This window comes from Streptomyces sp. NPDC058955, from assembly GCF_042741435.1.
GTDB lineage: Bacteria > Actinomycetota > Actinomycetes > Streptomycetales > Streptomycetaceae > Streptomyces.
Window position 1 is genome coordinate 1 of the sequence record NZ_JBHYKM010000032.1, and the last position, 51,188, is coordinate 51,188.

The 51,188-nt window shown below is 72.9% G+C and carries 40 protein-coding genes and 2 pseudogenes; 12 read left to right on the forward strand and 30 right to left on the reverse strand.

Annotated features, from left to right (window positions below; genetic code table 11):
• Positions 1-8 precede the first annotated feature (8 nt).
• Genes ACFW1I_RS15175 through ACFW1I_RS15190 form a run of 4 tightly spaced genes read right to left on the reverse strand, consistent with a single transcriptional unit; the run spans position 9 to position 3,838 of the window.
• Positions 9-1,184 carry an LLM class flavin-dependent oxidoreductase gene (locus ACFW1I_RS15175; RefSeq protein ID WP_384669917.1) on the reverse strand — a complete coding sequence of 392 codons (1,176 nt, stop codon included), beginning with the start codon at positions 1,182-1,184 and terminating at the stop codon, positions 9-11.
• Positions 1,185-1,187: 3 nt separating this feature from the next.
• Positions 1,188-2,225, reverse strand: coding sequence for an ABC transporter substrate-binding protein (locus tag ACFW1I_RS15180; RefSeq protein ID WP_384669918.1), 1,038 nt, complete (start codon positions 2,223-2,225; stop codon positions 1,188-1,190).
• A gap of 9 nt (positions 2,226-2,234) precedes the next feature.
• A complete protein-coding gene (locus ACFW1I_RS15185) occupies positions 2,235-2,999 on the reverse strand; it encodes an ABC transporter ATP-binding protein (protein ID WP_384669919.1) in 765 nt (254 codons plus the stop codon).
• Positions 2,972-3,838 (reverse strand): ABC transporter permease, encoded by an 867-nt coding sequence (locus ACFW1I_RS15190; protein WP_384669920.1) that lies wholly within the window; start codon positions 3,836-3,838, stop codon positions 2,972-2,974. The genes ACFW1I_RS15185 and ACFW1I_RS15190 overlap by 28 nt, the downstream gene beginning before the upstream one ends.
• A gap of 334 nt (positions 3,839-4,172) precedes the next feature.
• Between ACFW1I_RS15190 and ACFW1I_RS15195 the strand changes: the two genes are divergently transcribed.
• Together ACFW1I_RS15195 and ACFW1I_RS15200 are read left to right on the forward strand one after the other, a co-directional pair.
• Positions 4,173-4,595 carry a YjbQ family protein gene (locus tag ACFW1I_RS15195; RefSeq protein WP_384669922.1) on the forward strand — a complete coding sequence of 141 codons (423 nt, stop codon included), beginning with the start codon at positions 4,173-4,175 and terminating at the stop codon, positions 4,593-4,595.
• 69 nt (positions 4,596-4,664) lie between these two features.
• Positions 4,665-4,874 (forward strand): integrase, encoded by a 210-nt coding sequence (locus ACFW1I_RS15200; RefSeq protein WP_384669923.1) that lies wholly within the window; start codon positions 4,665-4,667, stop codon positions 4,872-4,874.
• Between the two features lie 80 nt (positions 4,875-4,954).
• Here ACFW1I_RS15200 and ACFW1I_RS15205 read toward each other — a convergent pair.
• Positions 4,955-5,577, reverse strand: a pseudogene (locus tag ACFW1I_RS15205) (nucleotidyltransferase domain-containing protein).
• 1,105 nt (positions 5,578-6,682) lie between these two features.
• Between ACFW1I_RS15205 and ACFW1I_RS15210 the strand changes: the two are divergent.
• Positions 6,683-10,384, forward strand: coding sequence for a DNRLRE domain-containing protein (locus tag ACFW1I_RS15210; protein ID WP_384669924.1), 3,702 nt, complete (start codon positions 6,683-6,685; stop codon positions 10,382-10,384).
• Positions 10,385-10,462: 78 nt separating this feature from the next.
• Here ACFW1I_RS15210 and ACFW1I_RS15215 read toward each other — a convergent pair whose 3' ends face one another.
• Positions 10,463-11,119, reverse strand: a complete 657-nt coding sequence (locus tag ACFW1I_RS15215) for an SMI1/KNR4 family protein (RefSeq protein ID WP_384669926.1) — start codon at positions 11,117-11,119, stop codon at positions 10,463-10,465.
• A complete protein-coding gene (locus tag ACFW1I_RS15220) occupies positions 11,112-11,486 on the reverse strand; it encodes a hypothetical protein (RefSeq protein WP_384669927.1) in 375 nt (124 codons plus the stop codon). Before ACFW1I_RS15220 ends, ACFW1I_RS15215 begins: the two co-directional genes overlap by 8 nt.
• A gap of 244 nt (positions 11,487-11,730) precedes the next feature.
• On the opposite strand from ACFW1I_RS15220, the gene ACFW1I_RS15225 reads away from it, so the two are divergent.
• Positions 11,731-12,141, forward strand: a complete 411-nt coding sequence (locus tag ACFW1I_RS15225; protein ID WP_384669928.1) for a hypothetical protein — start codon at positions 11,731-11,733, stop codon at positions 12,139-12,141.
• 323 nt (positions 12,142-12,464) lie between these two features.
• Here ACFW1I_RS15225 and ACFW1I_RS15230 read toward each other — a convergent pair whose 3' ends face one another.
• From ACFW1I_RS15230 to ACFW1I_RS15340, 23 genes are all read right to left on the reverse strand, one after another.
• Positions 12,465-15,656, reverse strand: coding sequence for a DUF4157 domain-containing protein (locus tag ACFW1I_RS15230; protein ID WP_384669929.1), 3,192 nt, complete (start codon positions 15,654-15,656; stop codon positions 12,465-12,467).
• Positions 15,653-17,635, reverse strand: a complete 1,983-nt coding sequence (locus ACFW1I_RS15235) for an ATP-binding protein (protein WP_384669930.1) — start codon at positions 17,633-17,635, stop codon at positions 15,653-15,655. The genes ACFW1I_RS15230 and ACFW1I_RS15235 overlap by 4 nt, the downstream gene beginning before the upstream one ends.
• Positions 17,632-18,879 (reverse strand): Pvc16 family protein, encoded by a 1,248-nt coding sequence (locus tag ACFW1I_RS15240; protein ID WP_384669931.1) that lies wholly within the window; start codon positions 18,877-18,879, stop codon positions 17,632-17,634. The genes ACFW1I_RS15235 and ACFW1I_RS15240 overlap by 4 nt, the downstream gene beginning before the upstream one ends.
• A 7-nt stretch (positions 18,880-18,886) precedes the next feature.
• Entirely contained in the window at positions 18,887-19,390 is a 504-nt protein-coding gene (locus ACFW1I_RS15245; protein WP_384669932.1) for a hypothetical protein, read from the reverse strand.
• Between the two features lie 89 nt (positions 19,391-19,479).
• On the reverse strand, positions 19,480-22,713 hold the full coding sequence (locus tag ACFW1I_RS15250; RefSeq protein ID WP_384669933.1) for a DUF6519 domain-containing protein: 3,234 nt from the start codon (positions 22,711-22,713) through the stop codon (positions 19,480-19,482).
• A gap of 16 nt (positions 22,714-22,729) precedes the next feature.
• The gene (locus ACFW1I_RS15255; RefSeq protein WP_384669934.1) at positions 22,730-24,907 is read right to left on the reverse strand and encodes a hypothetical protein; all 2,178 of its coding nucleotides are present in this window, start codon (positions 24,905-24,907) and stop codon (positions 22,730-22,732) included.
• Positions 24,904-27,504: a baseplate J/gp47 family protein gene (locus tag ACFW1I_RS15260; RefSeq protein WP_384669936.1), complete on the reverse strand. Its 2,601-nt coding sequence runs from the start codon at positions 27,502-27,504 to the stop codon at positions 24,904-24,906. Before ACFW1I_RS15260 ends, ACFW1I_RS15255 begins: the two co-directional genes overlap by 4 nt.
• Positions 27,501-30,242, reverse strand: coding sequence for a putative baseplate assembly protein (locus tag ACFW1I_RS15265; RefSeq protein ID WP_384669937.1), 2,742 nt, complete (start codon positions 30,240-30,242; stop codon positions 27,501-27,503). Before ACFW1I_RS15265 ends, ACFW1I_RS15260 begins: the two co-directional genes overlap by 4 nt.
• The gene (locus ACFW1I_RS15270; RefSeq protein ID WP_384669939.1) at positions 30,239-30,604 is read right to left on the reverse strand and encodes a GPW/gp25 family protein; all 366 of its coding nucleotides are present in this window, start codon (positions 30,602-30,604) and stop codon (positions 30,239-30,241) included. Before ACFW1I_RS15270 ends, ACFW1I_RS15265 begins: the two co-directional genes overlap by 4 nt.
• Before the next feature lie 10 nt (positions 30,605-30,614).
• Positions 30,615-30,932 carry a hypothetical protein gene (locus ACFW1I_RS15275; protein WP_384669940.1) on the reverse strand — a complete coding sequence of 106 codons (318 nt, stop codon included), beginning with the start codon at positions 30,930-30,932 and terminating at the stop codon, positions 30,615-30,617.
• A 3-nt stretch (positions 30,933-30,935) separates the two neighbouring features.
• Positions 30,936-31,463, reverse strand: a complete 528-nt coding sequence (locus tag ACFW1I_RS15280; protein ID WP_384669941.1) for a phage baseplate assembly protein V — start codon at positions 31,461-31,463, stop codon at positions 30,936-30,938.
• The gene (locus tag ACFW1I_RS15285) at positions 31,460-32,587 is read right to left on the reverse strand and encodes a hypothetical protein (protein WP_384669942.1); all 1,128 of its coding nucleotides are present in this window, start codon (positions 32,585-32,587) and stop codon (positions 31,460-31,462) included. Before ACFW1I_RS15285 ends, ACFW1I_RS15280 begins: the two co-directional genes overlap by 4 nt.
• Entirely contained in the window at positions 32,580-32,960 is a 381-nt protein-coding gene (locus tag ACFW1I_RS15290) for a LysM domain-containing protein (protein ID WP_384669943.1), read from the reverse strand. Before ACFW1I_RS15290 ends, ACFW1I_RS15285 begins: the two co-directional genes overlap by 8 nt.
• Positions 32,961-33,596 carry a hypothetical protein gene (locus ACFW1I_RS15295; RefSeq protein ID WP_384669944.1) on the reverse strand — a complete coding sequence of 212 codons (636 nt, stop codon included), beginning with the start codon at positions 33,594-33,596 and terminating at the stop codon, positions 32,961-32,963.
• On the reverse strand, positions 33,593-33,856 hold the full coding sequence (locus ACFW1I_RS15300) for a hypothetical protein (RefSeq protein ID WP_384669946.1): 264 nt from the start codon (positions 33,854-33,856) through the stop codon (positions 33,593-33,595). Before ACFW1I_RS15300 ends, ACFW1I_RS15295 begins: the two co-directional genes overlap by 4 nt.
• Positions 33,853-34,725 carry a hypothetical protein gene (locus ACFW1I_RS15305; RefSeq protein ID WP_384669948.1) on the reverse strand — a complete coding sequence of 291 codons (873 nt, stop codon included), beginning with the start codon at positions 34,723-34,725 and terminating at the stop codon, positions 33,853-33,855. Before ACFW1I_RS15305 ends, ACFW1I_RS15300 begins: the two co-directional genes overlap by 4 nt.
• Positions 34,722-35,486, reverse strand: coding sequence for a hypothetical protein (locus ACFW1I_RS15310; protein WP_384669949.1), 765 nt, complete (start codon positions 35,484-35,486; stop codon positions 34,722-34,724). Before ACFW1I_RS15310 ends, ACFW1I_RS15305 begins: the two co-directional genes overlap by 4 nt.
• Before the next feature lie 2 nt (positions 35,487-35,488).
• Positions 35,489-36,010: a phage tail protein gene (locus tag ACFW1I_RS15315; RefSeq protein WP_384669951.1), complete on the reverse strand. Its 522-nt coding sequence runs from the start codon at positions 36,008-36,010 to the stop codon at positions 35,489-35,491.
• Positions 36,011-36,020: 10 nt separating this feature from the next.
• The gene (locus tag ACFW1I_RS15320; RefSeq protein ID WP_384669953.1) at positions 36,021-37,568 is read right to left on the reverse strand and encodes a phage tail sheath family protein; all 1,548 of its coding nucleotides are present in this window, start codon (positions 37,566-37,568) and stop codon (positions 36,021-36,023) included.
• 73 nt (positions 37,569-37,641) lie between these two features.
• On the reverse strand, positions 37,642-38,394 hold the full coding sequence (locus ACFW1I_RS15325; RefSeq protein ID WP_384669955.1) for a BTAD domain-containing putative transcriptional regulator: 753 nt from the start codon (positions 38,392-38,394) through the stop codon (positions 37,642-37,644).
• A gap of 232 nt (positions 38,395-38,626) precedes the next feature.
• Complete coding sequence (locus ACFW1I_RS15330) at positions 38,627-39,496, reverse strand: DUF4436 family protein (protein ID WP_384669957.1); 870 nt, start codon at positions 39,494-39,496, stop codon at positions 38,627-38,629.
• Positions 39,497-39,540: 44 nt separating this feature from the next.
• Positions 39,541-40,698, reverse strand: a complete 1,158-nt coding sequence (locus ACFW1I_RS15335) for an agmatine/peptidylarginine deiminase (protein ID WP_384669958.1) — start codon at positions 40,696-40,698, stop codon at positions 39,541-39,543.
• A 177-nt stretch (positions 40,699-40,875) separates the two neighbouring features.
• Entirely contained in the window at positions 40,876-41,535 is a 660-nt protein-coding gene (locus ACFW1I_RS15340) for a TetR/AcrR family transcriptional regulator (RefSeq protein WP_384669959.1), read from the reverse strand.
• Positions 41,536-41,622: 87 nt separating this feature from the next.
• On the opposite strand from ACFW1I_RS15340, the gene ACFW1I_RS15345 reads away from it, so the two are divergent.
• The 8 genes and pseudogenes from ACFW1I_RS15345 to ACFW1I_RS15380 form a co-directional block, all read left to right on the forward strand.
• Complete coding sequence (locus tag ACFW1I_RS15345; RefSeq protein WP_384669961.1) at positions 41,623-43,251, forward strand: protein kinase; 1,629 nt, start codon at positions 41,623-41,625, stop codon at positions 43,249-43,251.
• 107 nt (positions 43,252-43,358) lie between these two features.
• Positions 43,359-44,522: an agmatine deiminase family protein gene (locus ACFW1I_RS15350; RefSeq protein ID WP_384669962.1), complete on the forward strand. Its 1,164-nt coding sequence runs from the start codon at positions 43,359-43,361 to the stop codon at positions 44,520-44,522.
• 57 nt (positions 44,523-44,579) lie between these two features.
• Positions 44,580-45,161, forward strand: a complete 582-nt coding sequence (locus ACFW1I_RS15355; RefSeq protein ID WP_384669964.1) for a TetR/AcrR family transcriptional regulator — start codon at positions 44,580-44,582, stop codon at positions 45,159-45,161.
• A 300-nt stretch (positions 45,162-45,461) separates the two neighbouring features.
• Entirely contained in the window at positions 45,462-46,157 is a 696-nt protein-coding gene (gene ureA / locus ACFW1I_RS15360; protein ID WP_384669965.1) for an urease subunit gamma, read from the forward strand.
• Positions 46,154-47,914 (forward strand): urease subunit alpha, encoded by a 1,761-nt coding sequence (locus ACFW1I_RS15365; RefSeq protein WP_384669967.1) that lies wholly within the window; start codon positions 46,154-46,156, stop codon positions 47,912-47,914. The genes ureA and ACFW1I_RS15365 overlap by 4 nt, the downstream gene beginning before the upstream one ends.
• A gap of 197 nt (positions 47,915-48,111) precedes the next feature.
• Positions 48,112-49,125 carry an agmatine/peptidylarginine deiminase gene (locus ACFW1I_RS15370; protein WP_384669968.1) on the forward strand — a complete coding sequence of 338 codons (1,014 nt, stop codon included), beginning with the start codon at positions 48,112-48,114 and terminating at the stop codon, positions 49,123-49,125.
• 174 nt (positions 49,126-49,299) lie between these two features.
• On the forward strand, positions 49,300-50,958 hold the full coding sequence (locus ACFW1I_RS15375) for an ABC transporter substrate-binding protein (RefSeq protein ID WP_384669970.1): 1,659 nt from the start codon (positions 49,300-49,302) through the stop codon (positions 50,956-50,958).
• Positions 50,955-51,188 (forward strand): annotated as a pseudogene (locus ACFW1I_RS15380) (hypothetical protein); the annotation flags it as partial. The gene ACFW1I_RS15375 and the pseudogene ACFW1I_RS15380, both read left to right, overlap by 4 nt.

Consider the following 51,188-nt stretch of genomic DNA (forward strand, 5'->3'; position numbering starts at 1 on the left):
TCCACCGGCTAGCGCCCGCCCCCGAACCCCGCCGCGCCCGCGAGCAGCGGCGACGCGGGCAGCGTGCTCAGCAGACCGCGCGCGGCGAGCAGCGGCGTGACGCCCTCGCCGAACCAGTACGCCTCCTCCAGATGCGGGTAGCCGGAGAGCACGAAGTGCTCCACGCCCAGGTCGTGGTACTCCTCGATGCGGTCGGCGACGTCCGCGTGGCTGCCGACGAGCGCCGTGCCGGCCCCGCCCCGTACCAGCCCCACGCCCGCCCACAGGTTGGGCGCGATCTCCAGCCGGTCCCGGTCCAGCGACCCGCCCCCGTGCAGGGCCAGCATCCGCTGCTGGCCCACCGACTCGCTGCGGCCGAGCAGCGCCTGCGCCGCCGCGACCGTCTCGGCGTCCAGGTCGGCGAGCAGCCGCTCGGCCGTCGCCCACGCCTCGCGGGAGGTGTCGCGGGAGATCGTGTGCAGCCGGATGCCGAAGCGCACGGTCCGGCCCCGCTCCTCGGCGAGCCCGCGGATCCAGTCGATCTTCTCCTTCACCTGCCACGGCGGCTCGCCCCAGGTCAGATAGACGTCCGCGTGCTCGGCGGCGACCGGTCCGGCCGCCGCGGACGAGCCGCCGAAGAAGACTTCCGGCAGCGGGTCCGGCGGCAGCGCGGTGAGCCCGCCCTCCACCTGGTAGTGCTCGCCCTGGAAGTCGTACGGCCGACCGCTCCACACGCCCCGCACGACCGACAGGAACTCGGCGGTGCGCGCGTACCGCTGGTCGTGGTCCAGGTGGTCGCCGAACCGCCGCTGCTCGACGGAGTCGCCGCCGGTCACCACGTTGAGCAGCAGCCGCCCGCGGGTGATCCGCTGGTAGGTCGCGGCCATCTGGGCGGCGAGCACCGGGGAGAGCACGCCCGGCCGGAACGCCACCAGGAACTTCAGCCGCTCGGTGTGCTGCGCGAGCGCGACCGTCGTCAGCCAGGCGTCCTCGCACCAGGTGCCGGTCGGCGTCAGCACGGCCTCGAAGCCGAGCCGCTCGGCCGCCTTGGCGATCTGCGCCAGGTACTCGATGTCGGGCGCGCGGACCCCGGCGACCGCGCCCGCGCGGTTCCGGGTGATCCCGCCGTCGGTGTAGGCGTGCTGGTCGACGAGGGTGCGCCCGTCGCCGCCGGTGGGCAGGAACCAGTGCAGGTGGACAGTCATCGGTCAGTCGTCCTTTCCGTAGGAGCGCGCCGGGGTGGTCGACGGCGGCAGGTCCTTGTCGAAGCGGTCGTCCACGAAGTCGGCGAAGCGGAACCGGTTCGGGACGAGGCCGAGCCCGGCGAAGGTGTCGGCGATCTTCTGCTCGGAGGCGATCGCCGCCGCGTCGAGGGCGACGGGGATGCGGGTGCCGTTGCTGCGCTTCACGGCGGCGAGCGCCACCTCGTACGGCAGGCCCGTCTCCTTCGCCCAGACCTTCGCCCACTCCTCCGGGTGGCCGAACACCCAGTCCTGGGCGCGCCGCAGCCGCTCGACGAAGTCGCCGACGGCCTTCGCCTTCTCCGGGTCCGCGAGCGCGGCGGGCGCGGCGACCTGGAAGCCGAGGCCGTTGACGACCCCGCGCCCGTCGGTGAGGACCCGCCCGGTGCCGCTCTGCAGCACCTGGGAGGTGTACGGGTCCCAGACCGCCCAGGCGTCGACCTTCCCGCTGGTGAAGGCGGCGAGCGCGTCGGCCGGCTGCAGCAGTGTGACCTGGACGTCCTTCAGCGTCAGTCCGGCCTTCTCCAGCGAGGCGATCAGCTGGAAGTGCGCCGAACTGCCCTGCGCCACCGCGACCTTCCGCCCCTTGAGGTCGCGGGCGGAGCGGAGCGGCGAGTCCTTCGGGACGAGGATCGCCTCGCCCGCCGAGTCGCCGTGGGTCGCGGCGATCACGGTGATCTTCGAGCCGGCCCCGGCGGCGAAGACCGGCGGGGTGTTGCCGACGCCGCCGACGTCGACGGCGCCCGCGTTGATGGCTTCGAGGAGTGGTGGACCGGAGGTGAAGGTGGACCACTTGACCCGGTAGGGCAGGTCGTCGAGCTCCCCGGCGGCGCGCAGGACGGCCTCGGAGCCGCCCTTCTGGTCGCCGACGTTCAGGACGAGATCGCCCTTGCCGTCGGTGTTCCCGCCGGCGTCGGCGCCCGAGGCGGGGGTGCAGGCGGTCGCGGCGAGCAGCGCGAGCGGCAGCAGCAGCGCGGCGGCGAGGGTGTGGCGGAGGGACTTCACGGATGGCTCCTAAGGGTGGGTGGCGGGTACGCGGACGGTGTGCGGGTCCGACTTGCCGACGGACTCGATCTCCTCGACGCCGAGTTCGGCGAGGAGACGGCCGCGGAGGGCGGCGAAGGCGGGGTCGCCGGGGGAGCGGGGGCGGTCGAGGCCGACCGGGGTGTCGTACGCGATGACGCCGTCGCGCATCACCAGCGCCCGGTCCGCGAGGAGCAGCGCCTCGTCCACGTCGTGGGTGACCAGGAGGACGGTGCAGCCGCGCCGCCGCCACAGCTCGGCGACGAGCCGCTGGGCCTTGATCCGGGTCAGCGCGTCGAGCGCGCCGAACGGCTCGTCGAGCAGCAGCAGGTCCGGATCCCGTACCAACGCCCTGGCCAGGGAGGCCCGTTGGGCCTCGCCGCCGGAGAGGGTCTTGGGCCACACATCGGCCCGGTGGGCGAGCCCGACCTCCTCCAGGGCCCGGTCGGCGACGGCCCGGTCCGGACGGCCCGGCAGCCCGAGGAGCACATTGCGCCACACCCGCTTCCACGGCATCAGCCGGGGAGCCTGGAAGGCGACCGCCCGGCGGCGCGGCACGAGCACGGTGCCGGAGATCTCCCGGTCCAGCCCGGCGAGCACCCGCAGCAGGGTGGACTTCCCGCAGCCGCTGTGTCCGAGCAGCGCGGTGAACTGCCCCGGTTCCAGGGTGAGATCGAGCCCGTCGACGACCGCCCGGCCGTCGAAGGAACGGGTCAGACCCCGGACGGTCACTGTCCGGTGAAGGTCGGTCGCCATTGCAGCAGCAGCCTTTCGAGAGTGCGGACGACGGCGTCGGCGAGCAGGCCGAGGAAGGCGTAGACGACGAGGCAGACGACGATCACGTCGGTGCGGAAGAACTCGCGCGCCTGGTTCATCAGGAAGCCGATCCCGGCATCGGCGTTGATGGACTCCCCGAAGACGAGCGCCAGCCAGGCGGTGGCGAGCGCGTACCGCAGCCCGGTCATCGCCCCCGGCAGCGCGCCGGGCAGCACGACGTGCCGCACGAGCCCCCATCGCCCGAGCCCCAACGACTGCCCGGCCTCCACGAGTTGGGCGTCGACGCCGCGGATGCCGGCGTACACGTTGAGATACAGATGGAAGGCGGTGCCCAGCGCGATCAGGGCGACCTTCGGCGCCTCGCCGATGCCCAGCCAGATGATCAGCAGCGGAATCAGTCCGACCCAGGGCACGGTCCGCAGCATCTGCACGGTGGCGTCGACGAGGTCCTCGCCGAGCCGGGACAGCCCGGACACCAGGGCGAGCGTGACCCCGACGGCCCCGCCGATCACCAGCCCGGCCGCCACCCGCCGCAGCGACACGCCCATCGCGGTCGGCAGGGTCCCGTCCGCGACGAGCCCGGCGGCGGACCGCGCGATGGTCCCGGGCGAGGCGAGGACGTCGGGCGCGAGCACCCCGGTGGCGCTGGACACCTGCCAGACCAACAGGAGCAGCAAGGGCCCGACGGCCCGCCGCAGCCAGCGCGGCACGACCGGCCGACGACCCGACTGGGCGGAGGGGGTGAGGGACTCGACATCCGGAATGGCGGATATGTCCGGCAGGAGGGGCGAAGGAGGGGGCGCGTGACCGACAGCCATGAAGACTCCGGAAGGGGGGAAGAGAGGAAAGGGGGGTACGCCTCACCGCAGCCCCCACCACCGCACGCGGAATACACACGCGCGCACGGCGGCAGGGATCAAGGCGTGAACGTCAGAGACGAACCGGCCGGGCGGAAGGAGGCCGGCGGGAAGAAGGCGTCAGCAGCCGCTGGGACAGGCGGCGGAGGCCACCCGCAGCAGGTCGATGTGACCGCGCGTGGTGAGCAGGGCTGTACGCGACATGGCGCGAACGTAGCGACCCGCCCCCGACACGGTCAACGGTGTCTCGGAGCGTGGACGGGCGATCCTGCACCGCGGACGGCAGGATGACCCCATGTCACACTCCTTCACCACCCGCGTCCTCAGCCTCACCACCGGCTCCCGCGAGACGGTCACCGACCTCACCCGCGCCTGCGAGGACTTCCTGACGGAGACGGCCGCGGGCCGCGACGGCCTGCTCAACCTCTTCGTCCCCCACGCCACCGCCGGCCTCGCGGTCCTGGAGACCGGCGCCGGCAGCGACAGCGACCTCCTCGCCACCCTCCACCACCTGCTCCCGGCCGACGACCGCTGGCAGCACCGCCACGGCACCCCCGGCCACGGCCGCGACCACGTCCTCCCCGCCTTCCTCCCACCCCACGCCACCCTCCCCGTCCTCGCCGGCCGCCTCTCCCTGGGCACCTGGCAGTCGGTCTGCCTGGTCGACACCAACAAGGACAATCCGGAACGCCAGGTGCGGCTGAGCTTCCTGGGCTGATCGAGCCGATCGAGATCGTCCTGGCTGCGGCCGCCCGTTCTCCTCACGCTCCGGCGATAGGGGAGCAAGGTGCGCGGTACCACCATGGACGCGATCGAGCAGCCGTACGACGGCTGCGGAAAGTGCCTGATCGGAGTACGCCGGCTGTCGCGGGTCAAGGCCGCCACGACCTCACCCGAGCGGCAGCGGGAAGACGTGCTGACGACTGCCGCCCCCATCGGCGGGCACATCATCGACTGCGCGGACCACTGGGAGGTGTCCGGTGCCACCGACCGATGACCCGTCCGAAGCTCGGTTGGAGGTCACGTCGCCCACGATGACCCGGCCCCGGAACCCCGACCTCTACGACGTTCCGCTGCTCACGTTCGACTGACCCGCAGGAGCCGGCGGAGCCAGTGGTGGCCAGGCGCGATCACCCTGATCGTGTCCGCCAGCCAGGCGCGTGCCGGAGCGTCGAGCAGAGGCAGCACCGCTTCGAAGTCGCTCTCGTCCTTGTCCCGGGTCGCCTTCGCCTTGTAGAAGAGCTGGACCTCGGGCGCGAGATACGGGATGCCCGCCTCGGTCGTGCGTCCGAACTGGTCGATCGGGAGGCGGATCGCCGGGTCACGCCGCGAGACCCACTGGGTGCCCTCGGCCTCGTCCAGCATGAGCTGCACAGACCAGGGCGCCCTGGGCGTGCGGCGGCACCAGATGTCGTGGAGCGGCGGCCGAAGGACCTCCCCAGGACGCCACGGTCGAAGCTCCCCCTGGCCGGGTGGGTCCGCCAGTACAGGTCCCAGTCGGCCAGGAGGTCCCGTACGCGGGCCTGGTCGCGCCGGAGGACGAGGACGTCGAGATCGCCGTGTGCGCGCAGCTCGCGGCCGACCGCGAGTTCGATCGCGTAGCCACCGGCGATCCACCATGGGAAGTCCGCCTTGGCGAACAGCGTGGCCACATCCTCGGGACGATCCGGCACCCAGCGTCCCCACACGTCATCACTCACCCGTCCGCGATCCCAGTGATCAGAGGGGCGGAGGCGAAGTCCGTCGGCGGGTCGACGGTCTCGCTGCCGGGCCCTGTCACCCCCCGCTTGCACCCCCCCTGCGCTCATGAACGCCCACGAGCATCAGGGACACCGGCATCCATCGTTGAGCGCGTGACTCGCGACCGGCCGCGTGGCCGGTGCTTGTGCCAACGGTCTTGCCGACGTAGCTGACGACCAGGCCCGGGGCGATCGCGACCCGGTACCCCACCTCGGTCAGGTGGCTCATGAATCCGGTCGGCCGGGGGAGGGTCGGTACCGTCATCGGCCCGGACCAGGCCGTCGGCCGATGCGAAGAACTTGGCATTGGTGCCGTAAGTGCCGGAGAGGTTGGCCATGCGGGTCCTTCCGGAGAGCTGGGGCGAGGTTCGAAGTTGCAGAGAGAGGATCTGCAGAACCCTCGGTTTGGCCGGGCCGGAGATCGCTGGCAGCGATTGCTGGTCGCCTGTGGTTCGGATGCGCGTGTGTCCTCCTGGCACAGGTGAGGGCGATGCGCGTCGTTCAGACCAGCAGGATCGACCGGTGACGTGGGGGCGGACCTGCAAATGCTCCGAGACGGACGGCGAGACCAGGGAAGGGACGCCGTCAACCGTCGTCTTCGGTATGGAGGTCGTGGCTGATGGTTCCAGCCAAAGAGCGTTGCTTTGAGCGGCAATTTGAGTGCCCCTGACGGTCTGATGCCCATCCTCCAGACATGGATGATTCGCCTGCACAAGTGTCGTGAATCTATGGCTGGGGGCCGGTGGCGCGCGCTCTTCGTCCTGCATCGAGGTGTGATCAACTCGATGTTTAAGGCGCCGGGCCCTTGCGGGATCGACGTTGGCTTCGCCGCTACTGCCGAGTTCCGCCCGGCGGCTGAAAGTGCACTTCTGCCTTCCGTTTGACGCGCATAGCGTCCTTCGACTGTGTGCCCTGCGCACGCATGTCCGAATTCCCTTGAGGAAGGCTTCACTTCGTGTCTCCTGACACACAGTTCCCCAGGTCCTTACGGCGCAGACGGATATCTCGTACGGCTGCTGCGGCGGCTCTGCTGCTGATCGTCGAGACCGCGTTCGCCGCTGGCAGCGTGGCCGTTGCGGCGCCGGCCGGGCCGGAGACGGCGGCGCCCCAGCCCCGTCAGCCGTCCGAAGAGGAGGTCCTCGCCTCCGACATGGCCTGGGCGGCCCAGCACGCCAAGGGGTCCAAGGCATGGGCGGTCCTGGAAGCGAAGAAGACCGGTAAGAAAGTCGTCGTCTCCGACGAGACGACCCCCACCACCTACACGGTTGCGAACCCCGACGGGACGCTGACCACCGAGCTGACCACTGGCCCCGAGCGCATATGGCATGACGGAAAGTGGCAGAAGGTCGATGCCGCCCTCGCTCCCACCGCCGACGGGCGTGTCATGGCCAAGAGCCACCCGAAGGGACTGCTCCTGGCCGGCCGGGGCGGAACGAAGGCGTCATCCTTGGCCGCGGCCAGGAACGCGGCCGCACGGGACCTGGTCACGCTGGGGGGTGGCGATGAGGCGGTCACCCTGCAGTGGAAGGGGGGTCTGCCCGCTCCCGTCCTGAACGGCACCACGGCCCGGTACGCGGGCGCGGTTCCCGGGGCGGACGTGATCGTCGAGGCGACCCGTACCGGGTTCGAGCAGTTCGTCGAGATCGCCGAACGGCCGAGGGGCAGCGATTACTCCTACACGCTGCCGGTCAGGGCCAAGGGTCTGACCGCGAAGGCGAACAAGGACGGATCGGTCTCCTTCGCCGATGCCGAGACCGGCGAGGTGCGGGCGACCATGCCGGCCCCCGTGATGTGGGACGCCTCCGTGGACGAGCGGTCCGGCAAGCACGAGAACCGGGCCCGGGTGGCGATGAAGGTCGTCGATAAGGGACACGGCGTCGTGGATCTGGTCGTCACTCCCGACGCGGAGTTCCTCGCGGATCCGGGGACGGCGTACCCGGTGACGGTCGACCCGTCGACCTCGGCCCTCGGGAACCTGTTCGACACCTACGTGCAGCAGGGCGAGACCGTCGACTGGTCGGCCGACACCGAGCTGGACCTCGGTAACCCGGGCACGAAGAACCCGGACGGCACCTACCGCACCGCCCGGTCCTTCATCACGTGGAACACGGCCCCCATCGCGGACGCCCTCGTGTCCTCGGCGACCCTGTCGCTGTGGAACTTCCACTCCGGCAACACTGACTGCACCGCCCAGCCCTGGGAGGTGTGGACGGCCAACAACGCCAGCACCTCCAGCCGCTGGACCAATCAGCCCGCCATGGCCGCGAAGTACGCCACCTCCACCGCGACCCGCGGCAATCCCGGCTGCAACGCCGCCGATGGGTGGATCACCGCGGACGTCACCACCCTCGCCCAGTACTGGGCCGGCCAGCAGTGGAACGTCTCCGGCATGGGGCTGCGCGCCTCCAGCGAAAGCGACCCCCTGGAGTGGAAGCGGGTCAACTCCGCGAACAACACGGCCAACCAGCCGAAGCTGACGGTCACCTACAACTACCGGCCCTCGGACGGCACGAACCGCCAGGCCGGAGCCCCGTTCAAGTCGTACGCCGGTGTGTGGGCGGTCAACACGAACACCCCGGTCCTGCGGGACACCTTCACCGACCAGAACGGCGACCAGGTCAACGGCACCTTCCAGGTCTACGACGCCGCCACCAACACTCCCATCACCACGCCGCTGGGTGAAGGACTGCTCCTGTCCCCCTACGGGGAACAGGGGAAGCCGGTGAGCGTCACCGTTCCCGCCGGACAGCTCCAGGACGGCCGGACGTACAAGTTCCGGACCAACGCCTACGACGGCACCCACTACAACCTGAACTGGTCCCCGTGGACCCAGTTCGTCGTCGACATCACGGCCCCGGACGAGCCTTCCCCCGTGGTCTCCAGCACTTACCCCGAGGGCTCCTACGGAGGCGGCGGGGGCACCCCGGGCACCTGGACGGCGACCACGGCGAGTGACGCGAACCGACTGCAGTACCGCGTCGACGGCGAGGACGCGGACCCGGAGGCGGGAGCCGTGGGCCGCGGGACCTGGCAGACGGTCAACACCACGACCACGAACGGTGCGACCACGGCCGGCTTCGCCAGCACGCCTACCGTGAACGGCGCCCACCACGTGGAGACACGAGCCGTCGATCGCGCGGACAATGTCGGCACGACCAACGAGTACGGATTCATCGCCGGTCCCGCGCCCGCTGGCCGGGCTCGCAAGGTCGAGATCACTCTCAACAGTCCGAACCCGGCGGCGCCGGACCCGGCGGACTGGGACAACCCCTACCCTGCGTTCGGCTGGAACGGGTGGGAGACCCAGACCAGTTCCGGCACGGTCACCCAGAACGTTCCCCCGCTGCTCCCCATGAGCAGGAAGACCATGCGGGCCGGGGACGCGACGATCACCATGACCCCGCTCAAGCAGCGCACCCCCGCCGCGGCGAAGGCGATCACCACCGAGCTGCGACGCACCCAGCAGCGCCAGGCGTCGGCGTCGGCCACGGCAGCCGGCTACACCGGGCCCCTCCTCGACAGCTCGTGGTGCGACACGACTCTCGTCGGACAGAAGTCGTTCATACGCCGTACCGAGGCCTGTCTGCTGTTCAGCTGGACCGTCGAAGGCAAGAACGGCACGAAGGACTACGACCAGCTGTACGAACTGATGTGGCAGTTCAAGCTCGACCCCAAGGGCAACGCGATCAAGCACTGGGTGCAAATGACGCCGCTTCTGTCCCCGATCACGGACCAGTGGCCCTCGTCCCCGAAGGCGCTGTCGTTCTCCCTCTTCGCCTCCTGCGTCCAGGGCGGTTGCGCGGAGACCGACAGCAGCTTCGTGTGGGAGACCGATCGGTCGCCGACGTGGTCTTCGGGCGCGGACACCCATCTCGCACAGGGCAATGCGGAGACCACCTGGGACGGCAGCGTCACCAACGCCGCAGGACTCCAGGACAAGGACCTGTCCCGGGCCATTCCCAACATCATCCAGGGCATCTTCAGCACGGACACCCCGAACATGGTCGTCACCGACAACCACGGCACCTCTCCAGGCTCGATCCCCGCCCGCTGCGACAAGGTGTACGGCACCGGGGGATGTGTGATAGCCGCCTACAGCCCCGGCTACTCGATGAACTCGAAGAAGTTCCCCGCGGCTGCGGCGCACGCCTGGCTGATCCAGAGCAAGCTGGCACCGGAGTACTTCGGCCGCACGCCCGTCACTCCGCTGCACTACCTGCCGGGCCGCTCCCCGACGGACCGGACCAAGTTCCGCAACGCCGCCGGCGCGGACCAGAAGGGGCGCAGCGAGACCGCGAACCGCTATCGGGTCTGCTCCGGTGCTGCAGCCAACAAGATGGTGTACCACCCGGCCACGGCGCTGCACCCGTCGTTGTCCAGCAGTAACAAGGACATCCGGTCGTGTGACGAGTACTCGTTCAACGCCACCTACGAGTCGGCGGGCATGCCCACGACGGAGGGCGGGCTGAACCCGAAGCCGGTGTCGGACGCACTGCAGGGACGCGAGTGCGTGCAGACCTACGAGACCAAGCTGCCCGACGGCACGTACCGGCTGTACGACGACGAGCGATTCGCCGCGCCGACCTGGCAGGAGACCTGTGGCCGGTCGTCGATGTCGGTCAACGTCAACTCGCAGTCGATGTCCCGCTTCGGGTCGTTCGCGTCCACGTTCCGCCTGCTCGACAAGGACACGTACTGGGTGGACATCGCTGGGTTCGACAACTGCGACCCGCTCGCCGATGTGATCAAGTGCGCTCAGACCCCGTAACCCCGGGACGCCCCGCGTGAAGGCAGCCCCCGAAACCGTGACCCTGGTTCGGGGGCTGCTTCGTGAACGGGGTCCTGGTCAGGAGTCGAGCGGACGCCAGCCGTCCTGCTCGTACAGGGGATCAGGATCGAACCAGCCCAGCCCGTCACCGGTGGGCGACAGGTAGGGCAGCATGCCCAGGGTCCGGGTGGGGCGGGCCTCGACGAGCGCGTCGGCCCCGTCCTCCAGCCACTCGGCCAGGCCGACGCCGAGCGGCTCGAGCCCGGAGGCGTCCGCCCACGTGCCGAGCATTCCCGTCCCCAGATCGAGGTACGTCCCGTACATCATCGTGTGTAGGGCAGAGGCGGTGACCGGAACGTACCGGGCCGACTCGTCGCCCGCGTACTCCGACAGCGGCGAGGCGTGGGCGCTGACCACGTGGTCGAGTGGCAGCCATGCCTGGCCGTTCGGCATGAAATCGACCGCGTTCGCCTGCCTGTGCCAGGGGTCGTCCTCACCCGAGGGAAGGAGCGGCTGTTCTCCGAACTCGTCCAGGTCGGCGCCACGCACCCCGTCATGCCGGAGGTAGAGCGCGCGGAGCTCGGGCGGGAAGCGCACCCCGAGGGCCCGCTCCGCCTCCTCGATCCGGCCCGGCGTGGCAGCCGGTCGCAGCAGCTCGTACGACCGGGGTGCATGCCGGCTCAGCCATGCCTCGACACGGTTCCACGCGGCTTCGACCCGGGCACGCTCACTCATCGTCGTCTCCAGTGTCGGTCTCGTCGTTCGCAGCGTCATCGGCGCAGAGGACCACGTTCAGGCGAGGCCGATTCGGGGGCGGCTGCGATCGGGTGCGGATATGGGTGGCCTGCTCCTCGCACGTCATGCGGTCCACGCTGCATGCCGTGAAGTCCGCTCCCGAACTGCCGCAGTCCTGCGTCGGGAGGTTCGATGAGGGGGCCGGGGAGACCACGCCGGTTCCGGTGCTCTCGGACTTCATGCCGGCGTTCAGGGCCTCGGTCGCGGTGTAGCCGAGCGCGGCGAGGGCTCCTGCGGCGACCAGGAAGACCCACGTCGTGCGCGAAGGGGACGTGACCGGCTTGGACTTGGGCTTGTCGTCCGTCATCGGGGCTCCTTTCGTGCCTCATCGGGCGGCTGGTGACGTAATCGGGCCTCATGCCGTTGAAGGATGGGCATGGTGGGTGCTCTGCTTCCTGCCGGGGTCTCGTCCTCGGACCATTGTTCCGGACCGGGGGCTGCGCAGTGGCGATCGGCGGACCCCTCGCATCTCATGCGCTCCATATCGCGCGCGGAGAGATCCACATGCGTCCCGCTGGCGTGCGGGGCCGGGGCGGTCGGCGTTGGATTCGGTGTCCCGGACTGGTCGAGCTGGTCCTCGGGCTGTTGTTGACGGCTTCGGCCGCCGTAGGATCGGCAGCGACCGCTATCCGGAGGCCGAGCGCTGCTGGGAGTTCGGGCACCGCTTCGTGAAGTATGACGACGGACTGGACACGCTGAGCGACAGGACGCGCGAGCAGCTCGACCGACGTGAGTCGGGATTCACCTCGGAGGAGCGGGAGAAGGCGGTCGCCGCCCTCCGGGTGCTGGTCACCGCGCACTCCCAGGCCGGCGACGTGTGGGCTTCACTCGGCGACCCCAGCTGTCGCCTCTTCGTGGAGCCGTACGACTCCGACGGCCTCTCCCTGACGATCGAAGCGCCGGAACCGGGCGACGACGAGGCCCGGTCGCGCCGACCGCCGAGGAGGTCGCTCACTTGCTGAAGTCCGTGGACGAGAAGCCGCTGCTGCTCGCCGAGTGGGCTGAGGCGTCCGCGGGAGCGGTACTCGCAGGGACGGCGATGGTGGTGACCGAACGCTACGACTCGTGATGCGGGTCGGCAAAGAAGCCGCGACGCCGGCGTGATGGGCTGGGAACGGCCCGCCAGCGCATGCCGAGCGGATGCTTCAGCCGTGGTGGTCACCCCGCGAGGTGACGGCCACGGCTGGACCGGCGTGCGTTGCCATCCGGATGGGCTGGGGTTGTCCTTGCGGAGGTTGGCGGACACCAACAAGGACAACCGCTCAGGACGGCGGGCCGCGCGCGACTAGAAGCCCAGCCCGGTGCGGACCTGGCCCGCCACGCGGTTCGCCAGGGCGCCCACGTCGATCTGGGGGACGATCCACTGGATGTCGCGTGCCTCGGGCAGGCGCAGTGGCTGGTCCGACTGGTAGTGGAACGGGGCGATCAGGCCGAATTCGAGGCCCGTGGGATACGAGTAGGACGCCAGTTGGTACGGGAAGCGCCACGTACCTCCGACGGCCGCCTCGATGAGGATGTCCGCCTCGATCCGCAGCGTGAGGACGGGCTGCACGCTGATGCGGGCCAGTGTGTCGAAGGTCAGGACCCCCTTCGCGTAGGTGAGCTTGGCGCCGGCGTCGAGGCCCCCGCGCAGCAGGACGCCACCGGTGAGGGTGATGCCGCCGGTGGCGCTCGCGATGGCCACGGACGCACCGATGCCGGCGCGTACGAAGAGTTCGAGCCCGGCTTCCGTGGGCAGCACGAGCCGTGCCTCCGCGGCGAGTTCGGCGTTCATCTCCTCTTCGAGGGGGTTGAAGGCGCCACGGATGACCATGTCGCGGATCTCGCCCGGGCCGAAGCGGTAGAACACGGCCAGACCGCCGCCGATCCGCGCGACCAGGCCGACCGCCCCGATGCCCAGGGGGATGGCGAAGATCGGGATGTCGGGCAGGCTGTGCCGGAACAACTCGTGGCGCGCGCCCCGCGGCTCGAGGAAGCGGTACGGCGGGAAGCGCAGCTCACCCGAGACGCGGAGTTTCCGGTCCCGGCCGTACTCGACGCCGACGGTGCCGACCAGACCGGGGCGGATCGTCAGACTGCCGGTGCCGCGGCCGCTGATCCGGCCGTCGTCGTCGAGGTGTGCCTCCAGGCGTCCGGCGAACCGGCCCCGTTTCAGCTCGACGGATCCGTCGCCGCTGAAGACGCCGTCCCGGTAGCGCAGCGCGATCTCCCCCTCGGCGCCGAGCAGACCGAACGTCGTCCGGGCGCTGCCCGAGACGCGTTCGCCGTCGTAGGTCACGTCGACGTTCACCGGGCGCAGGCCGGGAACCCTCAGGAGGGCCTTGCCGCCGTAGAGGAGCCGGTCGCCCGCCCTGCGGACGGTCAGCTGCGCCGGACTGTCGCCGGGCAGCACGAGGTCGACCGTCCCGCCGACCCGCCACGCGCCGCCGGCGACGTCCAGGCGCACCTCGCCGCCGCGCACCAGCCCGGAGGGACGGGAGGCGCGGGCGACGAAGAATCCGGTGAGCCCGGTCGCGGGGCGGTACTCCACGTCGCCGGTCGCCTCGTCGAGACCGGGGACCCGCCCGACCAGCTTCCCCTTGGCGAACAGCCCTTGGGCGTCCACCCCCGCTTCCAGGCGTCCGGTGACGAGGGAGCCGAGGACGAAGGCGACGTGACCGCCGAGCTGGAGCCGGGGGGCGATGCTCAGCGCGAGCGCGGCCTCGGTGACCTTGAACGGAGGCAGCGACAGCTTGTCGGCGGGCGCCTGCGCCGAGCCGCGGAAACCGTTGCGGTCCCAGTCGACGGTGATGGGCACCCGGGACAGCAGCGGCACGCTGGGCGTGAGGGTCCCGTGCCCTTCTAGCCCCTGCTCGGTCGAGGAGAGCGTGAGCCTGCCGGTGGACAGGTAGGGGTACAGGAAGCGGATCTTGTGATCGCCGCCGTGCAGTGACAGGGCGCCCTTGGTGAACGGCTCCTGCACGTCCAGGGTGAGCTGCTTGTCCTTGGGGTCCGGGACGCTGATGGGCAGGCGGCTGCCGGCACGTACCTCGTGCTTCTCGTGGTCGATCCAGGCGGTGACCGTGTGCGGGCCCTTGCCGGCCGAGGGGCGCGTCAGCTTCTCCAGCATGACGCCGGCGATCAGTTCCCGGGCGGCCCGGTTCTCCGGCACGGGGCTGGTCTCGATGTCGTCGCTGCCGTCGCCCGCCGGTTTGTCCGGTACCCGGATGGTCTGCCGGCTCGGGCCGCTGACCAGCGGGTAGGGCTTGTACGCGGCCCAGGCGTCGGCGGCCTTCTTCAGGTCCTCGGCCGTGGGCCGCCTCCCCGCTCTCAGGTCGGCCTCCGCCGTGAAGTGCACCTGGAGCGCCGACCCGGCCTTGCGCGACGCGAAGGGCGGTTCGAGCGGCCTCACCGGCTTGCCGTACTTCTCGGGCTGTGTGGCGCCGCCGAACCACAGGACCACGTGATCGGGCCGCTTGCGGCCCTTGGCGCCGAGCGCGTCCGAGACGGAGGCGGCGGCCTGCTGCACGTGCCGGGCGATGGTGCGGCCGCTGTCCTCGTTGTCGGGCCCGTCGTGCGGGGCGAGGTTCTCGGGCACGTTGGTCCCGCCGAGCTGGAGCTCCACGACGTGGTCGATCTGGGACTGCACGGAGTCCACGTACGGGTTGAAGTCCGCGGCCGTCGCGGACACGGTCCCGCCGGCCTCCTTCCACCAGGCCGCCGCCTGGTCGCGGGGCCACTGCATCCGCAGCAGCCACAGGTTGCGCAGCTCCTTCGAGGGCGCCCGCTTCTCCCAGAGCCCGGAACTCGGGCGGTTGCCGGACATCTTGACGACCGCTTGCAAGCCTCCGGCCTTGGCGATGGCGTCGTACGTCTCCTTCCAGGGGCCCTTGTTCTCCGGGACGACGAACGTGCCCAGATTGACGCGGACCATGCCGGCCGGGTCACCGGGGGAGCGCTGCTCCTCCTGGACGGTGCGCTTCTCGTCCGCGTAGTCGACGGTGTACTGGTCCTGGGCCTCCAGTTTCGTCCAGCTCATGTCGGCGCGGCCCAGGAAGGGACCGGCGGCCCGCTCCCACCGCCATCCGGCGGGCAGAGGCTCGCCGCGCGCGTGGAACGCCGCCGCGGTGTGCGCCTGCCGTTCCAGGCGCGCGTCGGCGTCCGGCGGGGCCACCGACGGGTGCGTCCGCAGGAAGCCCGGTGCGGCGGGGCGGCCGCCGTGCTGGGCGACATGGGCCAGCTCGTGCGCGATGAGGGCCCGGCCGCGGCGGGACAGCGGGTCGTACGCGCCGTGCGAGAAGACGACGTCGTGGCCCACGGTGTAGGCCAGGGCGCCGAGTTCACCGGCCGCGCGGTCCGCCTCCGGACCCACGTGGACGCGCACCGGCGAGAAGTCGTGCCCGTAGCTCGTGGAGAGCTGGTCGCGGACCCCCGGTTCGAGGGGCGCGCCCCGGCCCTGGAGACCCGAGGCGGCGGTGCTGTGGACGGCGTCGGTCATGACGGCACCCAGCCGCGGATCTCGTGGGCGGCCAGCGGGCGTTCGAGCTTGTCGCACTCGATTCTCGCGGCGTCGAGGACGTGCCGCATTCCGACCGGCGCTCCCTCGTCGGCGGCGAGGAACGCGGCGTGCATCGCGAGCTGGGCGACGGTGCCGCCGCTGACCGCCAGTTGGGCCAGTCTCCGCGGATCGAGACCTTCCGTGGGCACGCCGGGCGGGAAGGCGCCGGCCCACAGCAGGGCCCGCTGCTCGGCGTCCGGGAACGGGAAGGTCACGACGAACCGCATCCGGCGGACGAACGCGGGGTCGATGGCCTCGCGGGCGTTCGTGGTCAGGATCGCGACGCCGCGGAACGTCTCCAGACGCTGCAGCAGGTACGACACCTCGAGGTTGGCGTAGCGGTCCCGGCTGTCCCGCACCTGGGTGCGCTTGGCGAAGAGCGCGTCACCCTCGTCGAAGAGCAGCACCGAGCCGGTCTCGGCGGCGTCGAACAGCCGGGCGAGATGCTTCTCCGTCTCGCCGATGTACTTGCTGACCACCTGGCTGAGGTCCGCGGCGATCACGTCGAAGCCCAGCTCGTGGGCGACGGCCTCGGCGGCCGTGGTCTTGCCGGTGCCGCTGGGGCCGGCGAACAGGGCGGTGACGGCGAGCCCGCGGCTGCGTTCGGCGTATCCCCACTCGCCGTGCACCCGTCGGCGTCGCCTCACGTGCGCCAGCAGCGCGCGCAGGGAACGCGTCGCCTGATCGGGCAGGACCAGGTCGTCCAGGCCGGCCACCGGCCTGCGTACCGTCGCCAGGCCGTGCAGGGGCCGCTCCGCGATGGACCGGCAGACGGCGGAGATGTCGGCGGCCGTGGCGCGGCGGGTCCCGGGGTCCGCGGCCGGGTGCCCGGGGACGGCGGCGAGCCGGGCGGACCGCTCCACGGCCAGTGCGACACCGGCCGGGGTGAGGGGGTGCCGGTCGGCGAGTTCGTCCGCGTCCCCGGCCAGGCCCGCCTCCCGCAGGGCCGCGGCGAACAGCTCCCGGCGTTCCTCCGCCGTCACGGCCGGCAGCCGCAGCACGGCGAGGTCGCCACCCGCCGGGGCCTCGTCGACGGACAGCACGGCGGGTACGCCGAGCGGCGTGCCGGCGGTGAGCAGCCGGACGCAGCGCGGCAGGGTCTCGGGGGTTCCCTCGACGAGCAGCATCCGCAGTCCGAGGCCCGCCTCCCGGGCGAGCAGGCGCGCGAGCGTGTCCATGTCGGGTGCGGTGTCGGGCAGATCCCGGCCGTCCACGGCGAGGACGGTGAGCCCGATGCGCTCGCCGGCGTCGACGACGGCCTGGCGCCGGGTGAGCCGGTCCTCGCCCGCCAGCAGACAGGCATCGGCGCCGGGTCCGGGACGGACCAGTGCGGCCAGGGACGCCACGACCGAGTCCTGTCCGGGAGCCAGCCCGCACTGCGGAGCGACGAGGCGGGCGCGTCCGGCGAGCCGGTCGTCCGTGGTGTCGGCTCCGAGCAGCGCGTGCAGGATGCGCTCGTCGACGGCGAGGGGGAGCTGGGAGAGGCCGCCGAATTCGGTCGGCGGCAGCTGGGCCGGCAGGTCGAGCAGCCGCCAGCCGCGCAGCGGAGCGTCGGGCAGCAGGGCGCTCCAGTGCGCGTCCGGCAGCTCGACCAGGGCGCGTGCGAAGGTGACGGGGCCGGTCGCGGTCGGCAGGCCCAGCTCGGGTGCGGCGACCGCGACCAGTACGTCCCGCTCGAACGCGGTGAGGGCGAACAGCCCGCAGAGCCGGTCGAGGGCCGTGGGCAGGCCCGTCGCCTCCCGGACCTCGGCGGCCAGCAGCTCGGCGGCGCGGGCGGGTTCGTCCGCCTCGTCCGGGCGGGCGTCGAGACGGGCCGCCGCGGCGGCGGCCACCAGGGCGAGGTGCCGCTGGTTGTCGCGGGCCCAGATCCGGTCGCGGTCGCCCGCGTCGATTCGGGGCCGGGTGTCGGAAGAGGTCACAGCGTCACCACCGGAAGGACGTACAGGCCGTGGGAGTCCAGGGCCGGGAGACTGCGCGCGCCGTCGACCTCCAGGGTGACCCGATACGGGCCCGCGGGGGCGTCGGTCACCGCGAAGTCCACCTGGGCGGCGGGGGGAGCGCCGGCCGGCAGGCCGGCCGGCAGGGCGAGCGACACCTCCGACCCGGGCGCGGTGGCGTCCAGCAGCAGCCGCACCCGGTTGCCGTGCCCCACCGCAGGGGTCACGGCGGCCGAGACGGTGCCCGTGCGCAGCCCCGGCTGCGTGCCGGTGGCGGTGGTCACGGTGACCGCGCCGAGCGTCGGGACCACCATCACCACCACCGGCGCGCTGACCTGTGTCGGGCGCGTCGTCGACAGCGCGGGATCGGGCGGCGGCCCGCTCCTGCGGACGGTGATCCGCCGCGGGCCGGGCGCGAGTGCCGGCGACGCCACCACGAGGTGCGTGTCGTCCACGGCCGTGACACCGGGGACGAGGACCCCGTCGATCAGCACCTCGCTCGTCTCGCCCTCGCGGGCGGAGAGGGCGTGGCCGTGCAGGTGGAGATCGGGCATGGTGGCGGCGGCCCGTACGGGAGCCCCCCTGCCCTCGGGCCCCGCGGCGCCGTCCAGCCGGGGCGGGGTGAAGGGTGTGGCGCCCGCCAGGATCCTGCGGACCGGGAGGACCGCCCCGGGATCGCCGTGGCCGTCCACGAGCACCGGGCCGGCGACGACGGCCAGCGTCACCGCGAAGGAGGCGGGCGGGTAGAGCGCCCACAACCGGGTCAGCTCGTCCGTCGACAGCGCTTCGGGTGTGAAGCGGACCGGTTCGTCGGCCTGCGCCAGGTCGTTGTCGGCGATCTCGGGGTGGGCCGCCGCGGCCTCGGCGAGCAGGGTGTCGGTCACCACGGGCGCGGTGTGCAGCGCGGCGGCCGTCCCGGCCAGGAGCAGCTGGGTCTCCCACTCGTTGGTGCCGCGGAACGTGAACAGATAGTGCAGGTCGAGCGCGGCCCGCGGTTTCTGCCGCAGATGACCGGCGGACGAACGGGTGGGCAGGTCCGCCAGGGAGACGGTCGGATTGCGCGTGACCCGGTACAGGTGCACGCCGACGCGGGCGGTGTCTCCCGTGTCGTCGAGGGATCCGGGGGCGACCACCGGGCCGGGGTTGATGCCGAGCCGGTTCACGGCCGCCTGCACATGGGTGGCGAGGGCGGCGGTGACGGCGGGCACGGCGAGGGCGTTGCTCATCGGGTCCTCACCACAGCGTGCTCAGGTCGTCGATGTCGGTGAACCACTGCTCGATGCCGTTGGTCAGGATGTCGGTCTTCTCGACGGCGGCCTCCGCGTCGGCGTCGATCGAGCTGCGCAGCTGCACCAGGATCTCCTGGAGCAGGGGGTCGTTCTGGGCCGCGTCCTGGACCTCCGTGACGTCGAGCACCCGGGCCGTCGTGTCGAGTTCGGCCTTCTCGGCCATCAGGGCGCTGTGGGCGGCCTCGACGAGCGTGTCGAGTTCCCCGCTCACCTGCGAGAGGAAGAGGTCCAGGGACTCGTCCACCCAGTCGGTGTCGTCGCTCGCCTCGTCCAGCCGCGGCACGACCACGATCATCCCCGGACGCGGACGGTCGAGGTCGAGGCCCGGATTGGCCGCGCGGATCGCCTGCGCCGCCTTCTCCTTCACCGCCTTGGCCGTTCTGGTCTTCAGGAGCCGTGTGACGAGGGCGGCGAGTGTCTTCTCCTGCTCGACGACGACGATCGGCATCGGTGCGGGGTCCTTCCGGAGGTCGGGTCGGATGGTGCGGAAGAGGGCGGGGGCGTCCGGACCCCCGGGGGCGGGTGCCGGACGCGCCGTCAGAGGATGTTCAGCACATTGAGGTTCAGCCACTTCGGGTCGATGGAGTGCGTCGGGTCCATGGGGTCGTCCGGGCCGATGCCGCCGCTGGTGATGTTCCCGAGCACGGCGACGTGGGCCGGATCGACGTCGAAGAGGATCGACGGACGGCCGCCCCTGGCACGGTTGCCGGTCACGGTGGCGGTCCTGGCCCGCACGGCGAGCGCGGCCGGGTCCGAGTCGCCCTGCTGGCGGAGCTGGTTGGCGGAGACGACGGCGTCCCCCGCCATGTCGATCCGCGCCGCCGGGAACTGGGCACCGCCGGTGAGGGTGTTGGCGGAGACGATCAGGCCGACGTCGTTCGAGGCGAGCGTGAACGCGGTGTTCGGGCCGATCAGATACCCGACCCGGTCCCCGACGACGGAGACGTACGGGCCGATGTGCGCGGTGCGGAAGGGCGCGTCCCCGTCGTCCTCGCGGTCGCCGCCCACGAGCAGTCCGCTCCACGGGGCGCGGCTGTCGTCGTCGACGTCGTCGGGCGTCCGCCGGCAGACGTTGCTCTCGATGGCGCTGCGGGTGAAGACGGAGACGTGGATGCCGAGGTACCGGTCGTTCTCGCTGGCCCCCGCCCGGCCGACCGACTCCACCGTGTTGCCGTGGATCCGGGACTCCCGGCAGGCCAGTACGGCCATGCCGGTCTTGCGTTCCGGACCGCCGCCCTCCCCGTCGTCGGTGGAGGGCGTGGTGACGTTGGAGACGGTGTTCGACGCGACGAACGCGTGGTCCGCGCCGACGAGGCGGATGGCGTGGACGCTGGCGGGAGGGGTGCCGAACGGGCGCGGGATGATGTCCCGCAGCGTGTTGCCGACGATCCGGGCGTCGGCCGGCCTGCCGCTCTCGGCGACCACGATGCCCTCGACGGCCCGTTCGATCGTGTTGTGCGCGACGTCGAGGTCGCCGGTCGGCACGCGCAGGAGGATGCCCGGGCCCATGACGTGGCGGATGCGATTGCCCGCGACGCGGGTGGTGCCGCGCAGGACGCCGCTCACGCCGCGCCGCACGACGATCCCGTGGGACGGGCCGGGGTCCGGTTCCGGGGTGCCGACGATCGTGTTGTCCCGGACGGTGTAGCCGCTCGCGTCCACCTCGATGCCGACCCCGTCGGCCTGCACGTGATTGCCGACGACGTCGAACGAGCCCCGGGGCGAGAGCGCGCCGCGCAGGCGGAGGGCGGCGCTGTGCGTGAACAGGACCGTGTTGTCGCGGAGGGTGTTGCGGAGGACGTGCGCCGCGCTGCCCCGGAACTGCACGCCCGACGAGAAGCACATCATCCGGTTGCCGGCGATCTCCAGATCGGCCGTCAGCAGATGGGCCCTGATGTTCTCGCCGTCGCCGCCGTCGCCGCCGTCCAGGTACTCCTGGGACTCGACGCCGGTCCGGCCGATGATGTCGCAGTCCAGGATCCTGGTCCGCAGCGACGCGCCCGACAGCTCGAAGGCCGTGCCCGTCTCGCCGTCCGTCCCGCCGCCGATGGCCAGCGCGGTCAGCCGCCGCGCGGTGACCGCGGCCGTGACGGCGAACCGGAGCGCCGGCGCGCCACCGCTGGAGATGACGGTGAGGTCCTCCAGGGTGACGAAGGCCGAGAGGCCGATGTCGAAGCCGCCGCTCTCGCCGACGAGCAGGGTGCCCGTGCCCTGCCCGTGGACGCGCACCGACCGCGCCCTCCGCATCCGTACGGGCCCCTCGACGAGGTGGTACACACCGGGGGAGAGACAGACCGAGCCGCCCTCCTCCGCGACGGAGTCCACCGCCGCCTGCACCGTCAGGGCACCGCTCGCGTGCGACTCCGGGGTCACGCAGACCGTGCAGTCCCCGCAGCCTCCGCCGTCCGGCCACAGGGTGCGGCAGTCCTCCGCCTCGCCGGGGAACGTGACGACGGCCAGCCGGGCGTAGTGGTGGTGGACGCCCAACGGGGGCGCCGCGAACAGCCGCTCGACGGAGGCCGTGGCGGTGCGCGCGGCGAAGATCCAGTGGTCGCCGGTGCGGAAGACGCCGCCGGGGGCGTCCAGCGTCACGGTGATCCCGTGTTCGAGGACGACCGGCACACCCCCGTACACCTTGATGACCCCCGTGGAGTCGTCGGCGTCCAGGTCCTGGAGCACGGTGCCGTCCCCGCTCCTGATCGTGCCCGTGTTGTCCCAGCGGCGGATCGCCAGCCTCCCCCGCGACGCCTCCTCGGCCGTCGCGGTCAGCTCGGCCGGGAGCGGTGGGGCGATGGTGATCGTCCCGTCGCCGTGCACCGCCTCGATCCGGCTCATGTGACCGGGCCGCTCGTCGAGCTCCAGCACGTCGCCGAGGATCTCCACCCAGTCGTTCTCACGCAGCCCGAGCACCGTGTCCCGGCCCAGGTGCTCGGGCCGCAGCCGGTCCGGCGCCAGGACCTCGACGACCCGCATGGCGACCGAGGCGTTGTCGCGGGACCACTTGAACGTGGCGGTGCCGACGGGGCCCCCGTCGTGGATCTGCACCCGGTAGGTCTGGTTCTCCAGGCCGCGGTAGTCGCCGGTGGGCGGCAGCGCGCACGGGTTGTCGGGCCCGGGCACGAAGATCGCGTCGGTGGTGAGCCGGCCGGCCGAGGGAGCGATGACCTCGGCCCAGCCCGGGATGTCCTCGTCGCCGGTGCCGCAGTCGACACCGGGGGTGTCGGGCTCGTGCACGCGCACCCGCCACACCGTCTGGGTGCGGACGGTGGTGTCGACGCCCACGGCCTCCTCGATCAGGTCCGGCTCGTTGAGCGGGGTCACTTCCCGCTGCCACACGTCCAGGTACACCAGGTGGGTGCCGGTGGTGGGCAGCGGCGTCGGGTTCGGCCAGTAGGGCTGGTTCACGTACGCGGTGTCCGTCGTGCACACCGGGCCGGCGAGCAGCGGGTCGAAGGCGAAGTCGAGCCCCGACCCGTGGTTCTCCGCGAGCAGACCGTCGACGTACATGCGGCCGCGGCCGATGGTGAGGCCCTCGGCCGAGCCGGTGATCCGGAACGCGTCCGGTGTCGTCCGGGGGACGACGGCGACGCCGGCGATCCCCTCCGAGGTCCCCGGACTGCCGAGATCGGCGGCGGCGGCACGCAGCCTGCGGTCGACGATCGCCACGAACTCGTTCCAGTCGGAGTCGAGCAGCAGTCGGCCCTGCTGCATGACGACGCCGGAGTGGTCGCGCAGCGCGTCGAACCGCACGCGGCTCAGATCGGCTCCCATGGGGAGGCCTCCTTGCTCAGGTCGCGTAGAAGAAGCCCGCTTCGAGGCCGAAGCGGAGGTACTCGTCGAGCCGCAGCAGGAGATCGCTCTCCCGCCGCGGGGTGAACAGCAGATGGGTGGCGCCCATCTCGCCCTCGTCGTCGGCACCGCGCCGGATCGTGTCCGGCGTGGTGGTGCCGAGCTGGGCGTACGCGGGGTCGCCGAAACGGAGCGAGGTGAAGCGCGGGCGGGTGGCGCGGCGCGTGCCCGGCGGGTCGGCGGGATCCGGGCGGCACCGGTAGCGGCGTCCCGTGCGCGAGTCCTCCGGCACGTAGGAGTAGCGCAGGCAGCCCCGCTGCCGGCGCCGCGCCCACACGGCCGCCTCCCGGGGGTCGTCCGGGGCGAGTTCGGCGACGAGCAGCGAGTTGGACGCGTGGAGTTCGGAGGCGTGGACGCCGCCGATGACGGTGCACTCGTGCAGGTGGAGGCGGCCGCCCGGCTCGGAGCCCCCGCCCACCGCCTGCGCGGCCGCGTCGGGGACGGTGCGCAGGCTGCCGTCGGCGGGTGCGGGACGTCCGCAGTAGGCGACCGCCGTCGGGGCGGAGGCGTCGACGACGCAGTCGGTGAGCGTGATGTCGGCGCCTTCGACGGCGACGATCGGCCCGAGGACGCAGCGCGTCAGCCGCACCGTGGCGAAGGGGTCGAGGACGAGCAGGGAGGCGCGCTCCGGGTGGGCCGGGCGGCCGTCGGTGGTACGGCTCTGGCCCGGGACGAGGGTGCAGTCGCGCAGCTCGATCGTGCGGTTGCCGCCGTCGCCCTGCTCCTCCAGGACGACGGGCCCGCCGGTGACCAGGAGCCCGTCGAGGACGACCTCGGTCCGCGGGGCCATCGCGAGGCGCAGGCCGTCCGGGGCCACCAGCGTGGGGCGGGTGGCGTCGTCGGCGCGCACCCACACGGAGGTGTCCGGGCCGGCCGACCCGGCGGTGGTGGTACGCACCGTGCGCAGGTCGTCGTAGCGGTCGGAGTCGGTGATGCGCAGCGTCCCCCCGGCGGCGAGCCCGTCCAGGACGGTCTGCGGCGCCTCGCCGTCGGTGACCCTGCGGTGCGGGAGAGGGGCCACCCGCTCGCCGCGCGCCGACCCCCGGGCGCCCACCGGCACGGCGAGACCGTAGTGGTGGGTGGCGACCGGCTTGGTCGCCTCCGGGACGGCCGTGCCGAAGTACACCCGCCCCAGGACGGGGTCGATCGCGACCTTGCCCGCGGCGGGCTCGTGCGCCCACGCCCCACCGCCGCCGGGCAGGTCCGACAGGTCGCAGACGGTGACCTCGGAGGACGGCACGGGGGTGAACTCCCACGCTCCGGCCGCGTCGCGCACCCCCGAGGAGAGCAGCAGGCTGCCTTCGCTCCCGTAGTACGCGTCGAGGCGGCCGCCCAGCCGGCGGCGGTCCAGCGGCAGGGGGACGTCCTCCGGCTCGGCGAGGTGGGCGAGGTCCTCCTCGGTGCGCGGCCTGCCGAAGAGCGGGGCGTCGCTGCCCAGGGTGTCGAAGCGGTAGCGGCGCCGGTCGCCCTCGGCGTGCGGGGCGAGCGGCGTCCGGTCGAGCCGCACGGCCTCGGTGCGCCAGAGGAAGATGCCGACGTTCGGGATGCCGTACCGTCCGGCGCGGCGCGGCGGGGGAGTGCCGATGGCGCGTACGTCGGCCGTGTGGAAGAGGTCGTCGAAGGCGCCGTTCATGCGGGTGCCCCACGACAGCGCCTCCCGCTCGCGCATGCCGGGGGTGACGCGCGCGTGCGGCCGGGTGTGGTTCATGTACTGGGTGGTCACGAGGCGTTCGAAGAACTCGACGGTACGGGCCGGCCACCCGGTGACGTCCCGCGCGAGCTGCTCCAGCGCGGCGGCCGTGCCCTTGCGGCGCCGGTACGCGATGGTGTGGGCCACCTCGGCCCGCGGCGAGCGGACCTTGTCCGCCACGCCGTGCAGCATCCGGTAGCCGATGAGGTCACCGATGTACGGCGCCACCCAGGGGGCGCAGGTCTCGATGAACTGGTCGTCGTAGAACTGTTCGAGATCCTCTTCCAGGACGTCCATCTGGGTGGCGAGCACGTCGATCAGTTCACGCAGCGCTCCGCCCCGCTCCGCGTCGCGCAGCCGGTACACCGCGGGCAGCAGTGCGTACAGCCGGTCGGCGGCGGAGGGCTCGGGCCGGGGTGTGGTCATGGCAGCTCCTGCAGCCGGTCGAAGGGGGCTTCGTCGAGGGCGAGCAACTCGGCCGCGACCGCCCGGCCGCCGGTGTCGACGGACGCCTCGGCGGCGACGAGACGGCTCTCCAGGCCCGGTGCGTCGCGGTACAGCAGGTCCAGGCCGACGGCGACGACGCCCGGCACGCTCGCCGCGACGGCCACCACCTGCGAGCGGTGCACCGGCGCGGCGATGCCGCGGACCAGCGGCGCGTACGCGGCACGCAGCGCGGCCTCGACGGCGGCGAGCACGGCCTTGGCCTCGCGGGCGGGATCCACCCGCACGCGGATCCCCAGCCGGAACCGGACCTGACGGGCCGACAGGACCTCGACGCGGGCCAAGGGGTCTCCGTGCCGGCGCAGCGCCGCCGCGAGCCGGGCGACGGTGACATCGGGGGCCGCGCCGCCGTCGGGGCCGCAGACGCTGACGACGATCGTCCGCCCGGTCCGCAGCTTCAGCACGTCGGCCCGGGCGAGGGAGATCCCGGAGGAGGCGAGCGCGAAGTCGGCGTAGTCGCGCAGCGCCACGGCACGGCCGAGGGTACGGGTGGCCAGCGGCATCGACGCCCGGGCGTGCCGTCCGTCCTCCGGGTCGGCGCCGCCCTCGGCGGGGACGGGATTGGTGGCGGCCTTGACGCCGAGGGGCCGGTCCATGAGCTGGGACAGCCGGTCGGCCGGCAGGTTGCCGGCGAGGCCGAGCCCCTTGCGGTAGGTCGCGCGGACGTTGTGCGATCCCGAGGGGAGCCGGGCTCCGCGCAGTCCGTCCCCGAAGGCCACCACGACCGTGCCGTCGGGTTCGTCACGGGTGGTGAAGACCCGGTCGCCGGCCTTCGCCCCGTACAGGCCGGGCAGTTCGCGCCAGGCGACCTCGTCGGCCCGGACGGTGAGGGTGGAGGCGAAGCCCTCCGGGGTGTCGTCGCGGACGTGCGTGAGCGGGCTGTGCAGCAACGGCATGGTCTGGAAGGCGCGACGGGCGTCGCCGTCGCCGAGGACCTGGTGCACCGTCTCGCCGTGGGTGGCCTTCACGACGTTCCCGAACAGCACCGTGGCCCCGCGCCGGTAGCGGGCCGCGGGCGCCCTGGTCAGCCTGACCCGTGTCCGAGCGCCCTCGGCCACGGCGGACGCCAGGACGACGACCTCGGCCCCCTGTTCGCCGGCCTCGTCGTCGAGCGGGCCGGACAGGACGAGCCGGCGCCCCGGGAGCATGGCCGTGGCGTCGCCGTCGACGAGGAACTCGGGACCGCTCAACGGGTCGGGGTCCGGCGCCTCGACGACCGTGAGCGGTTCGGACACGGCGAGGACGGTCACGTCACGTGGAGTCCTGAACGCGTACCCGTCGCCGCCCCGGTTCCCGCCCGAGGAGCTCTGCTCACCCCGCAGGGTCAGCCGGGTGACGGGACCCGACACGGCGAACTCCGCCCGGGAGAACTCGGTCCGGTCCACCACCTCGAAGAGTTCGCGGTAGAAGTCGGTGCCCTGGACGACGTGTTCCTGGGAGAGGACCACCCAGGACCCGACCACGACGTCCGGATGTGACCCGTCGAGGTCGACGACGGCGAAGTCCTCGCCGAACTCGGAGAACCCGGTGACCGCCCGGAACCTCGGCCACTCCAGGTCGGTCACCTGTCCTTCCTGGACCGCCGCCACGTACCCGGTGCGGAACTCCGCGTTCATCGCCGCCCACACCGGCGCGTTGTGGCCGAACACCCGGAGCCGCTTGCGCAGCACGAAGGAGTCCGGCTCGTCGGCCGGCGCGTTGTACGGGGTGTCCGAGCCGAGCCCCCGGTCCCAGCGGACGTACGTGCGCTTGGCGTCCGGGTCCGGTACGACATCGGTCACCAGCCGGACGTCCCACTTGTCGCGCGCGAGGTCCGTGCCCGCGAAGAGGATCGCGTCGCCGCGACGGACGGGCAGCGGGTCACCGGCGAACCAGGCGTCGACGCTGCCCTTGACGGGCGGATGCGGCTTGGTGCGGGTGACCGGCAGGGCGTTCCACTCGGGACGTGCGCCGAGCTCCTCCACCGTCTCGAACATCTGCGGGCGCTCGCCCGGGCCGGGCACGCTCTGCACCCTGAGCCCGGCGGGCAGGTCGACGACCGTGGGCGGCTGCGGCGGGGTCAGACCGGGGTCGGGGGGAAGCCCGGCCGGCTGCCCCGTCGGCGGCGGCTTCTCCAGGGAGAACGCGAGGTGGGTCTCCGCCGCGACTCCGGGCGCGAGCCGGTAGGCGACGAGCCGCCCCAGTTCCTGGAGGGAGACGCGCTCCGTGGCGGTGCGCAGATAGGACTCGTTGGCGAGCCGCTCGTTGTAGAAGGTCAGGACGTCACAGACCACCGCCCAGGCGTCGACCAGGGCGATCGTCGGATCGCCGGCGTCGCGGGTGAGCAGCCGGGACAGCCTCGACCGGCTCGGGTCCGTGAGGGCGTCGACCATGCTCGACCGGAAGTCGCCGTGGAGGCCGCTGCGGTAGGCGATCTCGGACAGTCCGGGCCGGTTGCCGAGGACGCCCGGGGTGCGCGCGGTGGCGCCGGAGCAGCAGCCGCACGTCCCCGCGTCCCCTTCGATGACGGTGTCGTTCACCGGCCGCCTCCCAGGGTGAGGTCGAGCACGCCGCGCTCGGGGAAGTTGGGGTCGTTGTCCAGCCGGGCGATCTCCAGCCGTCCCATCTCCAGGACGCCGCTGTCGAGACCGCTGCTCTCCGGTCGGCGCTGCCGCTGGAAGGTGCGGACGTCCACCGACTGCACTCCGGCCACGGCGTGCACCTCCGCGAGGACCGTGGACAGGTGCACCGGCTGGCCGAAGGTGAGCCGGTCCGGATGGAACAGCCCGCGCCCGCCACCCGGCAGCGTGGCGGCGCCGAGCCGGTTGAGCACCGCCGCCCCGACGTCGGACCGCAGATGGGCGCGTTCCACGCACACGTGCAGTCCGATCTCCAGGGGTACGAAGACGGGGCCGTCGACCTCCAGGTCGTAGCCGGCCAGCCGGTACCGCTCCACCCGGGCGCGCAGGTCCCGCTCGAACTCCGCGTCGACCGGCCTGCCGCCCCGCCGGTCCGCGGTGACGAACACGGTGTGCCAGGAACCGGTCCACCGGAAGGTCGCCGCCGCGCGCTGCACGGCGCCGACGCGCTCCGTGACCTCGGTCCAGTCGGCCTCGGTGACGGCACGCTCCTGCACGGCGAAGGCCCGGGGGGCGTCGCGGCGGATCTCCTCCGCGGACTCGGGGTCGGTCCCGCCCGCCGCGGGCAGCGGATTGAGGACGGAGGCGACGGCGCCGACGTCGGTCACGACGTGGGTGATCGACTGCGCGCCGACGTTGCCCACGCGCCCGTTCCCCACCCGGTAGCGGGCGAAGAACCGGGTGTCCTCCTTGGGCCGTGCCCCGTGCTCGTCGTCCCCGAAGCGCAGCCGGACCGTGCCGTCGTGCTCCGCCTCGACGGTGAACTCGGCCGCGGCCGCCGCGCTGTCCAGCAGGTCGGGGCGCACCTGCCAGGCGCGGCGGTCCGCGCCCAGCTCCCCGACCAGCTCGATCGCCGGACGTGCCTCGCGGGGGCGCGACGCGGGGACGACCGAGGCGGGCGGCGGCCGCTCCGACACCCGCAGTTCGCCCTGCGCGTGGTGGACGCGCACGACGGTCGCCCCGTCACTGATCGACCACAGCGGGTCGGCGCCCCGGACGGTGACCGTCCCCTGCAGCCGCAGGCCGTGGGAGCCCAGCAGGGTCCGCAGCTCCTCGTCGTAGGCGAGCGACGTGAGCTCGGCCAGCAGCGCGGGGGTGGCGGGCTGCCGGAAGAGGACGGCCGGGGGGCCCGCGACGGCGTGCGTGAGCGGTCCGCGGGCCAGCGTCGGGCGGTAGCGGGCCGGCACCGGGCCGGCCGGGGTGGCACCACCGGCGCCCGGCCGGCCCACCCTGACCAGGCGCGGCCCCGGGACCGCGCCGAGCGGCTCGCCGGGCCCCTGCGGGTCGGGCACGGTCCGCCCGTGGTCCGCGAGGACGATGTTGCCCCAGGCCCGGGCGGTCTCCAGGCCGCCCTCGACGACGCCGAGGCACAGCGGGAACGGCAGGGCGTCCTCCTCGTGCCAGCCGATCTCGGTCACGGGCAGCGGGTCGGCGGTCTGCGGGTCCTCGAACAGCCCGCCCACCGGGTCCTCGGAATCCCGGACGTCGACGAGCCGGACCGCCCACCGCCGGGTCGGGTCGGCGTCGACGGCCTGCCCGGTGGTCGGCGACAGCGTCTCGGCCAGGACCAGCACGTCTCCGGCCCGCAGGTACGGATGGGTCCCGCGCAGCGTCGCCGACGTGGCGCCCTTCGGCAGGCAGCAGCCCTGGTCGCCCCAGGTGTGGAAGCGCAGCTCGGTCAGGTCGCGGTGCACGCGTGCCGGTTCCACCGTCTCGAAGACGACGGGCCGGGCCGCCAACGCGGCCCGGTACTGCTGCGAGTCCGGCGCCACCTTCGGCCCCACGCCCGGCACCGTCGTGAGCAGCTGCGTGCCGGCGGGCAGGGTGGCCTCCGCGCCGCCGTCGACGCCGATCCGCACCCAGACGCGGGCGTTGCAGCCCTCGTGGACGCGGTAGTCGACGAGCCGGGCGTGCCGGCGCAGGGAGATCCGGCTCCGGGCGGTGCCGAGGAACGCCTCGGTGGCCACGGCGTCCTGACGGTAGGACAGTTCGTCGGCCACGTACGCCATCAGCTCGACGAGCGCGGTGCCGACGTCCGCCGGGTTGCGTTCGGTCCACTCGGGTGCGAGCAGCGAGATCCGGTCCAGCATCAGCCGGCGGAAGCCCTGGAAGTCCTTGGCGAGGTAGTCGATCGCGGGGGCGCTCGGGGACACGGGCGGGCAGGCGTCGGCGGGGGCGCAGTCGAAGTCGCTCGGGCACTCCACCTTGAAGGCGAACTCGGCCTCGGCGAGCAGGGGGTCGAAGCCGGCGGGCGGCAGGTCCGACGTGCTGTTCCGCACGAGCCGCAGCCGGTACGTGGAGAAGTCCCCGCGGTCCAGGGTGCGGACGACCAGCACGTGGTCGGGCGCGTCGATGCCGACGACCAGCTCGGGCGGGACGAAGGGGTTGTCGGCCCGCGCCGCCCAGCCGACCTCCACCGTCGGGATGCGCTCGCCGCCCTCGATGACCACGTTGCCCCGGTCGAGCGTGTCGGGAGCGGGCCGCACCAGCCGGACGTACAGGATCCGCTGGCGCAGTTCCCAGTGCGGCGCGCCGGTGTCGAGGACCTCCACGTACTCGATGCCGTTGAGGTCGCTGAGCTCGCCCGCCTGCTGGAGCGCGAGCAGGCGGTGCGGCTTGCGGCAGGGGAAGCGGGTCATGGGCGGCCGCCCGGGACGCGGAAGGCGGCGGTGTCGTGGGCGCGGGTGCGCAGCACCACGTAGGAGACGGTGACCAGCAGGGCGGAGTCGACGGCCTCCACCTCGACCCGGTCGGCGGTCAGCACATGACCGAGGTGCCGCTCCAGGGCGGTCTGGACGAGGTACTGCGTGGTCGCCGCCGCCTCCGGTCCGCCCGGCTCGAAGACCAGGTCCAGGAGGCCGGCGCCGAAGTCGGGCCGCATCACGCGTTCCCCGGGCGAGGTGAGCAGCAGCTGTTCGATCATGTCGCGTACGTGCTCGTCCGGATCCGTCGTCGCCGTGCGGCCGTTTCCGCCGATGTCGTAGGGGTGGTCGATGGTCATGCGGTGTCCCTCACGAGGCGATCGCCCGGGTCTGGGCGGTCAGCGGGTTGAGTGGGGTGCCGGTGGGGGTGCAGATCGACGTGCCGGACTGCAGCGCGAGAGGTGAGCCTCCCGCGAGCACGCGCACGGCGCCGACGAGCCACTGGGCGGTGACGCAGGGCGGGGTGGGGGTGCCCGTGAGCCCGCAGCCGGCGACCACGTACGGGGTGGCCAGCGTGACGACCGGCTGCCCGGTGACGGTCACACGGGGGAACGGCGTGGTCGGCGTCGCCTGTCCGGCGTGGGCGCACAGGACGGTGGCGCCGAGGTGGAGGATCGGTCCGGGCATCGTTCACACCACCGTCAGCGCGCCGAGGTTGATGTCGGTGGTCGGTCCCGTGAGGGAGATCGTCGCGCCCTTGCCGTTGCTGATGACGATGCCGACGTCGCTGACCGAGATCATCGCGCCGGTCGCGGTGGTGATCAGGATGCCTCCCGTCGGACCCGGTGCGTCGCTGATCACCAGGCCGTTCTTCAGCGTCGTCTGCAGGGTGATGCCGGCGACGCCGGGCGGCACCGCGCGGGCCAGCAGGGGGACCTCGGCCGGGCTGCCCCAGTAGCCGCCCACCCACACCGGGTGGTCCGCGTCCCCGTGCTCGTACTCGATCCAGACGCCGGACCCGATGGGCGGCACGGCGAAGACGCCCGTGTTGACCCCCGCGAGGGGCAGGCAGGGCATGGCCCACGAGGACACGCTCGGGGACACGTCGGGGACGAGGGCCTGGATCCGGCCCAGCTGCAGCGGGTCGATGTTGTTGACGACGGTGCCGCGGTACTTGCCGAGGTAGCCGGTCACGGCGGGGGCCTGGGTCTGGGTCATACGGGCACCACCGGGACGGTCGAGACGACGCCGTTCCGGGCGAGGGAGAACGTCTGGGTGTACGAGCCGCGTTTGATGTCGTGCGTCACGCGCGTGACGTAGTAGAGGCCGTCGAAGGCGGTGCCCGCCCCGCGTACCCCCACCAGCCTGCGGGAACGCAGGACGTGGCCGTACTTCGCGACGTCCAGGGAGCCGCTCCCGAACACGGCGTCCGAGTGCTGGGCGGCGTAGGCGACGCCCTTCATCACCGCGGCGAGCGGGCTCAGGTTGGCGGTGTCGGTCATGCGGTGCAGCTTCGGCGGCAGCGGGGGGATCAGGCCCAGGGGCGGCCGGATCGGGGCCACGTCGGGGACGGGCAGGTTCAGCGGAGCCTTGCTGACGCGTTCCTGGATCGCGACGACGGGCAGCTCCCGCTTCTCCTTGTCGAAGGTGAAGTTGAGGGTGGCGACGTTGTCGTGGGCGGCGTCGAGACCGACGTTCAGCGCGGGCTGGGGCACTCCCAGCCGGACCTCCGGACCCCAGTACGCCTTGCTCACCCCCGGCACCGGTCCGGGCTCGATGTAGAAGACGTGGCCGACCTCCTTGGCGAGGGCCGTGACGTAGGCGTAGTCGGTGCCCTGGTGGGTGGGGACGCGGTCGACGGGGACGGGCACGTCCTCCAGCAGGCTCGGGATCACGACGGGTGCGCAGCCCAGCGCCGCGTACTTGGCCAGCACGGTGAGGGCGCGCAGCGCCGGCGACATCGCCGGGTAGGGCAGGCCGTCGAAGGGGACCAGGTCCATGACGCAGGTGAGGTCCTTGCCCTTCACGTGGAGCACCGACGTGGGTCCCGTCGCCGACATGTCCTGATGGGTGACCACGCCGTCGACGAGGACCTCGGTGACGCCCCGGACCGTGACCGCGACGACGCAGCGGAACACCGGCACGGTGACGGGGAAGAACGCCTGCACCGGGGAGTCCTTGGGGATCGAGAAGGTCAGCTCGAACCCGCTCTGCGCGTCCCCGGCGCCGCTCTCGACCTTCAGGCCGGTCAGCGCGTCGAGGACGAAACGGGGCGCGGGCACGGGGACGGCCGGGCCGAGGAACAACTGGAGCCGGACGGGGCCGGGGGGCAGGTCACGCATCGGCGGATCCGGGTACGCCCTCGGGGAGGGTGATCCGCAGCCGACGCCCGGGCGGCAGCGTCATCCGGGCCGGGTCGATCACCCCGTTGGCGTCGGCGAGCCGCCACCACAGCTCCGGGTCGCCGAGCAGCTGCGAGGCGACCAGGTCCCGGCGGTCGCCCTCCGCGGTCGGGTACGAGTGGAGCAGGGCGAAGCGCTCCGGGGGCGGGCACAGCCGGCGGCGGAAGTACGGGACGGGCGGCGCGGGTTCCTCGCCGGGGCCGGGCGGAGGGACATGGGCCGTGACGCCCACGTCGGCGTAGCGGCTGGTGGGCGGCAGGGAGATCGCGGGCACGGCACCGGCCGCGAGGAGTGCCTGGAGCGGGTCGGGCACTCAGATCACCTCCAGTCCGAGCGCGGAGAGAGCCGCCGAGCCGGCGCGGGCGGCCAGCGCCTCCTTGTTGCGCAGGTGACTCATGAACAGCGCCCCGCCGCGGTGGCCGAAGCCGAGGTCGTCCACGGACAGCACGCGCATGCCGAGGGTGACCTTGGCCCGGATCGGGTTGAGCGAGGCGTCGAACGCCTCCTCGGCGATGGAGAGCTCGGTGACGCGGATCGGGACGACGCGCTGCCGGCTCCACACGAACAGCGTCAGCGGCGTCTCCATGGGGAGGACCTCCAGCACGCCCCTGGCGGCCAGCGCGTCGTTGTCCACGAGGGCGGTGGCCCTGGGGTTCACCAGCAGTTCCAGGGCGGCGAGCTGCGGATGGATGCCGAACTCGACCGCTGTGGGGTTGTCGGCGGGGAACTCGAGCCGGTCCGTGGCGTCGATCTCCGCCTCCAGGCGCAGGGTCTCGACGGCGACGCCCTTCAGCCGCAGTGCCTGACCGGCGTCGCTGCCGGCGGCCTGCAGGGAGACCGTGCGGGTGAGGGCGTCCGGGTTGTACTGCAGCGCGATCGTCCGCAGCGGCCGACCGGTGGTCACGTCGACCTGGACGATGCCCCCCTTCACGACGCGGGGCGAGATCATCGCGCACCTCCCACGGCCGACCAGACGGCCGTCGCGGCCTGCGCCCCGAGGGCGGCGGCGCCGGGCGCGGGGGTGCGCGGAAGCCGAGGACGCGCCACGTGGACCGAGAGGCCGGTGAGCGCGGCCGGGTCGGCGCCGCCCGCGAGGGCGCCGAGCGCCCGCTCCAGGCCCGCCACGACGGCCGTGGCCTGAGTCGACGTCAGGCCGCGGACGACCACCTCGTCGACGACGATCCGCACGCGCGGCCGACCGCCGCTCATCGCGTGTCCCCGGTGCCGCGGAGGAAGTCGCCGAGGGTCAGCGTGCCGGAGCTCCGCCCTGCCCCGGCGGACGGGGGACCGTCGGGTTCCGGCGTGCCGGAGGCGTGCGTGACCGGGGGAACCGCACGGATCTCGATCCTGCCGATGCTGATGGTGACGGCGGGGGCCGGCTCGTCACCGGCGGGGAAGGACGCGGGCTCGACGGAACGGGGGAGCACGGTCAGGGGCACGGGCACCGGAGCCGGTACGGGACGGGCGACGGGGACCGCCGGGGGCTCCTCGCGTCGCGTCGGCCGCGTTGTCTCGCGCTCGGGCGCCACGGGACGGCGACCCGGTCGACGTCCCCGTCGCTCCGGATCGTCGGCCGCCGACGACGAGCCGGCGCGGTGACCGGGCGGCGGCGGCGCGCCCGGTGCGTCGGTCGGTGGGCCGAAGCTCACGGCGGGGGCGGTCACCGGAGCGGTCCGGTGCCGGCGGGGCGGCAGGGGCGCCAGACGGGAGCCGTCGTCGGCCTCGGCGGATTCCCCTCTCACCGGGGGATCCGCGACCGGCGGCCGGAGCGGGGCGCCCGCGACGACGGGCCGCGCGGCCGGCTGCGGGGTCCGCGGTGGTGCGGCGGGCACGGAGTCGGGGCGGTGCTCCCGGGGGAGCCGGGCCGCGCCCGCCGCCCGGGCGGACGCCCGGCCGTCCCGTGCCGGCGCCGGGGCCGGGATCCCCGTGTCCTCGGGCATGCCGTCCTCGACGGGCGGGACGAGGCCTTCGCCCGGGAGCCGATCGGCGGCCAGTCGGGGCGTCAGGAGCGGAACGGTGGTGGGAAGGCGGCGGTGCCCGGTGGCCCGGGCGGCGAGCCTGTGCAGCAGATCGGTCATGGCTGTTCCCCCGTGATGATGCGGACGTAACACGCCCGTCGTGGTTCGCTCAGCGCGAGGACCTCGCGCTCGGACCAGCCGTACGAGCGGGCGAGCGCGTCGACGTCGAGCAGCAGCTGCCGTCCTCGGGATTCGACCTCGGCCCACACGAAGGCGGACACGTCGAGGTCGGCGGTGAAGTCCAGCTCGCAGTCGGGACACCGCAGGTCGACCAGCAGGTCGGCCAGCGGGTCCGCGGCCGACATGGCCTCGGTCAACGCCTCGCGTACCGAGTCGGGCAGATCGGAGCCGCGGGCCACGCTCGTCCCGTCGTCCTCGTGCCGCAGACTCAGCACGCACCGGTCGAGGAGCAGCACCGCGCCCCGGTCCGGATCGTCCGGGCCGTCGTGCTCGGCGAGTGCCTGGAGATCCCGGTACGAGGGGCACCGCCAGACCACTTCGTACCCACCGTGCAGCAGCGGCGCGGGGGAGTCGACGATCTTGTCCTCCAGGCCGAGCAGCGCTTCGGCCGATGCCGCGAACTCCACCGTCCGGCGGCACCCGGGGCAGACGACCGTGGCCGCCATCCGCGGGCCCGCCAGCGCCTGGTGAAGGCGCAACAGGAGCGCGGTGACGCGGCCGACGGGCCGGTCGGCGTGTGTGGGGGCGCCGCCGTCGTCGGCCGCGGCGGCCAGAGCGAGGGCACGCTCCTGCGAGGACGCGTCCCGGCACTCGTCCCACAGCCGAAGCACCTCTCCGGAGGGCAGTGCGCGCACGGTCACCCCTACGGCTCCACGAAGGACGGCTCTTGCGGCTCGACCACGTCGACGTCGCGTTCCCAGCCCTCGTTCTCGATCTTGAGCGTCTGGATGGCCACCGCGTTGGCGTTGGCGTCGAGTTCGGGGAGGGACTGGAACTCCGAGACCCAGGCCCGGAAGACCTTGTAGGCGAGCACGAGCTGCCCCGCCTCGTTGTACAGCTCGATGATCAGGTCCTTGCGGAAGTCCTTGAGGGAGACCTCCGCGCCGAGTCCGGAGCCGAAGTTCCACACCTTGTTGGCCCACTGCTCGAACTCGAGGTCGTGCGTCACGCCGCGGGTGAGGGTGATCGCCTCGTACTTCGTGCGGCCCGGAGACTTGCGCGCGGTGGACGGGTCGGCGCCGTCGCGGTGCTCGACGATCTCGGTGGTGCGCTTCAGGGCGCTCACCTTGCTCACGCCGGCGACGTAGCGGCCGTCCCACTTCACCCGGAACTTGAAGTTCTTGTACGGGTCGAAGCGCTGGGCGTTCACGCTGAACTGTGCCATGGGTCGGCTCCTAGGCGGGGATCTGGCCGGCGATCTGCTGCAGCCGGAGGACGACGAACTCGGCGGGCTTGAGCGGGGCGAAGCCGACCAGGATGTTGACGACGCCGAGGTTGATGTCGGTCTGGGTGGTGGTCGTCGCGTCGCACTTGACGAAGTACGCCTCCCGCGGGGTCTTGCCCTGGAACGCGCCCTGCCGGAAGAGGTTGTTGAGGAAGGCGCCGATGTTCAGGCGGAGCTGGGCCCACAGGGGTTCGTCGTTCGGTTCGAAGACCGCCCACTGGATCCCGCGGAACAGGCTCTCCTCGATGAACAGCGCGGTCCGGCGCACCGGCAGGTACTTCCACTCCGAGGCGATCCGGTCGGCGCCGTTGCGGGTGCGGGCGCCCCAGACCACGTGCCCGACGGACGGTGCCGCACGGAGGCAGTTCACCGCGACGGGATTGAGCTGACCGATCTCGAGGTCGGTCAGCGGGACGTCCAGCCGGGTGACACCGGACAGCGTGGCGTCGAGTCCGGCCGGCGCCTTCCACACACCTCGGTTCGCGTCGGTCCGGGCGATGAGACCGGCGATCGCCCCGGAGGGGGCGAAACGCATCGGCTGGTTGTCACGGAGCGGATCCGGCTGCCGGACCCGGGGGAAGTACACGATGGCGTTCCGGCTGCTGGTGAACGTGGCCGCCGTCGCGCCGGTCACGGCCTGAGCCACCGTGTTCCAGCCCCCGGGCGCGTCGAGCACCGCGACGGCACGGCGCGTCCCGGCGTACCGGACGGCCTCGTCGAGGACCGTGGGTTCGACGTCGAGGTCGCCGAGTTCGCCGGCGCCCGTGTACGGCGGGATGACGAGCAGGTTGAAGAGATCGGCGTGCTCCAGGGCGTAGAGGCCCTTCTTGTCCGCCTGGAAGTTGGGGCCGGTGGTGATGTCCGCGGCCGCGATCGCGCCGCCGTCACCTCCATTGGTGGCGGTGGCCTCCACCGGGAAGGCGGACTGCGGGTTGGTGGGGAGCGGTGTCTCGGCCCTGACGAGCGCGGACTCGGCCGCGAGAACGAGGTCCACCCGGCGGGCGGCGTTCGCGGCGATGGACACGTTGCGGAAGGTCTCCTTCACACCCGTCCCGGTGTCCTCGACCGTCAGGTTGAACAGGTTCGGGTCCTTCGTGCCGTCGGCGTTCAGCCGGACGTCGGCGTCCACCGTCGCCTTGAGCTTCGAACCCCAGCCGCCCGGCGAGGCCGCGTTGAGCTTCAGCCGCCGGTTGCCCGTGCCGAGAGCGATGCTCGCGGTGTCGTTGGCGGCGGCGGCGTGGACCCGTACGACGAGGGCGGTGCCGCCGCCCTGCTGGAAGAAGTCGCGCACGGAGTAGCCCAGATGACTCTCCGACCACAGGCCGCCGAAGGCACGCTCGAAGTCGGCGAAGGAGGTCAGCGTCACCGGTGTGTGGAGCGGACCGCGCAGGGCCCGGCCGACGAAGGCGGTGACCGACGTGGGGACACCGGTGATCGTGCGCACGCCGCTCGACAGCTCTTCCACGTACACGCCGGGGTAGGACAATTGCACCGGCATCTGCTTTCCCTCCGCCAAGTCGTCTGTTGCCCCAGACCTATCCCGTCGGCGTCACCGCGCCGTCACCGTCCGATCACCGGGGGTGACGGGGCGGTGCGACCTGGCCACGGGCCAGCGCCGTCAGCTGCGCGGAGGGGCGCAGTCCCAGTTCCGTGTCGAGGAGTCTGCGGAACCACTCGTAGTGGCGGACCGCGTCGACGCTGTTGCCTTCGGACACGTGGACGGCGATGACGGCTCTGCTGGCGCTCTCCCGCAGCGGTTCGAGGCGTACGGCCTCGAAGGCCAGTTCCAGGGCCTCCGCGTGGCGGCCGTGCACCGACATCCGGTGGGCACCCGTCTCCAGCGCGTGCAGCCGGAGCTGGCGGGTGTGCTCCTGCTCCAGGAGCACCCACTCGTCGCACCAGCCCGGCAGCAGCTCCCCGCCGATCAGCAGCCAGGCGTATCCGTCGTCCTCCACGGGGGGTGTCTGCGCGTCGGCGGGCGGCCGCAGCATCAGCCTGACGCGAGCGGTGAGCTCGCGGTGGTCGACGACCGCGTCCGGCGCCAGGGCGACGTGCGTCCCACGGGCGATCACCAGACCGGACACCGCCCGGTTCACCCGCCACACGGCGGTCCGGAGGCTGGCCTGTGACTTCTCGTCAGGGACCTCGGGCCACAGCGCGGCCGCGGCGACCGAGCGGCTGGCGCCGGTCCGCAGAGCGAGATAGGCGACGAGCCGCTGCCCGCTCGGGGGGACGGCGACCGTGCGGTCACCGCGCTGCACCGCGAATCCGTCCAGCAGCCGGACGACGACGGTGTCGGGGGTGACCCTGCTCGATACGGACATGGACTTCCTCACGCTGGGTGACGAGCGAGAAGTTCGATCGCAAGGTAGCCCAGCGGTGCCGGAGAGGATCGGGTGCGGCGTCCCGGCCGCGGTCGAGGGGGGAGCGGACCCACGGGCACGGCCCGCCCGACGGCGCTCAGGACGCCTCCCCGCGGTTCGACTTACCGGGTGAAGGAGCTCCGGGCGGCCAGGTTGACGCCTTGCGGACCCCGCCGGACGTCCCGGGGTGGGGTCACGCGCTCTCCGGGGTGGGTCGTTCGGCGTGGAAGGCGGTGAGGGTCACGGTGACGAGGCAGCAGGCGATCACGGTCTCGGCCCAGAGGAAGGCGAGGTAGTCCAGGAGGCTGCCGATCGGGGGTGTGCCGGGGGCGGTGTTGCGGAAGGCGGCGAGGGCGAAGAGGGTGGCGGCCATCCAGCCGAGGGCGGGCCAGGTCAGTCCCTTGCGGCGGGTGACGAGGAACCAGGCGCCGAGGAACACGGAGACGGCCAGGGCCCACATGGCCACCATCATGAAGACGGCGAAGACGAGCACGCTGTCGGAGCGGCCGAGGGAGACGGCGAACAGGGCGGTTCCGTTCTCCTCGGTGGCGTCCACCGTCGCGGCGAAGAGCGCGTCCGCGTTGGTCAGCGTCGTGCGGACGGGGACCGTCTCGCCGCCCTGGACGGCGGTGAACTCGATCGCCGCGTCGTAGGAGTCGAAGGGGTAGTCGGTGATCGAGCCGCCGGTCAGGGTGACGGGCAGGTCCGTGGTCGCGATGCGGCTGTGCGCCGGGAAGGACAGGTCGCCCCGGGTGGAGGAGGAGGTCTGGAGCGTCAGGTCCTCGGTGGGGGAGACGCCGCCGGCCTCGGCCAGGGCGCCCCGGGGGACGACCAGGACGCGGAGGGTCAGCTCCCGGCCGGCGGCGTCGACGCGCTGGACCGAGGCCCGGACGTCCACCCGGTCCGGGGCCGGACCGCCCACGGCGTACACCGTGTCCTGGCTCTGGCGTTCGCCGAACTGGACCCAGACGCCCAGGGCGACGGCGGCCGCGATCAGGAGGCAGGCGAGGGCGGCGGGCAGCAGGCCGCCCCGGGTCGTGACGCGGCGGCGGGTGGTGGACACGCGGTCTCTCCTCGGTCTCTTCTCCGGCGCTTCCCGGTCCCCGGTCAGTCGACCGGCTTGCCGGGCTGGTCGTGGGTGGCGCAGTGGATGCCGCCGCCTCCGGTGGCGATGGTGTCGATGTTCACCTGCACGATGTCCCGCTTGGGGAAGTGCTCCTGGAGGATGCCCCGGGCCCGGTCGTCGGCCTTCCGGTCGCCGAACTTGGGCATGTACACCGCGTCGTTGCCGATGTAGAAGTTCGCGTACGTCGAGAGGAAGTCGTCGCTGTAGCCGCTGATCCGGTCGGGGTCGGGCTGCGGCAGGTCGATGACCTCGAAGGGGCGGCCCTTCGCGTCGGTGGCCTCGCGCAGCACGGACGCGGCCTGGTCCGAGGAGCGCGACCAGGAGTCGGCGGGCATGCCGGGGAAGGCCCGGTCCAGGAGGATCACGCCGGGGGCGGTGAACCGGACGAGGCTGTCGACGTGGGCGTCGGTGATGTCCTCGCCGCGGACGCCCTTCAGCCAGATCACCTTCTCCATGCCCAGGAGCTCCTTGAGCTCGGCCTCGATCTCGGCGCGGCTCATGCCCGGGTTGCGGTTGGCGTTGACGATCGAGCTCTCGGTGACCAGCAGCGTTCCCTCGCCGTCCGTCTCGAAGGAGCCGCCCTCGGCGACGAGGGGGGCCTCCTCGCGGGGGATCCGGTATTTGGCGAGCAGCTTCCGGCCGACCTCGGCGTCGTTGTCGTGGACCTGCTTCTCGCCCCAGCCGTTGAAGTTGAAGTCGACGCCGACGACCTCGCCGGCCTCCTCGACGAAGACCGGGACGGTGTCGCGGGCCCACAGGTCGTCGACGGCGAGCGGGATGACCTCGACGTCCCTGCCGCACGCCTTCTGGGCGGCGGCCACCTGGTCGGGGCGCGCCATCATCACGACGTACTCGTACGCGGCGATGGCCCGGGCGACGCGCGCGATGTCCTTCCGTACGTAGGGCAGGTCCTCGCCCCAGACGGAGGCGAGGGCCGGCCACGACATGAAGGTGCGGGCGTGGCTCTCCCACTCGGCGCCCAGGCGGCGGTCCACGTCGGTGCCGGTGGCGGGGCCGGTGGCTGCGGCGCCCGACCGGCCGGGGTCGGTGGGGCCGCACGCGGTGGAGCCGAGAGCGAGTGCGCCGATCCCGGCGAGCACCCGCAGGGCGGAGCGGCGGGAGGGGCGGAAGTCGGACATCGGGGTCTCCGATCGATGTGGGGGCGCACCAGGACAACAGGGTGCACGGACAGGTCTGCGGATCCCTGGCATCGCCGGGCCGGACGGGGCTGTCGTGTCGCCCTGGGGCTGTCGTACCGCCACTGTGTCACTGACTGAATTTTCAGTCAAACCTGGAGGCGTGGGACCCGGCCGCCGTCAGCGGCTCAGGCGTTCGAGTTCGAGGGTGACCGCCTCCTTCAGCAGCTCGCGGGCGTGGGGCAGGGGGAGCGCGCCGCTGAGCCAGCGCGTGCTGAGCCCCTCCAGGAGGCCGGTGAGCCGCTCGGCGGAGGCCGTGAGGGCGGGCGCGGGAGCGGTCGGCCGGATGCCGCCCAGGAGGTCCGCGACATCGTGGATCCAGGTCAGCGTGGCCCTGGCCAGGTCGCCGCGCAACTCGGGCTCGAAGACGGCGCTGGCGCGCAGCTCGCCCCAGGCCGTGCTGTTCTCGCGGACCTCGGGGAGGTCCTGGAATTCGAGGAGCAGGGACTGCTCCAGCTCCCACCGGGGGTCGTGCGGCGCCTCGGCGTCGTCCGCGCCGCCCCCGACGTCCCTGCCGCCTCTGGCGTCCCCGCCGGAGGTGTACCGGTCGGCGCGGTCGCTGATGAACTCCAGGGTGTGCCGGAGGACGCCGGCCCGGTCCCGGAAGTGGTAGTAGATCAGCGCGGTGGAGACTCCGGCCTCGGTGGCCAGTTCCTCCATGCGCAAGCCGCGCACTCCTCGCCGGGCTATGACCCGGGCGGCGCCTTCCAGGATGGCGCTTCGGCGGTCCGTCGCCACGTGTGTTCCCCTCCCGTGCGGTCCGAGCCGCCAGTGTCGCATGTTGACTGAAACTTTAGTTAGATGCACGATGCGCCGGTTGCGTCCTCGACTCGCGCCCTTCGTTCCCTCTCGTCGAAAGAGCCCCGCATGTCCGCTCAGCTTCCTGGTGCACAGCCCGCCCACGCGGCGCTGACGGCCGACGACCCGCGAGAGATCGGCGGCTACCGCCTCCAGGCGCGACTGGGCTCGGGCGGCATGGGCGTGGTCTACCTGGCCCACACCCCAGGCGGCCGTCCCATCGCGCTGAAGGCGGTGCGGGAGGAGTTCGCGGGTGATCCCGAGTTCCGGCTGCGCTTCGCGCAGGAGGTGGCCAGTGCCGAGCGCATCCACGGCCTGTTCACCGCGCAGGTGGTCGCCTCGGGCGTGGACGCCCCCACCCCGTGGCTCGCCACCGCCTACGTCCCCGGCCCGTCGCTGCACGAGGTGGTCCGGCGGCACGGCCCGCTCCCGGTGCGTACGGTGCTCATGCTGCTGGCCGGCATCGCCGAGGCGCTGGAGGCGATCCACCGGGCCGGTGTCGTCCACCGCGACCTCAAGCCCGCCAACGTGCTGATCGCGGAGGACGGGCCCCGCGTCATCGACTTCGGCATCGCGCGGGCCGCCGACGCCGTCGCGCTGACCGGGACGGGCCTGCGGATCGGCACCGCCGCCTTCATGGCGCCCGAGCAGGCGCTCGGCGGCCCGGTGTCGCCGGCCACCGACGTCTTCGCGCTCGGCGCCCTCGTCACGTACGTGGTCAGCGGCGAGGCGCCGTTCGGGTCGGGGCCGGAGTCGGCGGCGCTGTACCGGGTGGTCCACGAGGAGCCCGACCTCGCCCGGGTGCCGCAGGACCTGCGTGACGTGACGGCCTGGTGCCTCGCCAAGCGGCCCGAGGACCGTCCGACGCCGGCGGACCTGATCGCGGCCGTCCGCGCCCACCCGCTCGTGGGGCCGAGACCCGAGTTCGGGGAGGGGTGGCTGCCGTGGTCGATCGGCAGCGAGGTGGCGGGACGGGCGGCGCATCCCGCGCCGTCGGCGTGGCCGACGGCGGCGGCGGTGCACGCGCAGCCCACGCTCGCGGCGCCGGCGCCTCCCGGTGTGCCGAGTCCGGCGACGCCCGGTGCGCCGACTCCCGTGGCTGCCGGGGTACGTCCTCCGGGTGGCGTGCCGGTTCAGGGGGCGGGGTCGCCGGTGCGGGACGGCGGCGGGGCTCCCGGTTCTCCCGGGCGCCGGGCGCGGCGGGGCCGGCGGCGTCCGGTGGTGTGGGCCCTCGCCGCGTGCGCGGCCGTCGGTGCGGTTGGTGGCGGGGTGTACCTCCTCGGCCCGCCGTCCGGTCCCGACCCTGCCTCCCCGGCCTCCCCTGCTTCCTATGTCCGGGTCGGCCAGGACGTCACGCTCACCGCCCCGGACGACAGCTACGAGTTCGACCTGGGGGCCCGGAAGGTCGTGCCCACGGACACCGCCCGCTGGTACCTGGCGCGGGACCGGTCGGAGTTCGTCCTGCCCGAGGACAGCGACGCCTTCGTCGCCGAGGGCGGCGAGCTGGGCCCCGCCGACTGCGTCCGGGGCGTCGACACGCAGCCGGTCACCCGGATCGCCTTCGCCGACCTGGCCGACGAGAGGCCCTTCTGCATCCGCGGCGCCGACGGCCGGGACCTCGTCGTCGTGTGGCTCCTGGAGGCCCGGGCCGACGGCGGGCCGGTCACCGCGCTCTTCGAGCACTACCGCCGGGAGTAGGCGGGTGATCCCGTGCGGACAATCCCGTCGAGATCATTGACTGAATTTTCAGTCTGCTGAACGATGGGGGTGACCTTCCTCCCCTCCCTCAGGCAGGAACCCCTCCCATGGACATGCCCCTCACCTCCCGGCGCCGCCTGCTCCACCTCGGCGCGGCGGCCCTGCCGCTCGCGGCCCTCGGTTCGGCGCTCCCCTCGGCGGCCGCCCACGCCACCGCCGGCTCCGCGGCCGCCCCGCTGCGGATGCCCGCCGAGACCGACCGCCACGTGCGCACCTTCATGGCCTGGCCGGCGCTCGCGTCGATCTGGTCCACCGGGCTCGACGGCGTCCGCCGCGACATCGCGAGGGTCGCCGACACGATCTCCCGCTACGAGCCGGTCACCGTGCTGGCGCGCCCCTCGCAGGCCGCCGACGCGCGGTACCAGTGCGGAGCGGGGGCGTACTACGGGATCGACATCCTGGAGATCCCCAACGACGACCTCTGGATACGGGACTTCGGCCCCACCTTCGTCGTCGCCCCCGGCGCCGTCGCCGGTGTGGACACCAACTTCAACGGCTGGGGCAAGGCCGGCACCTCGTACGCGCAGCCCTACGCCAACGACGCCCTGGCCGCGGAGGCCCTGCTCGCGCAGTACGGCGTCCCGCGCGTGCGGGCCGGATTCGTCGGCGAGGGCGGTTCGCTGGAGACCGACGGCGAGGGCACCCTCCTCGCCACGGTCAGCTCCCTCGTCAACCCCAACCGCAATCCGGGCATGACGCAGGATCAGGTCGAACAGGCGATGAAGGCGGCGCTCGGCGTCACCAAGGTGATCTGGGTGCCCGGTCTCGCCGGCCAGGACATCACCGACTGCCACATCGACTGCCTGGCCCGCTTCGTCGCGCCCGGGCACGTCATCCTGGACCGGCCCGGTCCCCGTACCGACCCCAAGTGGGTCGCCGTGTACGAGGAGACGAAGCGGATCCTGCAGAGCGCCACCGACGCGCAGGGCCGCCGGCTGACCCTCACCGAGCTCCCCGGCCCGGACCGGCTCAAGATCCGCCGCGGCGGCTCCGGCTTCCTCTCCAGCTACACCAACTACTACACGGTGAACGGCGCCGTGCTCGTCCCCCACTTCGGCGACCCGGACGCCGACGCCGCCGCCCACGCGATCCTCGCGGCCGCGTACCCGGGCCGGAACGTCGTCCAGCTGAACATCGACCACATCGCGAGCGGAGGTGGCGGCATCCACTGCGCCACGCAGTCGCAGCCGGTCGCGCCGCCGGCCGTCTGACCGGACGGCCCGGCCCGCCCCGGACCGGAGCGGGCCGGGCCCGGTAAAGTTCGGGCCATGGCGTCTCGCAGTACTCAGATCCTCGAAGCGGCCGCCCGGGTGATCGCCCGGCGCGGGGTCCGCGGCCTGCGCGTGGAGGAGCTCGCCGCCGAGGCGGGCGTGTCCACCGCGCTGATCTACTACCACTTCAAGGACCGCAACGGGATCCTGCTGAAGACGCTGGAGTTCATCAACGACCGCGCCGAGCGGTACACGACCGAGCGCGACCCGGACGCCGCGCCGCTCAGCCCGCGCGAGGAGCTGGAGCACACGCTGCTGCTGGAGCTCCAGGACACCACCGAGGTCCGGGAGAACAGCACCGCGTGGGGCGAGCTGCGCGCCAGCGCGGTCTTCGACGACGTGCTGCGCGAGGGCCTGACGCGGGCCACGCTGGTCTGGGTCCAGGAGGTCGCCGCGCTGCTCGGCCAGGTCCGGCCGATGGCCCCGGCGGTCGCCCTCGCGGGCGCCGCCGAGCGGCTCACCGCGCTCCTGGAGGGGCTGAGCATGCGCTGGCTCAGCGGCACGCTCCAGATCTCCCACGCCCGGGCCCTGATGAGCGAGGGCATCGACGCGGAGATCGAGCGGCTCGGGCGCCGCTGACGCCCGCTGCCTCACGGCACGGCCGGGGGCGAGGGGCGCGTGCCCCTCGGCTGTCGCTGTCGCTGTCGCTGTCGCTGTCGTCGTCGCCGTTGCCGTTGCTGTGCCGGCAAGCGTCGGCCGCGGTGATCCCGCTTGGCCATGGCCCTCCGCCGCCCGGCGCGGTGGGGTCCCGACCGTACACAGCCTCCTGCCGTTCTCCGGGGGCGAACTCTCCCTGAATTCTTGACTGAAATTTCAGTCAATGCGACAGTGGCCCGCACATCCCCCTGCCACCCACCAGCGAAAGGAAGGGAGGGCGACATGCCTCTGACCCCGACCGAGCGGGACCGGCTGCTGCTCTTCACCGCCGCCGAGCTCGCCCGGACCCGCCTGGGGCGCGGACTGCGCCTCAATGTGCCCGAGGCGACCGCGCTGATCGCCGACACCGTCTGCGAGGCCGCGCGGGACGGCCTCCACCTCGCGGAGGCGCTCGATCGCGGCCGGGGTGTCCTCGGCCCGGACGACGTGCTTCCCGGCGTCACCGACGTCGTCACGGAGATCCAGGTCGAGGCGGTGTTCGAGGACGGCACCCGGCTGGCCGTCATCAGCGCCCCGTTCGGCGCGGTCGAGCACGGCGACGGCGCTCCCGGGGCGGTCCTGCCCCACGCGGACACCGTGCCGGGGCCGGAAGCGGCCCTCACCCTGCGGGTCCGGAACACCGCCCCGGTCCCGGTGAGCGTCACCTCGCACTTCCACTTCTTCGAGGCGAACCCGCGCCTGGACTTCGACCGGGCCGCCGCGTACGGCATGCGGCTCGCCGCCCCTGCCGGCGCGTCCACCCGCTTCGATCCCGGCGCCGCCGTGGACGTCGGCCTCGTCCCGATGGGCGGCGCGCGGATCGCGATCGGCTTCGCGGGGCTGGTCGACGGGTCGCTGGACGCGCCCGGAGCGAAGGAAGAGGCCCTGCGGCGCGCCGCCGCCTGCGGCTACCTCGGAGCGGAAGGCGGGGAGCGATGAGCAGGCCCGGCAGACACGGCGACCACTGCGCGCCCGGCGAGAGCCGGCACATCGACCCGTACGAGTACGCCACCGTGCACGGCCCCCGGGCCGGTGACCGCGTCCGGCTCGGGGACTCCGGGCTGGTCGTCCGGGTCGAGGCCGACTCCCAGAAGCCCGGCGACGAGTTCCTGGCCGGCTTCGGCAAGACCGCCCGCGACGGCCTGCACCTGAAGGCCGCGGCCGTACGTGAGACCTGCGACGTCGTGATCACCAACGTGCTGGTCATCGATGCCGTGCAGGGCATCCGCAAGGTGTCGGTCGGCATCCGCGAGGGCCGGATCCACGCCATCGGGCGGGCCGGCAACCCCGACACCCTCGACGGCGTCGACGTCGTCGTCGGCACCGGTACGACGATGATCCCCGGCGAGGGCCTCATCGCCACCGCCGGCGCGATCGACACCCATGTGCACCTGCTCTCGCCGCGGATCATGGAGGCGTCGCTGGCCAGCGGCGTCACCACGATCATCGGCCAGGAGATCGGGCCCAGTTGGGGCGTCGGGGTCAACTCCCCGTGGGCGCTGCGGCTCGGGTTCGGCGCCTTCGACGCCTGGCCGGTCAACATCGGCTTCCTGGCCCGGGGTTCCGCCTCCCACGAGGCGCCCCTGGTCGAGGCGCTCGCGGAGGGCGGTGCCTGCGGTTTCAAGGTGCACGAGGACATGGGCGCCCATACGCGTGCCCTGGACACGGCCCTGCGGGTGGCGGAGGAACACGACGTACAAGTGGCTTTGCACAGCGACGGGCTGAACGAGTGCCTGTCGGTGGAGGACACCCTGGCCGTCCTGGAGGGGCGGACGATCCACGCCTTCCACATCGAGGGCTGCGGGGGTGGGCATGTGCCCAATGTGCTGAAGATGGCGGGCGTGCCGAACGTCATCGGCTCCTCCACCAACCCGACCCTGCCGTTCGGCCGTGACGCGGTGGCCGAGCACTACGGGATGATCGTCTCCGTCCACGCGCTCAAGACCGACCTGCCGGGCGACGCCGCGATGGCGCGCGACCGGATCCGGGCCGGGACGATGGGCGCGGAGGACGTCCTGCACGACCTCGGCGCGATCGGGATCACCTCCTCCGACGCGCAGGGGATGGGCCGGGCGGGGGAGACCGTACGCCGGACCTTCGCCATGGCCGGCAAGATGAAGGCCGAACTGGGCCCGCTGGACGGCGACGGTCCCGGGGACGACAACGCGCGCGTCCTGCGCTACCTCGCCAAGCTCACCATCAACCCGGCGATCGCCCACGGCCTCGCCCACGAGGTCGGGTCGATCGAGGTCGGCAAGATGGCCGACATCGTGCTCTGGCGTCCGCCGTTCTTCGGCGCCAAACCGCAGATGGTCATCAAGAACGGCTTCCCCGCCTACGGCGTCACGGGCGATCCCAACGCCGCCACCGACACCTGCGAACCGCTCGTCCTGGGGCCGCTGTTCGGCGCCCACGGCGCCGCGCCCGCCGAACTGTCCGTCGCCTTCGTGAGCGCCGCGCACGCCGCCCGGGCCGTCTTCGGCTCCGCCGGCTCGCCGGACGGCCTGCCGCCCACCCGCCGCAGGCGCGTGGCCGTACGGGGCACCCGGGGCATCGGCCCGGCCGACCTGGTGCGCAACGCCCGCCTCGGGCAGGTGGACGTCGACGCGCGCACCGGTCTGGTCACCCTCGACGGCGATCCGATGCGCTCGGAGCCCGCCCAGCGGGTCTCCCTGAGCCGCCTCTACTTCCTCTGAGGCGCACCCGCTTTCTCCCCGCACGTTGCCCGCTCCCTCCCCGCACCGACCCCGTCCCGAAAGCCGTGTCCGCGCTCTTGACTGAATTTTCAGTCGAGAGGAGGATGCTGTGCACACCGCGTACCCGTCCCCACGCTCGCGCCAGGCAGAGCCGGCGCCGCCGACGGGTACTTCTGGCGAACGAAGAGAGACCCGTGATGACTGCATTCCGTATGCCTGCCGAGTGGTCCGAGCACGAGGCGTGCCTCATGGCCTGGCCCGTCCGCGAGGACCTGTGGGGCAGCGTGCTGGACGACGTCAAGGAGGAGTACGCGAACGTCGCCCGCGCGATCGCCGGGTTCGAGCCCGTCACCATGGTCGCGCCGCCCGGCCACGGCGACGAGGCCCGGGCACGGTGCGGCGACGGCGTCACCGTCGTCGAGCTGGCGCAGGACGACTCGTGGTTCCGCGACTCCGCCCCGCTCTTCGTCCTCGACGGCGACGGCCGCCGCGCCGGCGTGGACTTCCGCTTCAACGCCTGGGGCCGCAAGCACCACCCGTACGACTCCGACGACCGCGTCGGCGCGCTCCTCCTGGAGCACCTGGGCGTCGAGCGCATCGCCTCCGGCATGGTCCTGGAGGGCGGCGCGATCACGGTCGACGGCGAGGGCACCCTGATCACCACCGAGCAGTGCCTGCTCCACCCCAACCGCAACCCCGGCCTCACCCGCGAGCAGATCGAGGCCGAGCTGAAGGACCGGCTCGGCGTGGAGAAGGTGATCTGGCTGCCGTACGGCGGTCTGCTCGACACCGAGACCGACGGGCACGTCGACGGCGTCTGCGCCTTCGCCGCCCCCGGCACCGTCGTGGTCTCCCTGCCCGACGACCCCGACCACCCGGACCACGCCCGGATGCGCGCCAACCGCGCCGTCCTGGAGTCGACCCGTGACGCCCGCGGCCGCCGCCTGGAGATCGTCGACGTGCCGCAGACCGCCTTCGCCGCCATGCCGGACGGCGAGGTCGAGGTCTCGTACCTCAACTACTACGTGGCCAACGGCGGCGTCGTCGTCCCCGTGGCCGGGCTGCCCCAGGACGAGGCCGCGCTCGCGGTGATCGCCACGGCGTACCCCGGGCGCGAGGTCGTGCCGGTGCGCGCCGTCGCGATCGCCTACGGCGGCGGCGGAGTCCACTGCATCACCCAGCAGGTGCCGGCCGTCGGCGCCACCGCGTAGGCCGGCCCCCCCCCGGGCCCGACCGCACCGGACCCGCGGCGCCTCGTGCCGGGCGCCCCGTACCGAATCCGCCCCCTCCCCGACGACAGACCCCCGCTCCTCCCGAGTCCGCCGCCGACGGGTCGGCCCCGCGACCCGTCAGTCCCGTCACCCTCACGGAAAGACAGCGCGACGATGACGACAGCTCCCTCCCCGCGTCGCAGACGCTCCTCCGGCCGCCGCGGCCGGACCGCCGCCGCGACCGCGGTCCTCTCCGCCCTCGCCCTCCTCGCGGCCTGCTCAGGGCCGCCCAAGGGCGGCGCGAGCGGCGTCGAGGCCCGGCTCTCCGCCTCCACGCCCCCCGCCCGCGCCGAGATCGACTCCTTCACCTGGGCGCTCTACGCCGAGCCCCCCACCCTCGACTACACGGTCGCCTTCGACTACCCGCAGAACACCGTCCTGGCCAACGTGTGCGAGAGCCTCATGCGGTGGACGCCCCAGCTCACCGTCGAACCGGGGCTCGCCCGCAAGGCGGCCAACCCGGACCCGCTCACCTGGGTCTACGACCTGCGGTCCGGCGTACGCTTCCACGACGGACGGACGATGACCGCCGACGACGTCGTCTTCAGCCTCGGCCGGCAGACCGACCCCAGGAACGCCGCGGCCTGGGCGCAGGTCTTCCAGAACGTCGCCTCGATCCGTGCGACCGGCCCCCTCCAGGTCACCGTCCGCCTCAAGCGGCCCGACTCCCAGTTCCCGCAGTACATGGCCACCGCCGCCGGCGTCGTCGCCTCGAAGGCGGGTGTCCGGGCGGCGGGCAAGGACTACGGCACCACCGGAGGCCTCGCCTGCACCGGCCCCTTCGAACTCGGCGCCTGGCAGAAGGGGCAGTCCATCGAGCTGAAGCGGTTCGACGGCTACCGGGGCACCCGGGCCAAGGCGAAGAAGGTCGTCCTCCGCGTCCTCACCGACCCCTCCGCCCGCACCAACGCCATGCTCAGCGGCGAGGTCGACGGCGGCTACCTCATCCCCACCGAGAGCTACGCCCGGCTCAGGGACAGCGGCGTCGGCACCCTGTACTTCGGCGAGGGCCTCAGCACCGTCAACGTCAACGTCACGAACATGAAGGGCGTGCTCGGCGACGTCCGGGTCCGCCGCGCGCTCTCCCTCGCCCTCGACCGCTCCGGCTTCGTCAAGGCCGGACTCGGCGGAGCCGGCACCGTCACCGGCTCCCTGACCACCCGCGCCGCCTGGGGCGCCGCACCCGAGAGCGCCCTCAAGGCGGCCTTCGACGGGCTGCCGCCCACCGAGCCGGACCTCGCGAAGGCCGAGGCCCTGATCAAGGAGGCCGGAGCCACCGGCAAGACCCTGACCATGGTCACCAGCCCCATCGGCCAGGACGTCTCGCTCCTCGCCACCGCCGTGCAGGCGGCCGGCACGCGGATCGGCCTCGACATCCGCCTCAAGACGGTCTCCCCGAACGCCTTCACCGCGCTCTTCACCGACGCCGAGGCACGCGAGGGCGTCGACATGTTCCCCCTCACGATCTACAACTCGATCACCGACCCGCTCGACCTCCTCACCAACTTCAGGACCGGCGCGTACCTCAACTACGCGGGCCACAGCGACGCGCGGTACGACGCCCTCGTCGACCGGGCCGCGGCCACGTACGAGCCCGCCGAACGCGCGCGGATCGAGGCCGAGCTGAACCGGATCGCCGCCGAACGGTTCCTGTGGATCCCCGTCGCCGAGTGGCCCACCTCGGTCTTCCTCAACAAGCGGATCACCGGCGCCCCCACGACCATCTCCTACATGTACGGGCCGTGGGCCGCCTCCGTGGGGGCGGCGCAGTGAGCTTCCTCCGCTTCGCCGTACGGCGCGTGGCGGAGATGGCCGCGACGCTGCTCGCCGCCTCCTTCGTGGTCTTCGGCGCCCTCTACCTCGCGCCGGGCAGCCCGGCGAGCTTCCTGCTCGCCGGCCGCGGGGCGCCCCCCCCGGCGCGGGGCGCCCGCCAACCCCCCGACCACCCCCGCGCCCCCCCCACCCCCCCGCGCCCCCACAGGCGGGCGGGGGCGGGACCACGC

What these genes read in the sequence shown, in the direction of transcription:
- ACFW1I_RS15175 (WP_384669917.1), bottom strand. Translation starts at nt 1,184, where the DNA reads ATGACTGTCCACCTGCACTGGTTCCTGCCCACCGGCGGCGACGGGCGC.
- ACFW1I_RS15185 (WP_384669919.1), bottom strand. Translation starts at nt 2,999, where the DNA reads ATGGCGACCGACCTTCACCGGACAGTGACCGTCCGGGGTCTGACCCGT.
- ACFW1I_RS15190 (WP_384669920.1), bottom strand. Translation starts at nt 3,838, where the DNA reads ATGGCTGTCGGTCACGCGCCCCCTCCTTCGCCCCTCCTGCCGGACATA.
- ACFW1I_RS15195 (WP_384669922.1), top strand. Translation starts at nt 4,173, where the DNA reads ATGTCACACTCCTTCACCACCCGCGTCCTCAGCCTCACCACCGGCTCC.
- ACFW1I_RS15215 (WP_384669926.1), bottom strand. Translation starts at nt 11,119, where the DNA reads ATGAGTGAGCGTGCCCGGGTCGAAGCCGCGTGGAACCGTGTCGAGGCA.
- ACFW1I_RS15220 (WP_384669927.1), bottom strand. Translation starts at nt 11,486, where the DNA reads ATGACGGACGACAAGCCCAAGTCCAAGCCGGTCACGTCCCCTTCGCGC.
- ACFW1I_RS15230 (WP_384669929.1), bottom strand. Translation starts at nt 15,656, where the DNA reads ATGACCGACGCCGTCCACAGCACCGCCGCCTCGGGTCTCCAGGGCCGG.
- ACFW1I_RS15240 (WP_384669931.1), bottom strand. Translation starts at nt 18,879, where the DNA reads ATGAGCAACGCCCTCGCCGTGCCCGCCGTCACCGCCGCCCTCGCCACC.
- ACFW1I_RS15245 (WP_384669932.1), bottom strand. Translation starts at nt 19,390, where the DNA reads ATGCCGATCGTCGTCGTCGAGCAGGAGAAGACACTCGCCGCCCTCGTC.
- ACFW1I_RS15250 (WP_384669933.1), bottom strand. Translation starts at nt 22,713, where the DNA reads ATGGGAGCCGATCTGAGCCGCGTGCGGTTCGACGCGCTGCGCGACCAC.
- ACFW1I_RS15255 (WP_384669934.1), bottom strand. Translation starts at nt 24,907, where the DNA reads ATGACCACACCCCGGCCCGAGCCCTCCGCCGCCGACCGGCTGTACGCA.
- ACFW1I_RS15265 (WP_384669937.1), bottom strand. Translation starts at nt 30,242, where the DNA reads ATGACCCGCTTCCCCTGCCGCAAGCCGCACCGCCTGCTCGCGCTCCAG.
- ACFW1I_RS15270 (WP_384669939.1), bottom strand. Translation starts at nt 30,604, where the DNA reads ATGACCATCGACCACCCCTACGACATCGGCGGAAACGGCCGCACGGCG.
- ACFW1I_RS15275 (WP_384669940.1), bottom strand. Translation starts at nt 30,932, where the DNA reads ATGCCCGGACCGATCCTCCACCTCGGCGCCACCGTCCTGTGCGCCCAC.
- ACFW1I_RS15280 (WP_384669941.1), bottom strand. Translation starts at nt 31,463, where the DNA reads ATGACCCAGACCCAGGCCCCCGCCGTGACCGGCTACCTCGGCAAGTAC.
- ACFW1I_RS15285 (WP_384669942.1), bottom strand. Translation starts at nt 32,587, where the DNA reads ATGCGTGACCTGCCCCCCGGCCCCGTCCGGCTCCAGTTGTTCCTCGGC.
- ACFW1I_RS15295 (WP_384669944.1), bottom strand. Translation starts at nt 33,596, where the DNA reads ATGATCTCGCCCCGCGTCGTGAAGGGGGGCATCGTCCAGGTCGACGTG.
- ACFW1I_RS15300 (WP_384669946.1), bottom strand. Translation starts at nt 33,856, where the DNA reads ATGAGCGGCGGTCGGCCGCGCGTGCGGATCGTCGTCGACGAGGTGGTC.
- ACFW1I_RS15305 (WP_384669948.1), bottom strand. Translation starts at nt 34,725, where the DNA reads ATGACCGATCTGCTGCACAGGCTCGCCGCCCGGGCCACCGGGCACCGC.
- ACFW1I_RS15315 (WP_384669951.1), bottom strand. Translation starts at nt 36,010, where the DNA reads ATGGCACAGTTCAGCGTGAACGCCCAGCGCTTCGACCCGTACAAGAAC.
- ACFW1I_RS15320 (WP_384669953.1), bottom strand. Translation starts at nt 37,568, where the DNA reads ATGCCGGTGCAATTGTCCTACCCCGGCGTGTACGTGGAAGAGCTGTCG.
- ACFW1I_RS15325 (WP_384669955.1), bottom strand. Translation starts at nt 38,394, where the DNA reads ATGTCCGTATCGAGCAGGGTCACCCCCGACACCGTCGTCGTCCGGCTG.
- ACFW1I_RS15335 (WP_384669958.1), bottom strand. Translation starts at nt 40,698, where the DNA reads ATGTCCGACTTCCGCCCCTCCCGCCGCTCCGCCCTGCGGGTGCTCGCC.
- ACFW1I_RS15340 (WP_384669959.1), bottom strand. Translation starts at nt 41,535, where the DNA reads ATGCGACACTGGCGGCTCGGACCGCACGGGAGGGGAACACACGTGGCG.
- ACFW1I_RS15345 (WP_384669961.1), top strand. Translation starts at nt 41,623, where the DNA reads ATGTCCGCTCAGCTTCCTGGTGCACAGCCCGCCCACGCGGCGCTGACG.
- ACFW1I_RS15350 (WP_384669962.1), top strand. Translation starts at nt 43,359, where the DNA reads ATGGACATGCCCCTCACCTCCCGGCGCCGCCTGCTCCACCTCGGCGCG.
- ACFW1I_RS15355 (WP_384669964.1), top strand. Translation starts at nt 44,580, where the DNA reads ATGGCGTCTCGCAGTACTCAGATCCTCGAAGCGGCCGCCCGGGTGATC.
- ureA (WP_384669965.1), top strand. Translation starts at nt 45,462, where the DNA reads ATGCCTCTGACCCCGACCGAGCGGGACCGGCTGCTGCTCTTCACCGCC.
- ACFW1I_RS15365 (WP_384669967.1), top strand. Translation starts at nt 46,154, where the DNA reads ATGAGCAGGCCCGGCAGACACGGCGACCACTGCGCGCCCGGCGAGAGC.
- ACFW1I_RS15370 (WP_384669968.1), top strand. Translation starts at nt 48,112, where the DNA reads ATGACTGCATTCCGTATGCCTGCCGAGTGGTCCGAGCACGAGGCGTGC.
- ACFW1I_RS15375 (WP_384669970.1), top strand. Translation starts at nt 49,300, where the DNA reads ATGACGACAGCTCCCTCCCCGCGTCGCAGACGCTCCTCCGGCCGCCGC.